Annotated in this window: 51 protein-coding genes, 5 tRNA genes and 2 pseudogenes (1 of these 58 cut by a window edge); 18 read left to right on the top strand and 40 right to left on the bottom strand. The window is 71.8% G+C overall.

Features of this window, described 5'->3' with window-relative positions:
* From ACZ501_RS32210 to nsdA, 4 genes are all read right to left on the bottom strand, one after another.
* On the bottom strand, nt 1–980 hold the start of the coding sequence (locus ACZ501_RS32210; RefSeq protein ID WP_468800156.1) for a [protein-PII] uridylyltransferase. The gene continues 1,453 nt to the left of window position 1, outside the view; 980 of the gene's 2,433 nt are visible here — the first part of the coding sequence; its start codon is at nt 978–980; its stop codon lies beyond the left edge, outside the window.
* Nucleotides 981–997: 17 nt separating this feature from the next.
* Nucleotides 998–1,336 (bottom strand): P-II family nitrogen regulator, encoded by a 339-nt coding sequence (locus tag ACZ501_RS32205; protein ID WP_361610247.1) that lies wholly within the window; start codon nt 1,334–1,336, stop codon nt 998–1,000.
* Nucleotides 1,333–2,679: an ammonium transporter gene (locus tag ACZ501_RS32200; protein ID WP_361610246.1), complete on the bottom strand. Its 1,347-nt coding sequence runs from the start codon at nt 2,677–2,679 to the stop codon at nt 1,333–1,335. Before ACZ501_RS32200 ends, ACZ501_RS32205 begins: the two co-directional genes overlap by 4 nt.
* A 262-nt stretch (nt 2,680–2,941) precedes the next feature.
* Nucleotides 2,942–4,435, bottom strand: coding sequence for a transcriptional repressor NsdA (nsdA, locus tag ACZ501_RS32195; RefSeq protein ID WP_468800154.1), 1,494 nt, complete (start codon nt 4,433–4,435; stop codon nt 2,942–2,944).
* 406 nt (nt 4,436–4,841) lie between these two features.
* Between nsdA and ACZ501_RS32190 the strand changes: the two genes are divergently transcribed.
* Nucleotides 4,842–5,510 carry a bifunctional DNA primase/polymerase gene (locus ACZ501_RS32190; RefSeq protein ID WP_361610244.1) on the top strand — a complete coding sequence of 223 codons (669 nt, stop codon included), beginning with the start codon at nt 4,842–4,844 and terminating at the stop codon, nt 5,508–5,510.
* Between the two features lie 85 nt (nt 5,511–5,595).
* Here ACZ501_RS32190 and ftsY read toward each other — a convergent pair whose 3' ends face one another.
* Nucleotides 5,596–6,807 (bottom strand): signal recognition particle-docking protein FtsY, encoded by a 1,212-nt coding sequence (gene ftsY, locus ACZ501_RS32185; protein ID WP_362455042.1) that lies wholly within the window; start codon nt 6,805–6,807, stop codon nt 5,596–5,598.
* 144 nt (nt 6,808–6,951) lie between these two features.
* On the opposite strand from ftsY, the gene ACZ501_RS32180 reads away from it, so the two are divergent.
* Together ACZ501_RS32180 and ACZ501_RS32175 are read left to right on the top strand one after the other, a co-directional pair.
* Nucleotides 6,952–8,388, top strand: a complete 1,437-nt coding sequence (locus tag ACZ501_RS32180; protein WP_468800152.1) for a cytosine permease — start codon at nt 6,952–6,954, stop codon at nt 8,386–8,388.
* A gap of 82 nt (nt 8,389–8,470) precedes the next feature.
* Nucleotides 8,471–9,457: an LLM class flavin-dependent oxidoreductase gene (locus ACZ501_RS32175; protein ID WP_361610035.1), complete on the top strand. Its 987-nt coding sequence runs from the start codon at nt 8,471–8,473 to the stop codon at nt 9,455–9,457.
* A gap of 44 nt (nt 9,458–9,501) precedes the next feature.
* Here the strand turns inward: ACZ501_RS32175 and ACZ501_RS32170 are convergent, their stop codons facing one another.
* The 4 genes from ACZ501_RS32170 to ACZ501_RS32155 all read right to left on the bottom strand — a co-directional run bounded on the left by ACZ501_RS32170 (nt 9,502) and on the right by ACZ501_RS32155 (nt 15,899).
* Nucleotides 9,502–10,935, bottom strand: a complete 1,434-nt coding sequence (locus ACZ501_RS32170; RefSeq protein WP_468800150.1) for a sugar porter family MFS transporter — start codon at nt 10,933–10,935, stop codon at nt 9,502–9,504.
* Between the two features lie 184 nt (nt 10,936–11,119).
* Nucleotides 11,120–14,800: an AAA family ATPase gene (locus tag ACZ501_RS32165; RefSeq protein ID WP_468800148.1), complete on the bottom strand. Its 3,681-nt coding sequence runs from the start codon at nt 14,798–14,800 to the stop codon at nt 11,120–11,122.
* Nucleotides 14,801–15,030: 230 nt separating this feature from the next.
* Nucleotides 15,031–15,243: a hypothetical protein gene (locus ACZ501_RS32160; protein WP_361605137.1), complete on the bottom strand. Its 213-nt coding sequence runs from the start codon at nt 15,241–15,243 to the stop codon at nt 15,031–15,033.
* Between the two features lie 374 nt (nt 15,244–15,617).
* Nucleotides 15,618–15,899: an acylphosphatase gene (locus tag ACZ501_RS32155; protein ID WP_361605140.1), complete on the bottom strand. Its 282-nt coding sequence runs from the start codon at nt 15,897–15,899 to the stop codon at nt 15,618–15,620.
* A 132-nt stretch (nt 15,900–16,031) separates the two neighbouring features.
* On the opposite strand from ACZ501_RS32155, the gene ACZ501_RS32150 reads away from it, so the two are divergent.
* Nucleotides 16,032–16,916, top strand: a complete 885-nt coding sequence (locus tag ACZ501_RS32150; RefSeq protein ID WP_361605143.1) for a CAP domain-containing protein — start codon at nt 16,032–16,034, stop codon at nt 16,914–16,916.
* Between the two features lie 90 nt (nt 16,917–17,006).
* Here the strand turns inward: ACZ501_RS32150 and ACZ501_RS32145 are convergent, their stop codons facing one another.
* Complete coding sequence (locus ACZ501_RS32145; protein WP_361605146.1) at nt 17,007–17,618, bottom strand: flavodoxin family protein; 612 nt, start codon at nt 17,616–17,618, stop codon at nt 17,007–17,009.
* 130 nt (nt 17,619–17,748) lie between these two features.
* Between ACZ501_RS32145 and ACZ501_RS32140 the strand changes: the two genes are divergently transcribed.
* The gene (locus ACZ501_RS32140; RefSeq protein WP_361605149.1) at nt 17,749–18,153 is read left to right on the top strand and encodes a winged helix-turn-helix transcriptional regulator; all 405 of its coding nucleotides are present in this window, start codon (nt 17,749–17,751) and stop codon (nt 18,151–18,153) included.
* On the opposite strand, the gene mutM is transcribed toward ACZ501_RS32140, so the two are convergent.
* The 9 genes and pseudogenes from mutM to ACZ501_RS32095 all read right to left on the bottom strand — a co-directional run bounded on the left by mutM (nt 18,126) and on the right by ACZ501_RS32095 (nt 27,050).
* Nucleotides 18,126–18,995, bottom strand: a complete 870-nt coding sequence (mutM, locus tag ACZ501_RS32135) for a bifunctional DNA-formamidopyrimidine glycosylase/DNA-(apurinic or apyrimidinic site) lyase (protein ID WP_361605152.1) — start codon at nt 18,993–18,995, stop codon at nt 18,126–18,128. The genes ACZ501_RS32140 and mutM overlap by 28 nt on opposite strands.
* 89 nt (nt 18,996–19,084) lie before the next feature.
* Complete coding sequence (rnc, locus tag ACZ501_RS32130) at nt 19,085–19,906, bottom strand: ribonuclease III (RefSeq protein ID WP_361605155.1); 822 nt, start codon at nt 19,904–19,906, stop codon at nt 19,085–19,087.
* 19 nt (nt 19,907–19,925) lie between these two features.
* Entirely contained in the window at nt 19,926–20,099 is a 174-nt protein-coding gene (gene rpmF, locus ACZ501_RS32125; RefSeq protein ID WP_003965982.1) for a 50S ribosomal protein L32, read from the bottom strand.
* 2 nt (nt 20,100–20,101) lie between these two features.
* Nucleotides 20,102–20,752 carry a YceD family protein gene (locus ACZ501_RS32120; protein WP_361605187.1) on the bottom strand — a complete coding sequence of 217 codons (651 nt, stop codon included), beginning with the start codon at nt 20,750–20,752 and terminating at the stop codon, nt 20,102–20,104.
* Nucleotides 20,753–20,892: 140 nt separating this feature from the next.
* Entirely contained in the window at nt 20,893–21,948 is a 1,056-nt protein-coding gene (locus tag ACZ501_RS32115) for an ATP synthase F0 subunit B (RefSeq protein ID WP_468800146.1), read from the bottom strand.
* Nucleotides 21,949–22,051: 103 nt separating this feature from the next.
* Nucleotides 22,052–22,531 (bottom strand): pantetheine-phosphate adenylyltransferase, encoded by a 480-nt coding sequence (coaD, locus tag ACZ501_RS32110; RefSeq protein ID WP_361605190.1) that lies wholly within the window; start codon nt 22,529–22,531, stop codon nt 22,052–22,054.
* 14 nt (nt 22,532–22,545) lie between these two features.
* Nucleotides 22,546–23,130: pseudogene (gene rsmD, locus ACZ501_RS32105) on the bottom strand (16S rRNA (guanine(966)-N(2))-methyltransferase RsmD); the annotation flags it as partial.
* 39 nt (nt 23,131–23,169) lie between these two features.
* Nucleotides 23,170–25,374, bottom strand: coding sequence for an ATP-dependent DNA helicase RecG (gene recG, locus ACZ501_RS32100; RefSeq protein ID WP_361605162.1), 2,205 nt, complete (start codon nt 25,372–25,374; stop codon nt 23,170–23,172).
* A gap of 26 nt (nt 25,375–25,400) precedes the next feature.
* Nucleotides 25,401–27,050 (bottom strand): DAK2 domain-containing protein, encoded by a 1,650-nt coding sequence (locus ACZ501_RS32095; RefSeq protein WP_468800144.1) that lies wholly within the window; start codon nt 27,048–27,050, stop codon nt 25,401–25,403.
* A 241-nt stretch (nt 27,051–27,291) separates the two neighbouring features.
* Between ACZ501_RS32095 and rpmB the strand changes: the two genes are divergently transcribed.
* On the top strand, nt 27,292–27,477 hold the full coding sequence (rpmB, locus tag ACZ501_RS32090; RefSeq protein ID WP_007266795.1) for a 50S ribosomal protein L28: 186 nt from the start codon (nt 27,292–27,294) through the stop codon (nt 27,475–27,477).
* A gap of 136 nt (nt 27,478–27,613) precedes the next feature.
* On the opposite strand, the gene thiD is transcribed toward rpmB, so the two are convergent.
* Both thiD and ACZ501_RS32080 read right to left on the bottom strand, forming a co-directional pair.
* Complete coding sequence (thiD, locus tag ACZ501_RS32085; protein ID WP_361605169.1) at nt 27,614–28,432, bottom strand: bifunctional hydroxymethylpyrimidine kinase/phosphomethylpyrimidine kinase; 819 nt, start codon at nt 28,430–28,432, stop codon at nt 27,614–27,616.
* Entirely contained in the window at nt 28,429–29,409 is a 981-nt protein-coding gene (locus tag ACZ501_RS32080; protein WP_361605172.1) for a thiamine-phosphate kinase, read from the bottom strand. Before ACZ501_RS32080 ends, thiD begins: the two co-directional genes overlap by 4 nt.
* Before the next feature lie 245 nt (nt 29,410–29,654).
* Between ACZ501_RS32080 and ACZ501_RS32075 the strand changes: the two genes are divergently transcribed.
* Together ACZ501_RS32075 and ACZ501_RS32070 are read left to right on the top strand one after the other, a co-directional pair.
* The gene (locus ACZ501_RS32075; protein ID WP_007266792.1) at nt 29,655–29,888 is read left to right on the top strand and encodes an Lrp/AsnC ligand binding domain-containing protein; all 234 of its coding nucleotides are present in this window, start codon (nt 29,655–29,657) and stop codon (nt 29,886–29,888) included.
* 23 nt (nt 29,889–29,911) lie between these two features.
* Nucleotides 29,912–30,403, top strand: a complete 492-nt coding sequence (locus tag ACZ501_RS32070; RefSeq protein ID WP_468800142.1) for a DUF3515 family protein — start codon at nt 29,912–29,914, stop codon at nt 30,401–30,403.
* A 104-nt stretch (nt 30,404–30,507) separates the two neighbouring features.
* Here ACZ501_RS32070 and ACZ501_RS32065 read toward each other — a convergent pair whose 3' ends face one another.
* Genes ACZ501_RS32065 through ACZ501_RS32055 form a run of 3 tightly spaced genes read right to left on the bottom strand, consistent with a single transcriptional unit; the run spans nt 30,508 to nt 33,464 of the window.
* Nucleotides 30,508–31,665, bottom strand: a complete 1,158-nt coding sequence (locus ACZ501_RS32065; RefSeq protein ID WP_468800140.1) for a D-alanine--D-alanine ligase family protein — start codon at nt 31,663–31,665, stop codon at nt 30,508–30,510.
* A 39-nt stretch (nt 31,666–31,704) separates the two neighbouring features.
* Complete coding sequence (locus ACZ501_RS32060; protein WP_361605181.1) at nt 31,705–32,715, bottom strand: NAD(P)H-dependent glycerol-3-phosphate dehydrogenase; 1,011 nt, start codon at nt 32,713–32,715, stop codon at nt 31,705–31,707.
* Nucleotides 32,712–33,464 carry a lysophospholipid acyltransferase family protein gene (locus ACZ501_RS32055; RefSeq protein WP_361605184.1) on the bottom strand — a complete coding sequence of 251 codons (753 nt, stop codon included), beginning with the start codon at nt 33,462–33,464 and terminating at the stop codon, nt 32,712–32,714. The genes ACZ501_RS32060 and ACZ501_RS32055 overlap by 4 nt, the downstream gene beginning before the upstream one ends.
* Before the next feature lie 165 nt (nt 33,465–33,629).
* Here ACZ501_RS32055 and cofC point away from each other — a divergent pair.
* Nucleotides 33,630–34,302 (top strand): annotated as a pseudogene (gene cofC / locus ACZ501_RS32050) (2-phospho-L-lactate guanylyltransferase); the annotation flags it as partial.
* A 325-nt stretch (nt 34,303–34,627) separates the two neighbouring features.
* On the opposite strand, the gene ACZ501_RS32045 reads toward cofC, so the two are convergent.
* From ACZ501_RS32045 to leuC, 4 genes are all read right to left on the bottom strand, one after another.
* On the bottom strand, nt 34,628–35,311 hold the full coding sequence (locus ACZ501_RS32045; RefSeq protein ID WP_362455057.1) for an HU family DNA-binding protein: 684 nt from the start codon (nt 35,309–35,311) through the stop codon (nt 34,628–34,630).
* Between the two features lie 144 nt (nt 35,312–35,455).
* Nucleotides 35,456–35,683 (bottom strand): SCO5555 family protein, encoded by a 228-nt coding sequence (locus ACZ501_RS32040; protein WP_079429951.1) that lies wholly within the window; start codon nt 35,681–35,683, stop codon nt 35,456–35,458.
* 137 nt (nt 35,684–35,820) lie between these two features.
* On the bottom strand, nt 35,821–36,414 hold the full coding sequence (leuD, locus tag ACZ501_RS32035) for a 3-isopropylmalate dehydratase small subunit (RefSeq protein WP_361610965.1): 594 nt from the start codon (nt 36,412–36,414) through the stop codon (nt 35,821–35,823).
* A 3-nt stretch (nt 36,415–36,417) separates the two neighbouring features.
* Nucleotides 36,418–37,842, bottom strand: coding sequence for a 3-isopropylmalate dehydratase large subunit (gene leuC / locus ACZ501_RS32030; RefSeq protein WP_361610967.1), 1,425 nt, complete (start codon nt 37,840–37,842; stop codon nt 36,418–36,420).
* Between the two features lie 186 nt (nt 37,843–38,028).
* On the opposite strand from leuC, the gene ndgR reads away from it, so the two are divergent.
* Entirely contained in the window at nt 38,029–38,745 is a 717-nt protein-coding gene (ndgR, locus tag ACZ501_RS32025) for an IclR family transcriptional regulator NdgR (RefSeq protein WP_007266782.1), read from the top strand.
* Between the two features lie 178 nt (nt 38,746–38,923).
* Here the strand turns inward: ndgR and ACZ501_RS32020 are convergent.
* From ACZ501_RS32020 to ACZ501_RS31975, 10 genes are all read right to left on the bottom strand, one after another.
* Nucleotides 38,924–38,996, bottom strand: a tRNA-Glu gene (locus ACZ501_RS32020).
* Between the two features lie 21 nt (nt 38,997–39,017).
* Nucleotides 39,018–39,089: transfer RNA gene (locus ACZ501_RS32015), tRNA-Gln, on the bottom strand.
* 22 nt (nt 39,090–39,111) lie between these two features.
* Nucleotides 39,112–39,187: transfer RNA gene (locus ACZ501_RS32010), tRNA-Glu, on the bottom strand.
* A 61-nt stretch (nt 39,188–39,248) separates the two neighbouring features.
* Nucleotides 39,249–39,321, bottom strand: a tRNA-Glu gene (locus ACZ501_RS32005).
* 27 nt (nt 39,322–39,348) lie between these two features.
* A tRNA-Gln gene (locus ACZ501_RS32000) sits at nt 39,349–39,420 on the bottom strand.
* An 87-nt stretch (nt 39,421–39,507) separates the two neighbouring features.
* Entirely contained in the window at nt 39,508–40,236 is a 729-nt protein-coding gene (locus ACZ501_RS31995) for an HAD family hydrolase (RefSeq protein WP_468800138.1), read from the bottom strand.
* A 10-nt stretch (nt 40,237–40,246) separates the two neighbouring features.
* Nucleotides 40,247–40,918 carry a DUF4241 domain-containing protein gene (locus tag ACZ501_RS31990; RefSeq protein WP_468800233.1) on the bottom strand — a complete coding sequence of 224 codons (672 nt, stop codon included), beginning with the start codon at nt 40,916–40,918 and terminating at the stop codon, nt 40,247–40,249.
* Nucleotides 40,919–41,034: 116 nt separating this feature from the next.
* The gene (gene gltX, locus ACZ501_RS31985) at nt 41,035–42,510 is read right to left on the bottom strand and encodes a glutamate--tRNA ligase (RefSeq protein ID WP_468800136.1); all 1,476 of its coding nucleotides are present in this window, start codon (nt 42,508–42,510) and stop codon (nt 41,035–41,037) included.
* On the bottom strand, nt 42,503–43,321 hold the full coding sequence (locus tag ACZ501_RS31980; RefSeq protein ID WP_361610102.1) for a fumarylacetoacetate hydrolase family protein: 819 nt from the start codon (nt 43,319–43,321) through the stop codon (nt 42,503–42,505). The genes gltX and ACZ501_RS31980 overlap by 8 nt, the downstream gene beginning before the upstream one ends.
* Before the next feature lie 109 nt (nt 43,322–43,430).
* Nucleotides 43,431–43,616 carry a hypothetical protein gene (locus ACZ501_RS31975; protein ID WP_361610101.1) on the bottom strand — a complete coding sequence of 62 codons (186 nt, stop codon included), beginning with the start codon at nt 43,614–43,616 and terminating at the stop codon, nt 43,431–43,433.
* Between the two features lie 581 nt (nt 43,617–44,197).
* Between ACZ501_RS31975 and ACZ501_RS31970 the strand changes: the two genes are divergently transcribed.
* The 8 genes from ACZ501_RS31970 (at nt 44,198) to ACZ501_RS31935 (ending at nt 54,594) form a co-directional block, all read left to right on the top strand.
* Nucleotides 44,198–47,929 carry a sensor histidine kinase gene (locus ACZ501_RS31970; RefSeq protein WP_468800134.1) on the top strand — a complete coding sequence of 1,244 codons (3,732 nt, stop codon included), beginning with the start codon at nt 44,198–44,200 and terminating at the stop codon, nt 47,927–47,929.
* A 9-nt stretch (nt 47,930–47,938) separates the two neighbouring features.
* Nucleotides 47,939–48,352, top strand: a complete 414-nt coding sequence (locus ACZ501_RS31965; RefSeq protein ID WP_007266776.1) for a roadblock/LC7 domain-containing protein — start codon at nt 47,939–47,941, stop codon at nt 48,350–48,352.
* A gap of 148 nt (nt 48,353–48,500) precedes the next feature.
* Entirely contained in the window at nt 48,501–48,893 is a 393-nt protein-coding gene (locus ACZ501_RS31960) for a DUF742 domain-containing protein (protein ID WP_361610160.1), read from the top strand.
* Nucleotides 48,874–49,458, top strand: a complete 585-nt coding sequence (locus tag ACZ501_RS31955) for a GTP-binding protein (protein WP_266573764.1) — start codon at nt 48,874–48,876, stop codon at nt 49,456–49,458. The genes ACZ501_RS31960 and ACZ501_RS31955 overlap by 20 nt, the downstream gene beginning before the upstream one ends.
* Before the next feature lie 292 nt (nt 49,459–49,750).
* A complete protein-coding gene (locus ACZ501_RS31950; RefSeq protein ID WP_468800132.1) occupies nt 49,751–52,954 on the top strand; it encodes a sensor histidine kinase in 3,204 nt (1,067 codons plus the stop codon).
* Between the two features lie 10 nt (nt 52,955–52,964).
* Nucleotides 52,965–53,378, top strand: coding sequence for a roadblock/LC7 domain-containing protein (locus ACZ501_RS31945; protein WP_030037347.1), 414 nt, complete (start codon nt 52,965–52,967; stop codon nt 53,376–53,378).
* Between the two features lie 93 nt (nt 53,379–53,471).
* Nucleotides 53,472–54,029 (top strand): DUF742 domain-containing protein, encoded by a 558-nt coding sequence (locus ACZ501_RS31940; RefSeq protein WP_361610163.1) that lies wholly within the window; start codon nt 53,472–53,474, stop codon nt 54,027–54,029.
* A complete protein-coding gene (locus ACZ501_RS31935; protein WP_007266770.1) occupies nt 54,010–54,594 on the top strand; it encodes a GTP-binding protein in 585 nt (194 codons plus the stop codon). Before ACZ501_RS31940 ends, ACZ501_RS31935 begins: the two co-directional genes overlap by 20 nt.
* 194 nt (nt 54,595–54,788) lie before the next feature.
* Here ACZ501_RS31935 and ACZ501_RS31930 read toward each other — a convergent pair whose 3' ends face one another.
* Both ACZ501_RS31930 and ACZ501_RS31925 read right to left on the bottom strand, forming a co-directional pair.
* Nucleotides 54,789–54,986, bottom strand: coding sequence for an acyl-CoA carboxylase subunit epsilon (locus tag ACZ501_RS31930; RefSeq protein ID WP_361611865.1), 198 nt, complete (start codon nt 54,984–54,986; stop codon nt 54,789–54,791).
* A 23-nt stretch (nt 54,987–55,009) separates the two neighbouring features.
* On the bottom strand, nt 55,010–55,927 hold a 918-nt coding region (locus ACZ501_RS31925), incomplete at its 5' end, for an acyl-CoA carboxylase subunit beta (RefSeq protein ID WP_361611867.1).

Below are 55,927 nucleotides of genomic sequence, written 5' to 3'. Positions count from 1 at the left end.
TCGGCCAGCGGTGCCCGTTCGGCTGCGGCCGCCGCGCCCCGGGTCCCCAGCAGTCCGCGCAGCCGCGGCCGGGCGGCCCGGGCGCGCAGCACCCGCCCGACCTCCCGCCAGGTGACGTCGCCGGCGTACGCGACGACCCGCGCGGCCTCGTACACCTCGCGCAGCAGTGCGTCCGCGTCGAGCAGTCCCAGCCGGGCGGCGACCTGGGGCTGTTCCTGGAGCGCGAGCCGGTCGGTGGCCCGGCCCGTCACCAGGTGCAGCGCGTCGCGCGCGTCGAGCAGCCGCCGCCGGGCCTCGGCGAGTCCCTCGCGGGGGGCGTCGGCCAGCCAGGACGCGGCGACGGCGCGCAGGGCGGTGGCGTCGCGGAGCCCGCCGCGCGCCTCCTTGAGGTCGGGTTCCAGCAGGAAGCGCAGTTCCCCGGCCCGCTCGGCCCGCTCCCGGCACAGGGCGTGCAGCTGCGGGAGGCGTCTGGCGGCCTGGTTGCGCCAGTCGGCGAGCACCGAGGTGCGCAGGCCCGCGAGCAGTCCGGCGTCACCGGAGACGAGCCGGGCGTCGAGCAGCCCGAGGTGCGCCTTGAGGTCCTCGGCGGCGGTTTTGCGGGCCTCGCCGGGGGTGCGTACGGAGTGGTCCAGGGCCAGGCCGAGGTCCCACACGGGGTACCAGAGGCGGTCGGCCAGCGCGCTCAGCTCGGCGGGCCGTGCCTTGCCGTCGTGCAGCAGCAGCAGGTCGAGGTCGCTGCGCGGGGAGAGGTCCGCGCGTCCGTAGCCACCGACGGCGACGAGGGCGGCGCCCCGGACGCCGGTCTCCCGCGCGGCCCGCGTGAACTGCGCGTTCAGCCATCGGTCGGTCAGCCCGGACAGGGCGGAACGCCGGGAGGGCCCGGACCGCGACTCCTCCTGGAGGAGTCGCAGCCGGGCCTCGGCGTAGCCGCCGGGTCCGGAGCCGGCCGGGTCCTGCGTGGTCTCTTCGACGCCCGTCACCCGGGAGCTCCCGTCCTCTAGAGCGCGTCGGCGCCGCGCTCGCCGGTGCGGACCCGGACGACCGAGTCCACGGGGACGCTCCACACCTTGCCGTCACCGATCTTCTCGGTCCGGGCGGCGCTCACGATGACGGAGATCAGCTCTTCGGCCTCCTCGTCCTCGACGAGCACCTCGATGCGGATCTTCGGTACGAGGTCCACGGTGTACTCGGCGCCGCGGTAGACCTCGGTGTGGCCGCGCTGGCGGCCGTAGCCGCTGGCCTCGGAGACGGTCAGGCCCTGGACCCCGAAGGCGTGGAGGGCTTCCTTGATCTCGTCCAGCTTGTAGGGCTTGACGATGGCGGTGATCAGCTTCATGCGTCGACCTTCTTGTGCGCGGCGGCTGCGGGGGCGGGTGCGGCGGTGCTCCGTGCGGAGATCCCGCCGCCGGCGCCGCTGAAGTCGTAGGCGGTCTCGGCGTGCTCGACCTGGTCGATGCCGGAGACCTCGACGTCCTCCGCGACCCGCATGCCGATGGTCTTGTCGAGGAGGAAGGCCATGATCGCGGATACGACGAGGGAGTAGGCAAGGACGGAGAAGACCCCGACGGCCTGCTTGCCGAGCTGCTCCAGGCCGCCGCCGTAGAAGAGGCCCTTGGCGTCGGACTGGACGCCGCCGGTGGCGAAGAGGCCGACGAGCAGGGAGCCGGCGATGCCGCCGACCAGGTGGACGCCGACCACGTCGAGGGAGTCGTCGTAGCCGAACTTGTACTTCAGGCCGACGGCCATGGCGCACAGCACACCGGCGATGGCGCCGACGGCGATCGCGCCGAGCGGGCTGACGGAGCCGCCCGCGGGGGTGATGGCGACGAGGCCGGCGACGGCGCCGGAGGCGGCCCCGAGGGTGGTGAAGGAGCCGTGGCGCAGCTTCTCGTAGGCGAGCCAGGCGAGCATCGCGGCGGCGGTGGCGACCTGGGTGTTGACGAACATCACGGCGCCGACGCCGTCGTCGTTGCCGAGCCAGGATCCGGCGTTGAAGCCGAACCAGCCGAACCACAGCAGGCCGGCGCCGAGCATCACCAGGGGGAGGCTGTGGGGGCGCATCGGGTCCTTCTTGAAGCCGACGCGCTTGCCGATGACCAGGATGACGCCGAGGGCGGCGGCGCCCGCGTTGATGTGGACGGCGGTGCCGCCGGCGAAGTCGATGACGCCGAGCTCGAAGAGCCAGCCACCGGCGCCCCACACCCAGTGGGCGACGGGGAAGTAGACGACGGTGACCCACAGGGCGGTGAAGAGCACCCAGGCGCTGAACTTGACGCGGTCGGCGAGGGCGCCGCTGATCAGGGCGGGGGTGATGACGGCGAACATCAGCTGGAAGACGGCGAAGACGTAGACCGGGATGGTGTAGCCGTCCCACAGCTCGGTGAGGCCGATGCCGCTGAGGCCGACGTAGTCGGAGTTCCAGCCGATCAGCGAGCCGGAGTCGGTGCCGAAGGCGAGGCTGAAGCCGAAGAGCACCCACAGGATCGTGACGATCCCGAGGCTGACGAAGCTCATCATCAGCATGTTGAGGCTGCTCTTGACGCGGACCATGCCTCCGTAGAAGAAGGCGAGTCCCGGGGTCATCAGCATGACCAGGGCGGAGCAGATGAGCATGAACCCGGTGTTCGCGGCAGACAGGGTGGGGGCGTCTGCTGCGAGGGTCGTGATGGCTGATGCCATCGGCGTCTCCTCGTCGTCGGTACGGTCGCGTGCGGGCGATCGTGGGAAACCTGAGCGGCGGCGTAAGGTCTGGCCGGTTATTGGCCATGAGATTCGCGCAGGACGGTTTCCGGCGGCGCCGCTGGGTGTTTCGCGCCGATGACGAAGAGGGCGGGCGTGTTACGCCTCCATGAACCGGTGAGGTACGGGTCCGGTCCGGGTCACGTACGGGTCAGGGGCGGATCGGGCGCGGGTCAGGCGGGTGACCGCGCCGGGAGCGGGCTCAGACGGCCTCGGCGGCCTCGGGCAGCCGGGAGGCGAGGAGGTCGGTCAGCCGGACCACCTCGGCGACGTCGCCGTATTCACGGGCGGCGGTGTCGACGGTTTTGCGGAGCCGGTTGTTCACCCGTTCGGAGCGTACCTTTCCCGCCACGTCGAGGGCCTGGCCCACGAGGACGGTGGCCTGTTCGGGCTGGCGCTGGAGCAGGTGGACGGTGGCCATGCCGATGAGGTTCAGGGCGTAGGAGCGCTGGTGCTCCTCGTCCTTGGCGAACAGCTCCACGGCCCGTTCCATGACGGGTTCGGCGAGGGAGGCGTACGTGGGGCTGCGTCCGGCGACGTAGGCGAGGTCGCGGTAGGAGTGGGAGTTCTCGCCGTTGAGCTCGGCCTCGGAGAAGAAGCGGATCCAGTCGGGTTCGGGCTCGCCGTCGAAGCCGACGTCGGAGAAGGTGTCCTCGGCCATGCGCACGGCCCGCTTGCAGCGGCTGGGCTGGCCCATGTTGGCGTAGGCCCGGGCCTCCATCGCGTACAGCATGGCCTGGGTGCGGGGGCCCGCGCAGTCGCGGCTGCCGTACTGGGCGAGGTGGATGAGCTCCAGGGCGTCCTCGGGGCGGCCCAGGTGGATCATCTGGCGGCTCATCCCGGACAGGATGTAGGAGCCCAGCGGCTTGTCGCCGGCCTCCTTCGCGGCGTGCAGCGCGAGGACGAAGTACTTCTGGGCGGTGGGGTGCAGGCCGATGTCGTAGCTCATCCAGCCGGCGAGCTCGGCGAGTTCAGCGGCGACCTTGAAGAGCCGCTTCATGACCGGCCCGGGGTGGTTCTCCTGGAGCAGGTCGGTGACCTCGTGGAGCTGTCCGACGACGGCCTTGCGGCGCAGCCCGCCGCCGCACTGGGCGTCCCACTGGCGGAACATCACGGTGGTGGCTTCGAGGAGGTCGAGCTCCGGCTCGGACAGCCGGGGCGGCCGGTGTCCGCCGAGCGCGCCCGAGGGCCCGGTGTCGGTGCGGGGTCCGAGGTCGGCGGCCGGGGCCGGGACGAGCCAGCGCTGCATCGGCTCGATCAGGGCGGGGCCGGCGGAGAGGGCGAGCGAGGTCCCGAGGAAGCCGCGGCGGGCCAGCATCAGGTCGCTGCGGGAGAACTCGCTGAGCAGTTCCACCGTCTGCGGGCCCGCCCAGGGCAGGTCGACGCCGGAGACGGAGGGGGTCTGGTGGGCGGTGCGCAGGCCCAGCTGTTCGATGGCGACGACGGATCCGAAGCGTTCGGAGAAGAGCTCCGAGAGGATGCGCGGCACGGGCTCGCGGGGCTGTTCGCCGTCGAGCCAGCGGCGTACGCGGGAGGTGTCGGTGCTGATGTGGTGGGCGCCCATCTGGCGGGCCCGGCGGTTGACCTGGCGCGCGAGTTCGCCCTTGGACCAGCCGCTGCGGACGAACCACGAGCTCAGCTGTTCGTTCCGCACAGCGGATTCGCCGCTCGTTCCGCTTGCGCCGTTGCCGCTCACTGGAACGCCCCCATCCGCATCGCCTCTTCACACGAAACCCTGGCCGGGGCGGCCGACGCCGCCGGGGACCTTCACAAGTCCTCCACCGATTGCCTCCGGCATACCCACGGATGGGCCCGCCGTCCGGTTCGTGCACCGAAAGTAATCCTACGATCACCCCGTCGGCGAGGTCGATTCCGGAAACGCCACCATTCGCCACCCCTTTGAATGAACTCGCCGACGGCCAGGCGCGATTCACTTGACACCAAGGCGAAACCACAGTGGTTGGACGGGAGTGCGCTCGGGGCGCGCGCGGCGGGGAGTGCGCCGGGCAGCCCCGGTGGAGGACGCGCCCCGTCCGGCCTCCGACAGGTCTCGCCGAGGTCGTAACCACCGGCGCGTCCGACCCGTTGGAGGGGGCATGGGCATGGGCTTCACGATCGGCGGCAGCCGCAGCACCAAGGAGTTCCGTTCCGGCGTCCGGCGCCGGGGCCGGACCGCGGAGTGCACGACGGTGGCGGAGTACACCGGCATCTGGGGCTGGGACGCGGTCCCCGGAGCCCGCGCCGCCGGCCCGCGGCGCGACTGCTCCTGCGGTCATACGAACTGCGGCGCGCCGGGGGCGCATCCGCTGGACTTCGCTCCGACCGTCCCGGGAGGCGCCACCCTGGACGAGGTCTCCGCGATCTGGGGCGAGTATCCGGGCGCGGCGATCCTGCTCCCGGTCGGCCGCGCCTTCGACGTCATCGAGGTCTCCGCCGAGGCCGGGCGCCGCGCGCTGGTCCGGCTGGAGCGGATGGGCCTGCCGCTGGGGCCCGTGACGGCCACCCCGGACGGCCGGGCGCAGTTCTTCGTCGCCCCGGGCGCCGCCGCCGAGCTGCCGGAGCTGCTGTACCGGATGGGCTGGGACGACGCCGATCTGGACCTGCGCGCCCTGGGCCGCGGCGCCTTCCTGACCGCCCCGCCCTCCGACCACGCGGGCCTCGGCCCGGCCGGCTGGCTGCGCGGGCCCGCACTGGACAGTGCGGGCAGCCCCCCGCAGGCCCGCCTGCTGCTCGGCACCCTGGCCTACACCTGTCACCGCTTCCGGCGCTGACGGCCCCCGCGCACGGCGGTGCCCCCGGTCCTGACGGATCCGGGGGCACCGTTCTGCGTACGTCCTTCGGGACCGCGCCGGCGGCTCAGTCGCCGATGAGGGCGTCGACGAACGCCTCCGGCTCGAAGGGGGCCAGGTCGTCCGGGCCCTCGCCCAGGCCGACGAGCTTGACCGGGACGCCCAGCTCGCGCTGGACGGCGACGACGATGCCGCCCTTGGCCGTGCCGTCGAGCTTGGTCAGCACGATGCCGGTGATGTCGACGACCTCGGCGAAGACGCGCGCCTGGGTCAGGCCGTTCTGCCCGGTGGTGGCGTCGAGGACCAGCAGGACCTCGTCCAGCGGGCCGTGCTTCTCCACGACGCGCTTGACCTTGCCGAGCTCGTCCATGAGGCCGGTCTTGGTGTGCAGCCGGCCGGCGGTGTCGATGAGCACCACGTCGGCGCCCTCGGCGATGCCCTCCTTGACCGCGTCGTAGGCGATGGAGGCGGGGTCGCCGCCCTCGGGCCCGCGCACGGTGCGCGCCCCGACCCGCTCGCCCCAGGTCTGGAGCTGGTCGGCGGCGGCGGCGCGGAAGGTGTCGGCGGCACCGAGCACCACGCTGCGGCCGTCGGCGACGAGCACGCGGGCGAGCTTGCCGGTGGTGGTGGTCTTGCCGGTGCCGTTGACGCCGACGACCATCACGACGCCGGGGGTGTCCATGCCGCTCTCGGTCTTCACGGCACGGTCGAAGTCGGTGCCGACCAGGGCCAGCAGTTCCTCCTTCAGCAGGGTGCGCAGCTCGGCGGGCGTGCGGGTGCCGAGCACCTTGACCCGCTCGCGGAGCCGCTCCACCAGCTCCTGCGTCGGGGCGACACCGACGTCGGCGATGAGGAGGGTCTCCTCGATCTCCTCCCAGGTGTCCTCGTCGAGGTGCTCGCGCGAGAGCAGCGTGAGCAGCCCCTTGCCGAGCGAGTTCTGCGAACGGGCGAGCCGCGCCCGCAGCCGGACCAGGCGGCCGGCGGTGGGCTCGGGCACCTCGATCTCGGGCGCGGCCGGGACGGCCTCTTCGACGGGGGCCTCGGGGGCCGCTGCCTCCGCCTCGGGGAGCACGACCTCCTCGATGGTCCGGCGCGGCTCTTCGGCCGTCGGCGCGGAGTCCTCCCCCACCTGCGGTTCGGCGGGCGGGGCAGTGATGGTCGGCGTGCTCGGCGGCGCCGTGGGGGGCAGCTGCTTCTTCTTGCGGCTGCTGACCACGAGCCCGCTGATCGCGCCGACCGCGACCAGGGCGATGACTACAGCAAGGATGAGGATTTCCATAACGCTCCCCAGTATCGGCCACGGCGGCCCCGGAGCCCGGACCTCGGCGCCCGTACCGGGCACTAAGCCCCCATTTAGTGTTTTGCCCGCACATCCACGATGATGGACGACTTCCTCCCTCATCACGCCCCACGGAGCAACCGCATGTCCGCTGAGTCAGCTGCCGAAACCCGCGGGCTGGAGCCCGTACCCGACGGCGAGCGCACCGGCCGGGTGCGCGAGCTGGTCCCCACGTGGGTCGCCGCGAACATCAGCGTGCTGCTGCTCACCATGGGCGCGGGGCTGGTGATCTTCAACAAGCTCAACATCTGGCAGGTGCTCGTCGTCGCGGTCGCCGCGCCGGTCGTCTCGTACGGGATCGTCGGCCTGGTCTCCATCGCCGGCAAGCGCGGCGGCGCGCCCGGCATGGCGCTGTCGCGGGCCGTGTTCGGCCAGCGCGGCAACCTCTTCCCCGGCGCCCTGATCTGGGTGGCGCGCTGGGGCTGGGAGACGATCAACGCCGTCAGCGGCGCCTACGCCGTGCTGACCGTCCTCGACCTGCTCTTCGGGGTGCGGAGCAGCACCGCGCTCATCGTCGTCACCCTGCTCTTCTTCGTGGGCTGCACCTTCGTGGTCTCGGGGCTCGGCATCAAGGCGCTGCGCGTCTGCTCGACGTGGTCGACGTACCTCTTCGGCGGCTTCAGCGTGCTCGTCCTCGGCTACCTGCTCTTCACCACCGACTGGTCCGCCGTCTTCGGCAAGCCGGCCGGCTCCACCGCGATGATGGTCGCGGGCATCGGCACCATCGCGGCCGGCGGCATCAGCTGGGTCCCCTCGGGCCCCGACTTCACCCGGTACCTGCCGCGCACCGCCTCCGCCAAGGGCATGGTCGGCGCGACGATCGGCGGCGCGGGCGTGGTCGTCCTGCCGATGGTGCTGATGGGTGCGGTGATGGCGGTCGGCACGCCGGACCTGGCGAGCGCGCAGGACCCGGTCTCCTTCATCGGCGAGCTGCTGCCGACCTGGATCGCGGTCCCCTACCTGCTCATCGCCCTGATCGGGATGCTGCTGATCAACTCGATGTCGATGTACTCCGCCGGCTTCACCGCGCAGACCCTGGGCATCAGGGTGCCGCGCGCCTGGGCGGTCAGCGTCAACGCCGTCATCAGCCTGGTCTTCGGCTTCCTGCTGATGGTGGTGGCGACGAGCTTCTTCGGCTCGTTCATCTCCTTCCTGACCCTGCTGGCCGTGGCGTTCTCCGCGTGGATCGGCGTCTTCGGCGTGGACATGCTGCGCCGCACCTCCTACGACGGCCCCGCGCTGCTGGACACGACCGCGGGCAGCGCCTACTGGTACCGGGGCGGCTTCGCCTGGCAGGCGATGACCGCCTGGGGCGTCGCCCTGGTGGCGGGGCTGCTGTTCACCCGGGTGGACTGGTTCAGCGGGCCGCTCGCCGCCACCTGGATCGGGGAGAACGGCCTCGGCTGGGTGACCGGCATCGCCGTCTCCGCCGCGCTGTACGCCGTACTGCCGCGCACCGCCGCCCCTGCCGTGCCGGGGCCGGGCGCGGAGCGCGAGCCCGCCGGAGCCCTGGCCGACTGACGCAGCGTCAGCTAACGTCCCCCCTCGCCCGCCCCGCCCGCATCCGGCGGAAGGGGCGCACCAGGCGAAGGGGGACCCTTCCATGCCCATCACCGTGGCCCGGTTCAACCTCGTCGACCCGAACGCCACCCCGGAAAGCCTCTCCGCCCGCTACCGGGCGGCGCTGGAGATGGCGCAGTACGCGGACGAGCACGGGATCGACACCGTCCAGACCGAGGAGCACCACGGCACCTCCAACAACTGGCTGCCCTCCCCCTTCGCCTTCGCCGGCGCGGTCCTCGGCGCCACCCGCCGGATCGCGGTCACCGTCTCCGCGATCATCGGCCCGCTCCACGACCCGCTGAGGGCCGCCGAGGACATCGCGGTGCTCGACCTGCTGAGCGGCGGCCGGCTGGTGACGGTGGCGGGCATCGGCTACCGGCCCGAGGAGTACGAGCAGCAGGGCGTGGAGTGGGGCCGGCGCGGGCGGCTCCAGGACGAGCTGCTGGAGACCCTGCTGAAGGCGTGGACCGGCGAGCCGTTCACCTTCCGCGGCCGCACCGTACGCGTCACCCCGCGCCCCTTCACCCAGCCGCACCCGCTGCTCCTGGTCGGCGGCAGTTCCAGGGCGGCGGCCCGCCGCGCGGCCCGGCTGGGGCTGCCCTTCTTCCCCAGTGCGCACCTGCCGGAGCTGGAGGCGTACTACCAGGAGCAGCTCGCGGAGCACGGCACCGAGGGGTTCTGCATGATGCCGGCCGCCGAGACCCCGCTGCTGCACGTCGCGGAGGATCCGGACCGGGTGTGGGCGCGGTACGGCGAGCACTTCCTGCACGAGGCGGGGACGTACGCCTCCTGGCAGTCCGAGGAGATCCGCAGCGCCGTACGGTCGGACGCGCGCTCGGTGGCCGGACTGCGGGCGGAGGGCGTCTACCGGGTGCTGACCCCGGAAGAGGCGGTGGCGTACGCCCGGGGCGCCGGCGAGGCGGGGAACCTGGTGCTCCACCCGCTGTGCGGGGGCATGCCCGTGGAGGAGGGCTGGCGCAGCCTGCGGCTGCTGTGCGAAAAGGTGCTGCCCCGGCTCAGGGACTGAGCCGGGGCAGCACCGCGGAGGAGAGGGGTGGTGGCGGGGAGTGGTTACCCCATCTCCTCCAACGCCTTGCCCTTGGTCTCCGGCACCCACTTGAGGATGAACGGGATCGAGAGCACGGCGAAGACGGTGTAGATGACGTAGGCGCCGGACAGGTTCCAGTCCGACAGGGTCGGGAAGGTGACGGTGATGACCCAGTTGGCGACCCACTGGGCGGCGGCGGCGACGCCGAGGGCGGCCGCCCGGATCCGGTTGGGGAACATCTCGCCGAGCAGCACCCAGACCACCACACCCCAGGACAGGGCGAAGAAGAGCACGAAGCAATGCGCGGCGATCAGCGCGACCGTGCCCTGGGTGTCGGGCATGGAGATGTTGTCGCCGGTGCCGGTCTTGTAGGAGAACGCCCAGGCGCAGAGGCCGAGCGAGACCGCCATGCCGGCCGAGCCGATCAGCGCGAGCGGCTTGCGGCCGATCCGGTCGACGAAGATCATCGCGATCACCGTGCCGATGATGTTGATGATCGACGTGGTGAAGGAGTAGAGGAACGAGCTGGTCGGGTCGATGCCGACGGACTGCCACAGCGAGGAGCTGTAGTAGAAGATCACGTTGATGCCGACGAGCTGCTGGAAGACCGAGAGGCCGATGCCGATCCAGACGATCGGCAGCAGGCCGAAGCGGCCGCCGAGCAGGTCCTTGAAGGTGGACTTGTGCTCGGAGCGCATGGCCGCCTCGATCTCGGCGACGCGCCCGTCCAGGTCGACCTTGGCGCCCTCGACCTCGGACAGCACCTTCTTGGCCTCGGTGGTGCGGCCGACGGAGATCAGGAAGCGCGGGGACTCGGGGATGACGAAGGACATCAGCCCGTAGAGCACGGCGGGGACCACCATCACGCCGAGCATCCACTGCCAGGCCTCCAGCCCGCCGACCTTCCCGCGCTGCTCCCCGTCGGCGAGGTTGAGGATGCCCCAGTTGACCAGCTGCGAGACGGCGATGCCGATGACGATGGCGGCCTGCTGGAAGGAGGCGAGCCGGCCCCGGTACGCGGCCGGGGACACCTCGGCGATGTAGGCGGGTCCGATGACGGACGCCATGCCGATGCCGAAGCCGCCGATGACGCGCCACGCGGCGAGGTCCCAGAGCGCGAACGGGAGGGCCGAGCCGATGGCGCTCGCGGTGAAGAGGACGGCGGCGATCTGCATGCAGCGGATACGGCCGATCCGGTCGGCGATGCGTCCCGCGGTGGCGGCGCCGAGGGCGCAGCCGATCAGTGCGGCGGCGATCACCTGGGCGAGTGCGCCCGATCCGACGTCGAAGCGGTCGCGGATGGCGACGACGGCGCCGTTGATGACGGAGCTGTCGTAGCCGAAGAGGAATCCGCCCATCGCCGCGGCCGCGGTGATGAAGATGACGTGCCCGAGGTGGTCGGGCTGGGACGCGCGTCCGCCGCCGGGCGCCGGTACCTGCGCTGTGCTGCTGGTCAAGGTGTGCTCCGTGGGGGGTCGTGTCCGTTCTCCTAGTGGCGCACAGGTCAATATCGGGCACCACTGGAAGGCGGGAGGCAGCACAGAGCCTATGTGTTCATTTCCTGAAGTCAAGAGGTCATGTGAAGGCCGGAATAACTTCAGGCCAGGGCCGTTGATTTCAGGTTTTGAAGGGTAGGAGCCTTCAGCGGAGTCGCTGGCTGATGACCTTCGAGACGCCGTCGCCCTGCATCGACACGCCGTAGAGGGCGTCCGCGACCTCCATCGTCCGCTTCTGGTGCGTGATGACGATCAGCTGCGAGCTCTCCTGGAGCTCCCGCATGATGCGGATCAGCCGCTGGAGGTTGGTGTCGTCCAGGGCGGCCTCGACCTCGTCCATCACGTAGAACGGACTGGGCCGCGCCTTGAAGATGGAGACCAGCAGCGCCACGGCCGTCAGCGAGCGCTCGCCGCCGGACAGCAGGGACAGCCGCTTGACCTTCTTGCCGGGCGGGCGGGCCTCGACGTCCACCCCGGTGGCCAACATGTCGTCCGGGTCCGTGAGCACGAGACGGCCCTCGCCGCCGGGGAACAGCCGCGAGAACACCCCCTCGAACTCGCGGGCGGTGTCCTGGAAGGCCTCGGTGAAGACCTGCTCGACGCGCTGGTCGACCTCCTTCACCACTTGAAGGAGGTCGGCCCGGGTCTTACGCAGGTCCGCCAGCTGCTCGCTGAGGAACCGGTGGCGCTCCTCGAGTGCGGCGAACTCCTCCAGCGCGAGCGGATTGACCTTGCCGAGCTGCTGGTAGGCGCGCTCGGCCGCCTTGAGCCGCTTCTCCTGACGGGCGCGGTCGAAGGGGCCGGGCCGGTTGCGCGGGTGCTCCGGGTCCGCCGGAAGCTCCTCGCCCTCGGCCGGCGGGGACGGAGGGACCGGCTGGTCGGGCCCGTACTCCGCCACCAGAGCGGCCGGCTCCACGCCCAGCTCCTCCAGCGCCCGCGTCTCCAGCTGCTCGATCCGCAGCCGCTTCTCGGCGCCGAGCACCTCGCCGCGGTGCACGGAGTCGGTGAGCTTGTCCAGTTCGCCCTTGAGGTCACGGCCCCGGCCGCGGGCCTCGCCCAGCTCCCGCTCACGCAGCCCCTTGGCGTGCTCGGCGGCCGTCCGCTCCTGCTCCGCCCGGCCGATCGACACCTCCAGGTGCGCGAGCAGCTGCCGCGCCCCGTCGGCCACGGCCCGGGCCACCCCGGCCTCGTGCCGCAGCCGCTGCCGGCGCCGCTCCGCACGGGCCCGGGCCTCGCGTTCGGCGCGGGCGCCGCGGTCGAGCGCGTCCGCCCGCCCGGCCAGGCCCTTGACCCGCTCCTCGTGGGTACGCAGCTGGAGGCGGGCCTCCATCTCGGTCTGCCGCGCGTTCGCCCCGTCGGCGGCGAGCCGGTCCCGGACCGCGGTGTCGGGCTCGTCCGCCAGCGGCAGCTCCTGCGCCGCCGCGAGCCGCTCCGCGCACTCCTCCACGTCGGCCCGCGCACGCTCGTACGCCTCCTCGGCGGTGGCCGCCGCCCGGGCGCTGCGCTCGGCTTCGCCCAGGGCACCCTTCGCCTGCCCGGCGAGCCTGCCGAGCTGCTGGGCGGCCCCGGCCCGGGCCCGCTCCCCGGCCCGGCGCCGCTCGGCCAGCTCCTCGGCGCGGGCGGCTGCCTCGGCGTGGTGCCGCCGGGCGTCCTCCTCGGTCCCGGCCAGCGCGCGGCACTCGCCGTCCAGCCGCTCCAGTTCCGCCGCCGCCTCGTCCACGGCGGCCTGCACCTCGATCAGGCTGGGCGCTCCCGCGGAGCCGCCGTGCGCGACGTGGGCGCCGAGCACGTCCCCGTCGGTGGTCACGGCGATGAGGCCGGGGCGCTCGGCGACGACGGCCTCGGCCTCCTCCAGACTCCCGACCACGACGTGCTCGCGCAGCACCCAGCCCACGGCCCGCCGCACCTCGGCGTCCCCGCCGACGAACGAAGCGGCCGCCGGGTACCCGCACCCCGCCGCCACGTCCACGACCGCCGCCGCGGCCTCCGGCCCCGCCGGGGCGGAGCCCCGGAGTCGGGCGGGGGCGGGGTGGGAGGCGCCTGCGTGGGCCTGTCCTGGCAGCCCGGCGGCGCCCGCTGCCACGGGGCCCTGCCCCGGGATCAGCGCGGGGCCCGGGGGAGCGATGAGGAACGTCGCCCGCCCCGCATCGGCATCCCGCAGGTGCCGGATCGCCCCCGCCGCCGCCCCCGCGGAGGCCACGGCCACGGCATCGGCGGCAGCCCCCAGCGCGGCGGCCACGGCGACCTCGTACCCCGGGGCCACCGCCACCCGCTCCGCCGCCGGCCCGAGCAGCCCCGCCAGCCGCTCGCGCGCCGCGAGCAGCGCCCCCGTCCCGTCCTTGCGCCGCAGCCCCAGCGCGAGCGCCTCCCGCCGCGCCGACACCGCCGCCCGGGACCGTTCCGCCGAGGTCAGCTCCTCCCGGGCCGCCGCCAGCGCGGCCTGCGCCCCGGTCAGTGCGGCCTTCGCCGCCTCGTACTCCCCCTCCACCGAAGGGTCCTCGAGCCCGCCGACCTCCTCGGCCAGTTCCTCGTACTCCTCCCGCGCTGCCCCCGCCCGGGCCAGCGCCTCGTCCCGGGCCGCCACGAGCCGCTCGACCTCCGCCTGCGCCGCGCCCGCCCGCGACCGGGCCGCCCCGAGCCGCCCCGTCAGCCGGGCCAGCTCCTCACGCCGGTCGGCGATGGCCCGGGCGGCGTCCCGCAGCCGGCGCTCCTCCTCGGCGAGCGCCCGCTCCAGCCCCGCCCGGTGCTCGGCGGTGTCCTCCAGCGCCCGCTCGGCCGCCTCCAGCGCGGCCGTCAGCTCCGCCTCCTGCTCCCGGATCCGCGCGGCCTCCCGCTCCATCTCCTCGGGGTCGCGGCCGCGCCGCTCCTCCTCGGCGGGGGCCGAGGCGCTCCTGACCCGGGCCTCGGCCAGGGACGCCGTCCCGCGCACCCGCTCGGCCAGCTGCGACAGCTCGTACCAGGTGTGCTGGGCCCGCTGGAGCCGGGGCGCGAGGCGGCGTACCTCCTCCTCCAGTCCGGCCTCGCGCCGCAGCGCGTCGGCGAGGTCCCGCTCGGCGGACTCCTTGCGCTCCTTGAGGGCGGCCTCGTCGGCGATCTCCGCGTCGAGTGCGCTCCTGAGGGCGACGAGGTCGTCGGCGAGCAGCCGCAGCTTCGCGTCGCGCAGGTCGGCCTGGATCACGGCGGCCCGGCGGGCCACCGCCGCCTGCCGCCCCAGCGGCTTGAGCCGGCGGCGCAGTTCGTCGGTCAGGTCCTGCACCCGCGCGAGGTTGGCCTGCATCGCGTCGAGTTTGCGCAGCGCCTTCTCCTTGCGCCTGCGGTGCTTCAGGACGCCCGCCGCCTCCTCGATGAAGGCGCGGCGGCCCATGGGGTCGGCGTGCAGGACGGAGTCGAGCTGGCCCTGGCCGACGATGACGTGCATCTCGCGGCCGATGCCGGAGTCGGAGAGCAGCTCCTGGATGTCGAGGAGCCGGCAGGTGTCCCCGTTGATCTGGTACTCGCTGCTGCCGCCGCGGAACATGATCCGCGTGATCGTGACCTCGGCGTACTCGATGGGCAGGGCCCCGTCGGAGTTGTCGATGGTCAGGGAGACCTCGGCCCGTCCGAGCGGCGGCCGCCCCGTGGTGCCCGCGAAGATGACGTCTTCCATCTTCCCGCCGCGCAGGGACTTGGCCCCCTGTTCCCCCATGACCCAGGACAGCGCGTCCACCACGTTGGACTTGCCCGATCCGTTCGGGCCGACGACGCAGGTGATGCCGGGTTCGAAGCGCAGGGTGGTGGCGGACGCGAACGATTTGAAGCCGCGCAGGGTCAGGGACTTGAGGTGCACGCCGCCGGACTCTACCTTTCACGTTCGGTTTCACCCCTGAAGGTGCAGGGCACATCAGACGTTAAAGGAAGCACCACGCGCCCCCGGCGCGGCGGGGCGGCAGCCGTGCGGGAAAGAAGGAGCCGGAGCGGGTCAGGACTCCGGGGAAAGCCCGGGGAAAGAAAGAAGGGACGCCGAGGCGTCCCTTGCAGATCATTCGGGGCTGGAGTCGAACGACGGGTGAGCGCGGACTAGGTGAGCGCAGGCTCCGCCTTGGATACGTCCACGATGCTGTCGAGCACCGAGTCTCCGTGCTGAGCGGCGGCCGCGGTCAGTGCGTCGTTCTCGGACTGGATCCGTCCGAGCTCGGACTCGAGGTCCTGGACGCGCTGCTGAAGCCGTCGCATCTCGGCGAGGAGTCGCGGGTCGGAACCGCCGACGTAACCGAGAAGCGCCTTTGCCATGATGGATGGTCCTCCACACTGAGTGACCGACCGAAGCGGTGTGGGTCGTGAGGGAATCGCACCCGCGGATGTCCGACAGCGACAACCAGTAGCCAGTCACTGCGCGCCTTGTCTTGCTCAAACTGCCTACTGCCAGCACTGCCAAACAGCTCAGGTGCGCGGGGCTTCCAGCGTCTCACCAAAAAGTTTGACGGTCAACACGATCACGCCCCGTATCGGCGGGCGGCCCGGTCCGCGCGAGGGGCGGAGAGATCCGCTTCGCCTCCGAGCCTTCCACGGATGTCCGGCCGCGGCAACGCCTCGGCGGCGAATGCGCAGATCCGACCGGGTGCGGACCTTCCGGAGGCCTGATCCGTCCCTGACCGGTCGCTCGCTCACCGGATCTCGAAGCCGTCGTAGCCGCCGCGCGGTGTGCCCCAGATCTCTGTCACTCCGTCCACCCGGCCGGGCGTGTCGGAGGAGCGGAGCCAGTCCAGCAGCCGGTGGCAATTCTCACGTTGACCTTCCGCCACCACCTGCACTCGGCCGTCGTCGAGGTTGAGCGCGAAGCCGGCCACTCCGCCGATCTCCAGAGCATTGGCCCTGGTGAACCAGCGGAAGCCCACTCCCTGTACACGGCCGCGCACCCAGGCGGTCATGCGGACATCTTCATTCATGCAAGAACGCTAACCGGGCAAAGGGTTTCGCAGCACGTCACCCCCCTGGGCCCATGGGCTACAGTCCCCCACCAATGACTCACCCGTTCGGGTGAGCAAACGTTGATCTTGCAAAGGGAAGGCACGGCACCCATGGGACGCCACCGACTGCACGCCGCACCTCGGCGCGGCGCCAAGCGCACCGCCGTGCGTACCGGGCTGCTCGGCGGCGCGGTGGCGGTGGCCCTCGGTACGGCGGCCGTGACGACCGGGTTCGTCCCGGTCGGCGGCTCCTTCCCGTACGTCGGAACGGGCTCCGGCGAGAAGACCGAGGCCCGGGCCGAGCCCTCCCCCACCCCCGCCGGCGGCGGGGCCGAGCAGCCGAACGGCCTGGCCAACCTGTCGGGCCGGGCCTCCGCCGCCCCCGAGGCGAGCGCGTCCCGGACGGCCCCCTCGGCCTCCCCCAGCCCGTCCGCCCCGCCCTCCCCGTCGGCGTCACCGTCGGCGTCCCCCTCGCCCTCGGCCTCTCCCAAGGCCCCGGCGAAGAGTGCGGCTCCGGCCGCCCCGAAGCCCGTGGCCCCCAAGCCCGTGGCTCCCGAGCCGGTCGCCCCGAAGCCCCCGGCGGCGCCGAAGCCGCCGGCCCCGCCGGCGACCGACGGGCACTCCGCCGAGGAGGCAGAGGTGCTCGCACTGGTGAACCAGGAGCGCGCCCAGGCCGGGTGCGTCCCGGTGCGGGCGAACCCGCCGCTGGCGGCGCTGGCCGGTGCCTTCAGCAAGGACATGGCTGTACGGGGCTTCTTCGACCACACCGACCCGGACGGGAACACTCCGTGGCAGCGGGCCCAGAACGCGGGCATCTCCGGCATGGGCGGCGAGAACATCGCGCGCGGCCAGGGGGACGCGAAGTCGGTGATGCAGGCCTGGATGAACAGCCCGGGCCATAAGGCGAACATCCTCAACTGCGAATTCCGCACCCTGGGCGTGGGCGTCCACTTCGCCTCGGGCGGCCCCTGGTGGACGCAGGACTTCGGCTTCTGACGGCCCGGCCGCCCGGGGGCTTCCCGGGCCGACACGGGGATGTCCGGGCCGCCGGGGAGCTCCCGGCCGGCCGCCGGAGCGGCGCGGCGCTCAGACCGCGGCCACCGCCAGGGCCGCCCGGCCCGCCAGGACCACGCGGGTGTGCTCGGCGACGCGCCGGCCGAGGTGCTCGGCGGTGGCGATGTCGGCCTTGTGGACGCCCTCCGGACCCTCGTCGGAGTTGGTCTGGGCGGCCGCGCCGGAGGAGAAGCCGAGGCGGTTGAGGTCGAACTCGGTGCCGGCGGTGGAGTTCCAGCCCGGCTTCAGACCCAGGTTGACCCAGCTCATGCCGTGCTGCGAGGCCAGCATCTGGAAGTACTGCAGGGTGTTCAGCTTGTCGCCGGCCTTGGAGGCGGAGTTGGTGAAGCCCGCGGCGACCTTGTCCTGCCACGCGTCGCCGAACCAGCGCTTCGAGGTGGCCTCGGCGAAGACGTGGAAGGCGCCGGACGCGGTGCCCATGTAGGTCGGCGAACCGAAGATGATCGCGTCGGACCCGTCGAGCAGGTCCCACTCGGCCTCGCCGATCTCGTCGACCTTGATCAGGTGGACCGTGGCCCCCGTGGCGGCGGCGCCGGCCCGGACGGCCTCGGCGACGACGGCGGTGTGGCCGTATCCGGAGTGGTAGGCGATGGAGACGACGGGGGTGGCGGTGTGCGCGGACATGGCTGTTCTCCTCAAGAGCGTGGGGGGCGGCGCGGTGCGACCGGCGCAAAGCGACGCTGAGGAAAGGTAAGCACTAACTTTTAGAAAGCGCAAGCAGAAAGTTAGCGCTCCCTCGGAGTACGCTTGTCGTATGCAGAAGCCCGCCTGTACCGGAGCCCTCCCGGCCGACCTGGCCTTCGACGTCTTCGCGCGCACCTGCCCCTCGCGGGAAACCCTGGAGCACGTCACGGGCCGCTGGGGAAGCCTCACCGTGGGCGCGCTGCGCGAGGGCCCGTGCCGCTTCAACGAGCTGCGCCGCCGGGTCGAGGGCGTGAGCGAGAAGATGCTCTCCCAGACCCTCCACGCCCTGGAGCGCGACGGCATCGTCCACCGCGAGGCGCAGCCGACCAACCCGCCCCGCGTGGACTACGAGCTGACCCCCCTGGGCTGCGAGGTCGCCGACCGGCTGCTCGCCCTGATCCACTTCGTGGAGGGCAGCATGGCCGAGGTCATCGCCTCCCGGGAGTCCTACGACGCCGCGCGCGGCGGCCGCTGACAGCGCGGGCAGAAGAAGCTGGACCGGTTCATCCACGCCCGCCGCCGCATCGGCGTACCGCAGCGGCGGCATGGCTCGCCCTCGCGCCCGTACGCGTCGAGGGACCGGTCGAAGTAGCCGGACTCGCCGTTCACGTTGACGTACAGGCTGTCGAAGCTGGTGCCGCCGACGGCGAGGGCGGCGTTCATGACCTCCCGGACATGGGTCAGGAGTTCCGCGCTCCGGGGGCGGGTGAGGGTGGCGGTGGGGCGCTCGTAGTGCAGTCTCGCGCGCCACAGTGCCTCGTCGGCGTAGATGTTGCCGACCCCGCTGATCAGCGACTGGTCCAGCAGCGCCCGCTTGACGGTGGTGCGCTTCGCGCGGAGCGCCAGGTGGTAGGCACCCTCCTCGAAGAGCGGGTCCAGCGGGTCGCGGGCGATGTGCGCGATCACGTCCGGCAGCCCCTCGGCGCTGCCGGGGACGGTCTCGTGCAGCGAGAGCCCGCCGAAGGTGCGCTGGTCGACGAAGCGCAGCTCGGTGCCGGCGTCGTCGGCGAAGCGCACCCGGATCCGCAGGTGCTTCTCGTCGGGGGCGCCGGCCGGCTGCACCAGCAGCTGCCCGCTCATCCCGAGGTGGCCGAGGACGGAGAGCTCCCGCCCCTCCAGGGGCAGCCACAGGTACTTCCCGCGCCGGCGGGGCACCCCGATGGTCTGGCCGGCCAGGCGCGCCGCGAAGTCGGGGCCTCCCGCCAGGTGCCGGCGTACGGCCCGGGGGTGGAGCACCTCGACCGCCTCGACGGTCCGCCCGGCCACCCAGCGCTCCAGGCCGCGCCGCACCACTTCGACCTCGGGCAGCTCGGGCATGGGTTCCTCCTGGACGGGGGCGAGGACGACGGGGAAACAGCGAACCCCGCCGCACCGGGATGCGACGGGGTCACTGTAGAAGAAAGCGGTCAGACGCCCGGCGCCGGGTCGGCGGGAGCCGGCGCCCCGTCGACCTGTGCCGGTGCGGCGGCGGCAGCGGCCTCCGCCGCCTTCCGCTCGTCCGCGGCGGCGCGGATGCCGCGCCAGGCGGACTCCGCGGCCTGCTGCTCCGCTTCCTTCTTGCTGCGGCCGGTGCCGGTGCCGTACGAGACACCACCGACGCGGGCGGCAGCAGTGAAGGTCTTCTCGTGGTCCGGGCCCGTCTCGGTGACCAGGTACTCCGGTACGCCGAGCCCCTCGGCGGCGGTGAGCTCCTGGAGACTGGTCTTCCAGTCGAGGCCGGCACCGAGGTTGGAGGACTTCTCGATGAGCGGGTCGAAGAGCCGGTGGACCAGCTCCGAGGCCGCGTCGAGGCCCTGGTCGAGGTAGACCGCGCCGATCACCGCTTCAAGGGTGTCGGCGAGGATGGAGGCCTTGTCCCGGCCGCCCGTGCCCTCTTCACCCCGGCCGAGCCGGATGAAGGAACCGAGGTCGAGGCCACGCCCGACCTCCGCCAGCGCACGAGAGTTGACCACCGCGGCCCGCAGTTTGGCCAGCTGGCCTTCGGGCAGGTCGGGGTGGGTGGTGTACAGCGTGTCCGTGACCACCAGGCCCAGCACGGAGTCCCCGAGGAACTCCAGGCGTTCGTTGGTGGGCAGACCGCCGTTCTCGTACGCGTAGGAACGGTGGGTCAGCGCACGCACCAGAAGGGCGGACTCGAGTCGGTACCCGAGCCGCCCTTCCAGAAGCGTGTGGGACGAGGCCGCGTTGTTACTGTCTGCCTGCTTCTCAGCGTTGGACAGCTCAGACATTGCGCCTCTCACCAGCCGCTCAGACCTCGAGGACCTGGCGCTTGTTGTAGGTGCCGCAGCTCGGGCACGCGATGTGCTGGAGCTTCGGCTCCTGGCAACGCTCACACGAAACCAGGGTGGGGACCGCAGCCTTCCACTGCGACCGGCGGTGGCGCGTGTTGCTGCGCGACATCTTCCGCTTCGGAACAGCCACGGCTACTTCTCCTGCTTCTCGGCGGCGCTCTGAACGTCGTCAGATGCAGTGCCGCTCATGTTGTCCTTCTCGTCGTCCTGATCGGTCACGACGAGTTCCTGCAAAGCCGCCCAACGGATGTCGACGGCGTCGTGGTGGTGCTCCGGGTCGTCGTTCAGGCTGAGCCCGCAATCGGGGCACAGTCCGAGACAGTCCTCCCGGCACACCGGCTGCATCGGCAGTGCGAGCACCACCGCGTCACGCAGCACGGGTTCGAGGTCGAACAAGCCGTCCTCGAGGAAGAGCGTGTCCTCGTCGTCCTCGGCGTCGTCGGCCGGCTCCGCCTTTGCGCGGCCCCGGTCGTCGGCGTCAGGGTACGAGAACATCTCCTGGAAGTCCGCCTTGAGCTCGCGCTCGACGGTCTCCAGACACCTTACGCACTCCCCCACGGCCGACGCACGGACGGTGCCTGTGACAAGCACCCCTTCCATGACCGACTCCAGGCGGAGGTTGAGCTTCATCGGGGCGCCCTCCGGCACTCCGATGACGTCGACGAGACCGAAGTCCGCCGGCGTCTCGACCTCGCAGGACAACCGCTGCATGGCACCAGGACGCCGACCCAGCTCGTGCGTGTCGAACACGAGGGGGTTGCGGTGGTCGAGGCGGGTGTTCAGGGTCGTTCCTGCTTTCACAGATCGCTGAAGATCAAAGAATGGTGCGCGTATCCCGCACGTACGGGCAGCACGGATCGCGGTGCATACGCGCGACCGAACAGCCAGGATACCCGGCCCTTCGCTCTGAGCCCAATCCGGGCCTAGCGCCCCTGTTCGTACTGGCGCAGCTGGTCGAGGTTGATCATGCTCGTGTCGAAGAAGCTCGTCTCGTCGAGCGCCGGCTGCCGGGGGTGCTGCGGCTGCTGCGGCTGCTGGTACGCGGCGTACGGGTCGGGCTGCTGGAGGTAGCCGCCGTACGGGTCCGGCTGCTGCGGGTAGCCGGTGTAGGCGTCCTGGTAGGCGTACGCGTCCTGCTCGGGGTGCTGGGCCGGCTGCTGGGGATACGGGGCGGCGTAGGAGGCGGTGTACGTGTCGTACACCGGCTCCGGCTGGGCGGGGACCGGCAGCGGCTCCGGCCCTGGGTCCGCCAGTCCGGCGAGGAAGTCCGCGTCGCTCGAGGGGCGGGCCCCCTGCGCTCCGGCGGCGTCCTGCGCGGCCATGTGCGCGCCGAGGTCGTCGGTGGGGACCCGGCCCAGCAGCTTCTGGCGGCCCCGGCCGACGGCCTCCAGGGTCTTGGCGAGCACCGCCTCGAAGGTGGCCAGCTTCCGGTCCACGTACGCGTCCGCCTGCTCGCGCTGCGTCCGCGGGTCGGAGCTGCGCTCGGGGGCGTCCGTGTCCTCGAAGGCGTCGTGGCCCTGGCCGTCCGGGCCGGGACCGCGGCCCAGCAGCTTCTCCCGGCCGCGGTCGACCGAGCCGATCGTCTTGCTGAGCACGACCTCGAAGTTGGCCAGCTTGCTGTCCACGTAGTCGTCGGCCTCGGCCCTGATCTCCGCGGCCTCGCGGCGGGCCTCCGCCAGGATCCGGTCCGCCTCGCCCTGCGAGCGGCGGGCGATCTCGGTGTCGGAGATCAGCGAGCTGCGCTGGGCGTGCGCGGTCTCGATGATGCGCTCCGCCTCCCGGCGGGCCTCCTCGACCAGCTGCTCCCGCCCGCCGATCAGCTCCCGGGCCTGGGCGAGCGAGCCGGGCAGGGCCTTGCGTACCTCTTCGAGCTGCGCGAGGAGCTCCGCACGGTTGATCACGCAGGAGGCCGACATCGGCAGGGAGCGGGCGCCGCCGACGGCCGCGACGATCTCGTCCAGCTTCTTCTGTACGTCCATGGGGGGCTCGCGCTCTCTTCGCCTCGGACTGACGGGACGACTGTAGGGCCACCGGGCGGACGCGGGGGACGGGCCGGGAAAGCTCAGCCCGTCCGTCGTGGGGTCACTTGGCGCGCAGCCGTTCGGTCAGCGCCGCGTGCACGGGCGCGGGCAGCAGGTGGGCGACGTCGCCGCCCCAGGTCGCGACCTCCTTGACCAGGGAGGACGACAGGAAGCTGTAGGTGGGGATGGTCGGTACGAACAGGGTCTCGACGCCGGACAGGCCCCTGTTCATCTGGGCCATCTGGAGTTCGTAGTCGAAGTCGCTGACCGCGCGCAGGCCCTTGACGATGGCCGGGATGTCCCGCTGCTTGCAGAAGTCGACGAGCAGGCCGTGGAAGGCCTCGACCTCGACGTTGCCGTAGTCGGCGGTCGCCTCGCGGATCAGCTCGATCCGCTCCTCGACGGTGAACAGCCCCTGCTTCGACTTGTTGATCATCACGGCGACGTGCACGACGTCGTACAGCCTCGCGGCGCGTCCGATGACGTCGAGGTGTCCGTTGTGGATGGGGTCGAAGGACCCCGGACAGACCGCGCGGCGCAACTGAACTCCCTCGTTCATGAGTCTTCGCTGGTGGAGGCGGCGCGACCGTACCAAAGCGTGCCCTCGCCGTACTTCCGCGAACGGAGCGGCTCGAAGCCGTCGGGCCACGGGAAGGCGCCGCTCCTGGTGCTGCGTTCCACGGTGACCAGTGCATCGCCGGTGAGCCAGCCATTGGAGCGGAGTGTGATCAGGATCTCCCGCAGTTCCCCGTGGTCCACGGCGTACGGCGGGTCGAGGAAGACGATGTCGTACGGCTCCCCGTGCGCCGGGACCGCGACGATCTGCTCGGCCTTGCCGGCCCGGAACTCGGCGCCGGGCAGGCCGACCGCCTTGATGTTGTCCCGGATGGCCTTGGCGGCCTTCGCGTCGGGCTCGACCAGCAGCGACCGCTCGGCGCCGCGGGAGAGGGCCTCCAGGCCGACCGCGCCGGAGCCCGCGTACAGGTCGAGCACCCGGGCGCCCTGCACGCCGTGCAGGGACTCCCAGGTGGAGAAGAGCCCTTCGCGCATCCGGTCGGAGGTCGGGCGGGTGCCGGTGCCGGGCGGCACGGCCAGCCGTCGCCCGCCGGCGGTGCCGGCGATCACGCGGGTCATCTGGGGTCCTTCGGTGTTCGGGGGCTACCACGGGCACCCCCATTGTCATCCCTTCTCCAGGTACTGCTCCCGCTCGGTGTCCAGCAGCGCGCCGAGGGCGGTGCGCAGGCCGGGGAGGTGCTCCAGCTCTGGGTCGGCGGCGACCACGCGGGCGGCTTCCTCCCGGGCCTGGGCGATGACCTCCTCGTCCTCGATGACGGCGAGCATCCGCAGCGAGGAGCGCACGCCCGACTGGGCCTGGCCGAGGACGTCGCCCTCGCGGCGCTGTTCGAGGTCGATCCGGGAGAGTTCGAAGCCGTCGAGGGTGGCGGCGACGGCGGCGAGCCGGGCGCGGGCGGGGCTGGCCTCGTGCATCTCGCTGACCAGCAGGCACAGGCCCGGTGCGGAGCCCCGGCCGACGCGGCCGCGCAGCTGGTGGAGCTGGGAGACGCCGAAGCGGTCCGCGTCCATGATCACCATGACGGTGGAGTTGGGGACGTTCACCCCGACCTCGATGACGGTGGTGGCGACCAGCACCTTGACCTCGCCGGCGGCGAAGCGGCGCATGACGTCGTCCTTGTCGGCGGGGTCCATCCGCCCGTGCAGGACTTCGACGGCGAGCCCGGCGAGGGGTCCGCGGCTGAGCTGCTCGGCGATCTCCAGCACGGCCAGCGGCGGCCGCTTCTCCGCCTCGTCCTCCGCGGAGGCCTTCTTCTTGCCGGCCTCGTCCTCGCCGTCGCCGATCCGCGGGCACACCACGTACGCCTGGTGGCCGTTCTCCACCTCCTCGCGGACCCGCTCCCAAGCGCGGGTGAGGAAGTGCGGCTTGTCCTTGGCGGGCACCACGTGGGTGGCGATCGGGGAGCGGCCGGCGGGCAGCTGGTCGAGGACGGAGGTCTCGAGGTCGCCGAAGACGGTCATCGCCACGGTGCGCGGGATCGGGGTGGCGGTCATCACCAGCAGGTGCGGTGGCTGCTTGCCCTTGGAGCGCAGGGCGTCGCGCTGTTCGACGCCGAAGCGGTGCTGTTCGTCCACGACGACCAGGCCGAGGTCGTGGAACTGCACCTTGTCCTCGATGAGCGCGTGCGTGCCGATGACGACGCCGGCCTCTCCGGTGACCAGGTCGAGCAGGGCCTGGCGGCGGGCGGCCGTGCCCATGGAGCCGGTGAGCAGGACCACCTTGGTGCCCTGGTCGGAGCCGCCCAGCATCCCGCCTTCGGCGAGTTCGCCCATCATCTCGGTGATCGAGCGGTGGTGCTGCTGGGCGAGGACCTCGGTGGGGGCGAGCATCGCGGCCTGTCCGCCGCAGTCGACGACGGCGAGCATGGCCCGCAGGGCCACCATCGTCTTCCCGGAGCCCACTTCGCCCTGGAGGAGGCGGTGCATGGGGTGGCTGGTGGCGAGGTCATCGAAGATTTCGCGGGAGACGGTCTGCTGGCCTTCGGTGAGGGTGAAGGGGAGTTTGGCGTCGAAGGCGTCCAGGAGCCCGCCGGGGGCGGGGCGGCGGGCGACGGCCGGGAGCTGGGAGTCGGCGTGCCGGCGGCGGGCCAGGGCGACCTGGAGGACGAAGGCCTCGTCCCACTTCAGGCGTTGGCGGGCGTCCTCGACGTCGGCCTTGGTGGCGGGGCGGTGGATCTTGAGCAGCGCCTCGGTGAGCGGGACCAGGCCGCGGCCCTCGCGCAGGGCGGGCGGCAGCGGGTCGACGGCCTCCTGGGCGCTGGGCAGTACCGCGTCCACGCACTTGGCGATCTTCCAGGACTCCAGCTTGGCGCAGGCGGGGTAGATCGGGATCAGCTGGTTGGCGAAGGCGGTGGCGGCGTCCCGGTCGGAGGCGTCGGCGCCGAGGGGCTCGTAGGCCGGGTGCGCGAGCTGGAGCTTGTGGTTGAAGCGCGACACCTTGCCGGCGAACATCGCGCGGCTTCCGGGGAGCAGCTCCTTGTGCGGCTTGTGGACGCCGGCGCCGAAGAAGACCAGCTGGAGGCGGCCGCTGCCGTCGGTGATGGTGACTTCCAGGCGCTTTCCCCCGCCGCGGCTGCCCTGGTAGGTCATCAGGCGGGCGTCGGCGACCTGGGCGACGACCGTGACGTGCTCGTCGAGCTGGTCGGCGAGGTCCGCCAGCGACGTCAGCTCACCGCGCTCCGCGTACCGCCGGGGGTAGTGGTGGAGCAGGTCCAGGGCCGTGTGCAGGCCGAGCTGCTCGGCCAGCACCTTGGCGGTGGCGGGGCCGAGGGTCTTCTTGAGGTCTTCGTCGAGCGCGGGCACGTGTTCCATTGCACACCATGCCTGTGACAAGGCTGCTATTCGACTCCGATGAGCAGGGGCGCGCAGTAGCGCCCGCCGCGGTAGGTGACCGTGTCGACGGCCAGGTGCGCGTGCTGGACGTACGCCTCCAGGTGCGCGGCGAGGGTGTCGGGGACTTCGGGTCCCAGGACGAGGGTGACCAGTTCGCCGCCGGAGCCGAGCATGCGGTCCAGGACCGCCTCGGCGGTCTCGGGCAAGCCCGCGCCGATGACGGCGACGTCGCCGTCGATGAGCCCGAGGACGTCCCCGGCCTGGCAGATCCCGGCGGAGGTGAAGGACTGCCGTTCGGCGACGGCCAGTTCCCCGTAGCGGGTGGCCCCGGCGGCCGCGGTCATGGCGACGACGTCCTCGTCGAAGCTGCCCTCCGGGTCGTGCACGGCGAGGGCGGCCAGGCCCTGGACCGCCGAGCGGGTGGGGATGACGGCCACCCGTACCCCTTCCGCGCGCGCCTGTTCGGCGGCGGCCGCGGCGGCGGCGCGCAGCTCCGGGCAGCCGGGCAGCAGGACGACCTCGCGGGCGTGTGCCCGGCGGACGGCGTCGAGCAGCTCTGCGGCGGCGGGCTGCTCCCCGGGGCGGGCCAGCACGGTGGTGGCGCCGGCCTCGCCGCACAGGGTGGCCAGCCCCTCGCCCGGGACGACCGCGACCACGCCCCGCTGGGCGCGGGGGGCGGTGGCGCGGCGGCGCTGGTCGCCGAAGTGGGTGATGCGGATCCGGTGGGGCCGCCCGGCGACGACCCCGGCCTCGACGGCGGCGCCGGGGTCGTCGACGTGCACGTGGACGTTCCACAGCCCGTCGCCGCCGACGACCACCAGGGAGTCGCCGAGCGCGTCGAGGGCGGTGCGCAGCGCGTCGACGGCCTCGTCGGAGGCCTCCAGCAGGTAGACCACCTCGTACGCGGGGCCGTCCTGCCCGTGCTCGCACGGCTCGGGGTCCAGCGGTACGGGCAGGGGCACGGCGGGGCCGCGTACGGGCTCGGCGGCGGGTTCCCGGCCGGACAGCGCCTGCCACAGGGCGCCGAGTACGGCGACCAGTCCGCAGCCCCCGGCGTCGACCACCCCGGCCTTCCCGAGGGCGGGCAGCTGCCCCGGGGTCTCGGCGAGGGCCGCGCGGGCCCCGTCGTAGGCGGCGCGGGCGACCTCGGCGGCGGTGGCGGCGGTCCCGGCGGCGGCCGCGGCGCGGGCGGCGGCCGCGGCGACGGTGAGCATGGTGCCCTCGACCGGGTGCGCGACGGCCCGGTAGGCCTCCTCGGCGGCGCGGGTCAGGGCCCGGGCGAGCAGCGGGCCCGAGGCGCGGCCGGCGGGGCCGGCGCCCAGGACGTCGGCGACTCCGCGCAGCAGCTGGGCGAGAATGGTCCCGGAGTTGCCCCGGGCGCCTATGAGGGCGCCGTGCGCGTAGGCCCGTACGGCCGCGGCGAGGGTGGCGGGGGCCGCTGTGCCTTCCGTCACCCCGGCGAGGGACTCGTCCAGGGCCCGGGCGGCGGCTTCGGCGGTGAGGTAGAGGTTGGTTCCGGTGTCGGCGTCCGCGACCGGGTAGACGTTGATCGCGTCGATGTCCTCGCGGGCCCGGCCCAGTGCGGCCAGGGCCAGCGAGCTCCAGGTGCGCACCGCGTCGGCGTCGAGGGTGTGCGGGCCAGGCTCGTGGGCCACCGGGCGTTCCTCCTTGTGCGGGCCGGGGTTCACCGCAGGGTAACGAAGGGGGGCCTCCGCTTCGGGCGCCCGGGGCGGAGGTGTGCCCCGTCATGGTAGTTTTCTCGGACCCAAGCAGTCGTTGTATGCTGCTCAGGTTGCCCGTCGAGAGTCGGGTCATTCGTCCGGCAAGCCACTTCAGATCTCTGATTCCGGTGCGCCGGATTCCACCGTAATTGCATCTGAAGTCTTGGAGTGACCTGTGGCTGCCAACTGCGACGTTTGCGCCAAGGGGCCGAGCTTCGGCAACAACATCTCCCACTCGCACCGCCGCACCTCGCGTCGCTGGAACCCGAACATCCAGCGCGTCCGTGCCGTGGTCAATGGGACGCCGAAGCGCCTCAACGCCTGCACCTCGTGCATCAAGGCCGGCAAGGTCTCGCGCTGACGCCTCCCGTCGTCGTAGCGCAGCTCTTTCCGGTTGCCAAGAAGGCCGGTTCACCTCTGGTGAACCGGCCTTTTGCCTTGTCCGGCGGGCACGCCTGACGGGCGGCCGCGCCTGACCGTCGGGGTACGCCTGCGGCTCAGCGCCACCGCCAGGCGTGGTCCACCGGGCCGATGCCGCCGCCGAGCGCGAAGCCGGCGGCGATGGCGCCGGTGACGTACTCCTTGGCCGCCGTGACGGCCGCGGGGACGGCGAGTCCCCGGGCCAGGCCGGCCGCGATCGCGCTCGCGAGCGTGCAGCCGGTGCCGTGGGTGTGCCGGTTGTCGTGCCGGGGCGCCCGCAGCCACAGCTCCTCGGAGCCGTCGCTGAGCAGGTCCACGGCCTGGCCGCCGTGCGCCGCGAGGTGGCCGCCTTTGATCAGCGCCCACCGGGGCCCGTAGCCGAGGACGGCGTCGGCGGCCCGCCGCATGTCGTCCTCGCTCTCGACGGCGAGCCCCGTGAGCTGCGCCACCTCGTCCAGGTTCGGCGTCGCCACCGTGGCCCGGGGCAGCAGTTCCCCGCGTACGGCGTCCAGTGCCGAGGCGGCGAGCAGCGGGTCCCCGTGCTTGGAGACCCCCACGGGGTCCACGACCACCGGGGCGCGAGTGCCGGCCAGCAGCCCCGCCACCGTCTCCACCAGCACGGCGGAGGACAGCATCCCGGTCTTGACGGCCTGGACGCCGATGTCGTCCGCCACGGCCCTGTACTGGGCCGTGACGGCCTCGGCGGGCAGCTCCCAGACCCCGCGCACCCCGAGCGAGTTCTGGGCGGTCACGGCGGTGACCACGCTCATGCCGTGCACGCCGAGCGCCAGCATGGTCTTGAGGTCGGCCTGGATGCCGGCGCCGCCGCCGGAGTCGGATCCGGCGACGGTCAGGCAGCGCGGCGGCGCGGCCCCGGAGGACCCGGCGGTGCTCACGGGGTCTCCTCGGCGGCCGGGTCGGCGCCGAAGTGGTCCCAGCCGCCGGTGCTGGTCCAGGGGGCGCCGTCGACGGTCACCTGGGGCAGCGCGGAGCGGTGCTGGACGGAGCCGATGACCTTCCAGCGGGCCGGGAGCTTCACGTCGGGCGGGAAGGTGGCCACGATGGCGTGGTCCTCTCCGCCGGTGAGCACCCACTGGAGCGGGTCCACGCCGACGGCCTGGCCGATGTCGTGCATCTGGGTCGGGATGTCCACGGCCCCCGAGCGCAGGTCGATGCGGACCTTGCTGGCCTCGGCGATGTGCCCCAGGTCGGCGATCAGGCCGTCGCTGACGTCGGTCATGGCGGTGGCGCCGAGCCCGGCGGCCGCGGGGCCCGCATGGTAGGGCGGTTCGGGGCGGCGGTGCGCCTCGACGAACGCCCGCGGGGAGCGGAAGCCGCGGGAGAGCACCGCAAAGCCCGCCGCGGACCAGCCGAGCCAGCCGGTGACGGCGACGACGTCGCCGGGCTGGGCGCCGGAGCGCAGGACGGGCTCGTGGTTGCGCAGGTCGCCCAGGGCGGTGATGGAGACGGTGATGGTGTCGCCGCGCACGACGTCCCCGCCGACCACGGCGGCGCCCGCGACCTGGCATTCGTCGCGGATGCCGTCCATCAGCTCGGTCGGCCAGGTGACCGGCAGCTCGGCCGGGACGACGAGGCCGAGCAGCAGCGCGGTGGGCACCGCGCCCATGGCGGCGATGTCGGCCAGGTTCTGCGCGGCCGCCTTGCGGCCGACGTCGTAGGCGGTGGACCAGTCGCGCCGGAAGTGCCTGCCCTCCAGCAGGATGTCCGTGCTCGCCACGACCCTCCGGTCGGGGGCCGACACCACCGCGGCGTCGTCGCCGGGTCCGAGCCGGACCGCCGGGGTGGTGGTGAGCCGTGAGGTGAGCTCCCGAATGAGCCCGAACTCCCCCAGCTCGCCCACAGTGCCCTTCATCGCTGTGCCCCTTCTTGGCAAGTCCGCTTGCGGTCGCGAGCCGTCACAGCTCTGGGTACCGTCAACAGATAGGTCAACTTCTGCTCTGCGTACGCCCCGCCGTGCGCGGCGCCGGGCCCCCGGGTCTCCCCGTGGCACGCGGCGACGCGGTACCGTGGCGTCCCTTCTTCCCCGGGCCCGCCCGATGTCCCCGGGCCCATCCGAAGGTTAGGGGAAATGATCCTCGTGGCCGCCCTGGAGGTTCCGTGGTACAGGCGTACATCCTCATCCAGACCGAGGTGGGCAAGGCGTCGGTCGTCGCCGAGTCCATCTCCAAGATCGCGGGGGTGATCCAGGCCGAGGACGTGACGGGGCCGTACGACGTGATCGTGCGCGCCCAGGCCGACACCGTCGACGATCTCGGCCGCATGGTGGTCGCCAAGGTGCAGCAGGTGGAGGGGATCACCCGCACCCTGACCTGCCCGGTGGTCCATCTGTAGCCCCCGTCTACTCTTGGCCGGTGATGTCATTGCCGCACCGCCGGCCCCTCCGTGTACTGGCCCTGCCCGCCGTGGCCGCCCTGGCCCTCGCGGGCTGTGCCCCGGGGGATTCCGGAGCCCGGGTGGATCCGCCGCCCGCTCCGCCCGCCGCGGTCGCGAAGCTCTGTGCGGCTCTGCACGAGGAGCTCCCGGAGACGGTGGACGGACTGGCGCGGACCGCGACCTCACCGGAGTCCGGTCTGACCGCCGCGTGGGGCGGCTCGGCGATCGTACTGCGGTGCGGTATCCCCAAACCCCCCAAGATGGCGGATCCCCAGCAGGACGGCGTCGAGGTCGACGGCGTCGCCTGGCTGGTGGAGAAGCCCGAGGGGGGCGGTCTGCGGTTCACCACCGGGGCGCGGCTGGCGTACACGGAGGTCCGGGTCTCCAAGGAGCATGTCACGGACGCGGGCATGCTGGTCGGCCTGTCCGGCGCCGTGGCCAGGACCGTCCCGGTGGGGATCTCCTCGTACTGACCGCCGGGCTCCCCGTGCCCTCCGCGCTCACACCGCCGCCCGCCGGCGTGCCCCTCGAAAGAGGGGCTCCCGGCGGGCGGTCGGCTGTACGGGGCCGGGCGGCGCTAGCGCAGCCCGGTGGAGCGGCGCAGCGCCGCCTGGATCAGGAGGTCCACCAGCTCCCGGTACTCGATGCCGGACTCCTGCCACATCCGCGGGTACATCGAGATCGGCGTGAAACCGGGCATGGTGTTGATCTCGTTGATGACGAAGGCGCCGTCCTCGGTGAGGAAGAAGTCCGCGCGCACCAGGCCCTCGCAGGACGCGGCCTCGAAGGCCTCGATCGCGAGCCGCTGCACCTCGGCGGTCTGCTCCGGGGTGAGCGGGGCGGGCACGATCCCGGAGGCGGAGTCGATGTACTTCGCCTCGAAGTCGTAGAAGTCGTGGCTGGAGACCGGCGGGATCTCGGCGGGGGCGCTGGCGCGCGGCCCGTCCTCGAACTCCAGGACGCCGCACTCGATCTCGCGGCCGCGCAGCAGCGCCTCCACGATGATCTTCGGGTCGTGGCGGCGGGCCTCGCGGATCGCCGCGTCCAGCCCGGAGGGGTCGTCGACCTTGGTGATGCCGATGGAGGAGCCGGCCCGGGCGGGCTTGATGAACAGCGGCCAGCCGTGCTCGCCGGCGAAGTCCAGGATCTTCGCCTCGGCGGCGGCCTGGTCGGCCTCCCACTCGCGGGGGCGGATGGTCACGTACGGGCCGACGCTCAGCCCGAAGGAGGTGAACACCCGCTTCATGTAGTCCTTGTCCTGGCCGACGGCCGAGGCGAGGACGCCCGAGCCGACGTACGGGACACCGGAGAGCTCCAGGAGGCCCTGGAGGGTGCCGTCCTCGCCGTAGGGGCCGTGGAGCACGGGGAAGACGACGTCGACCTCGCCCAGCGCCTTGGGGACGGCGCCGGGCTCGGTGTAGACGACCTCACGGCTCGCGGGGTCCACGGAGAGCACGACGGCGCCGTCCGGGGACTCCGCGAGGGCGTCCACGCTGGGGAGCTCGCGGTCCGCGATGGCCATGCGCTCGGGCTCGTCGGCGGTCAGGGCCCACCGGCCGTCCGTGGTGATGCCGATGGGCAGCACCTCGTACTTGGCACGGTCGATGGAGCGCAGCACCGCGCCCGCCGTGACGACCGAAATGGCGTGTTCCGAGCTGCGGCCGCCGAACACGACGGCCACGCGGGGCTTGCGACCCTGCTGCTCAGGGGTCTGGGGGAGGTTCTCGCTGCTCATATCGCCACGAGGGTACCCGCTCAGACGTCCGGAAAGGTGTCAGTGGCGTTCCGGTTTGGCGCTGCGCCCCATCAGTTCCTTCAGCGCGACCAGCGGCGGCTTGCCGTGGTGCACGATGTCGACGACCGTGTCGGTGATCGGCATGTCCACTCCGTACCGGCGTGCCAGATCCGCCACGGACTGGCACGACTTGACCCCTTCCGCGGTCTGGCTGGTGACCGCGATGGTCTCCTCCAGGGTCATCCCGCGGCCCAGGTTGGTGCCGAAGGTGTGGTTGCGGGAGAGCGGCGAGGAGCAGGTGGCGACGAGGTCGCCGAGGCCCGCGAGGCCGGAGAAGGTGAGCGGGTCGGCGCCCATCGCCAGGCCCAGCCGGGTGGCTTCGGCGAGCCCGCGGGTGATGAGGGAGCCCTTGGTGTTGTCGCCCAGGCCCATGCCGTCCGCGATGCCGACGGCGAGGCCGATGACGTTCTTGACGGCGCCGCCGAGCTCGCAGCCGATGACGTCGGTGCTGGTGTACGGGCGGAAGTACGGGGTGTGGCAGGCGGCCTGGAGGCGCTGGGCCACGGCCTCGTCCGCGCAGGCGACGACGGAGGCGGCGGGCTGCCGGGCGACGATCTCGCGGGCCAGGTTGGGCCCGGTGACGACGGCGACGCGCTCGGCGGGGACCTTGGCCACCTCCTCGATGACCTCGCTCATCCGCTTGGCGGTGCCGAGTTCGATGCCCTTCATCAGGGACACGAGCACGGTGCCGGGGGCCAGCAGGGGAGCCCATTCGGCCAGGTTGGCGCGCAGCGTCTGGGACGGGATGGACAGGACGGTGAAGTCGGCGCCGCGCGCCGCCTCGGCCGGGTCGGTGGTGGCGCGCAGGTTCGCCGGGAGCTCCACACCGGGGAAGTAGTCCGGGTTGGTGCGGCCGTTGTTGACGGCGTCGACGACCTCCGGGCGGCGGGCCCACAGGGTGACCTCGCATCCGGCGTCGGCGAGCACCATGCCGAAGGCGGTGCCCCAGGAGCCGGTTCCGAAGACGGCGGCCTTCACGGGACGTGTCACTTGGTGCCCTCCCCCGCGGCCTTGCGCCGCTGCTGCGCCCTGGCCTTGCGGTGGTCGTAGGGCTGCGCGGGCGCGCTCTGGCCCCGCAGCTCCTCCAGGAGCTTGGTGATGTCGGCCATGATGGCCTCGGTGGCGCCCTTGAGGACCTCGGGCGTGGGCTCGCGGTCGTAGAAGGCCGAGAGGTCCACGGGCGGTCCGGCGAGCACCTGGAGGGTCTTGCGCGGGAACAGCCGGACCTTGTTCTCCTTGGCGTAGGGCGGCATCGCGAGGTTCGCGCCCCACTGGGCCACGGGAATGACGGGGGCCTTGGTGATCAGCGCCACGCGGGCGACGCCGGTCTTGCCGGCCATCGGCCACATCTCCGGGTCCCGGGTGAGGGTGCCCTCCGGATAAAACGCCACGCATTCGCCGCGCTCGACGGCGGCCACGGCGGCCCGGAATGCGTCCAGGGCGTTGGTGGTCTCGCGGTAGACGGGGATCTGCCCGGATCCGCGCAGGATCGCGCCGACGAAAGGCACCTTGAAGAGGCCGGCCTTGGCGAGCAAACGCGGCACGCGGCCGGTGTTGTACTGGAAGTGCGCGTAGGAGAGCGGGTCCAGATACGAGTTGTGATTGACGGCGGTGATAAATCCGCCGTCGGCCGGAATGTGCTCCATTCCCCGCCAGTCCCGCTTGAAGAGCACTACCAGCGGCGGTTTTGCGATGACCGCCGCCAGGCGGTACCAGAAGCCGATTCTGCGGCGGGACACTCGGACACCTTCCTCTAGGACCGGGGCGCGGCGCGGCCGCCTTGGGAGCCGGACAAGTGTCGCCCCCGGTCCGGTCTCTGTCGAGGACACCGTACGCCCCGCCCACACCGCCCGGTCCCCCTGCGCCCGCCCGGGGGCGACAATGGGCCGACTGATGACCGGGCCATGACCTGCCGACGGGTCGGGCGGGTGCCGCAGCGCACCGGAGGGAAGGGGGCCGCCACGAACGCCGTGTGGAGCCTGGTGGTCCCGCTGAAGCCCCTGGCGCTGGCCAAGAGCCGTCTGGCGGCCGCCGTGGGCGCGTCCCGGCCCGGGCTCGCGCTGGCTTTCGCGCAGGACACCGTGGCGGGGGCGCTGGCCTGCGCCTCGGTCACGGATGTGGTGGTCGTCACGGACGACGCCGCGGCGGGGGCGGAACTGGCCAGGCTGGGGGCCCGGATCCTGCCGGACGCCCCCGGCGCGGGGCTCAACGCCGCGCTGGCCCACGGGGCGCGGGCGGTGCGGGCGGGGCGGCCCGGTGCTCAGGTGGCCGCGATCAACGCCGACCTGCCGGCCCTGCGCCCGCCGGAATTGCTACGTGTGCTCGATACCGCGGCGGCATTTCCGCGGGCATTTCTGGCGGATGCGGCGGGAATCGGCACCACCTTGCTTTCCGCCGGTCCGGACGCGGAATTGGCACCTTCGTTCGGCGGCCGGTCCCGGGCCCGCCATTCGGCCTCGGGAGCGGTGGAAATAGCCCTCGCGGACGTGGAGAGCGTACGCCGGGACGTGGACACGGGGGCGGACCTCCGCACGGCCCTGGCCCTCGGAGTGGGGCCGCACACCGCCCGATACAGTGCCCGTATGCAGGCGACCGCGTACACGTACGACTCCCAGACCCGCAGCGGCAGCGTGCTGCTGGACGACGGCACCCCGGTGCCCTTCGAGGCCGCGGCCTTCGACGCGGGCGGTCTGCGGCTGCTGCGGCCCGGGCAGCGGGTCCGCATCGAGACGGACGGCGAGGGCGCGTCCCTGCGCATCACGCTGGTGACCCTGCAGACCTTCTGAGCCCCGCGCCGCTGCTGCGGGCGGATCCCTGACCGGGGCCGTGACCTGCGCGGAACGCACCGCGGGCCGGCTTCCCCCGGTGGGGAAGCCGGCCCGGCGTGCGGGGACCGGCGCCCTTACTTCTTGCGGGCGGTGGTCTTCTTCGCGGTGGCCTTGCGCGTCGCCGTCTTCTTGGCGGGCGCCTTCGTCGCGGTGGCCTTCTTGGCCGCCGGGGCGGTCTTCTTCGCCGTGGCGGTGGTCTTCTTGGCCGTCGCCGTGGTCTTCTTCGCCGGGGCCGCCTTCTTGGTGGTGGCCGTGGCCTTCTTGGCGACCGCGGACTTCGCGGCCGTCTTCTTGACGGTCGGGGTGGCCTTCTTGGCCGTCGTCTTCTTCGCCGCGGTCTTCGTGGCCGTGGTCTTGGCGGCGGCCTTCTTCGCCGTGGTGGCCTTCTTCGCGGCGGCCTTCTTGACCGTGGCGGAGGCGCCGCCGGTCAGGCTGCCCTTGGGGGCCTTCTTCACGGCGACCTCGTCGCCCTTGGGGAGCTTCTTGGTGCCGCTGACCAGGTCCTTGAAGCCCTGACCCGCGCGGAAGCGGGGGACGGAGGTCTTCTTGACCCGGACGCGCTCACCCGTCTGCGGGTTGCGGGCGTAGCGGGCGGGACGGTCGACCTTCTCGAACGAGCCGAAGCCCGTGACCGAGACCCGGTCTCCCGCGACGACCGCGCGGACCATGGCGTCCAGTACCGCGTCGACGGCGTCCGCGGCCTGCTGGCGGCCGCCCAGCTTGTCGGCAATCGCTTCTACGAGCTGCGCCTTGTTCACGTCTTCCCCTTCGGAGACATCGCCAGAACGAATGTGTTCAAGCTTATTTCGCACGTTAGGCGGATATATACCGCAAATCAAACACGAAACGGGCTAATCACCCTAGTGCCGCAACGAGGTAGGCCGTTACGGAGTTCCTTCGCATCAGTCGCCTTCAGGGAATCGACCCTCGTCGAGGTCCTTCATCAACCTGTCCAGGCGCCTTGCCGCGTCGGCGAGATCGTGCTTCGCCGCGGCAGTGACGACCAACAGCTTCCGGGACAGCGCCATCCTTACGCCCTCCGGGACTTGCAGTGCGCGCACCCTTGTGTGTGCTTCTTTCAACCGGTCCGCGACGAGTTCGTAGAGCTCGAGTTGACTGTCGCGTTCCATGCACAGATTGTGCCATCTGGGGCGAGTTGTCGCCTCACGGGGCCTCAACAAACGGCTGTGCCCCCCACCGGAAGGCGGGGGGCACAGTGTTGCCGATGTGATCACCCAAAGGCGAATAAGCGCTGATCAGGCTGGAATCAGTGCTGAATCGTGCGCGGCTTGAAGGCCGGGCGGCCGCTTTCGTACGTGTCGATGTCGGCTTCGTTCTGAAGGGTGAGCGAGATGTCGTCCAGGCCCTCCAGCAGACGCCAGCGGGCGTTGTCGTCGAGCTCGAACTCCGCCTCGACGCCTTCGGCTCGGACCTGGCGGTCGACCAGGTCGACGGTGATCTCGGCGGTGGGGTCGGCCTCGGTCAGCTCCCACAGACGGTCGACCGTCTCCTGGGGCAGCACGACGGTCAGCAGACCGTTCTTCAGCGAGTTGCCGCGGAAGATGTCGGCGAAGCGGGAGGAGATGACCGTCTTGAAGCCGAAGTTCTGCAGGGCCCATACGGCGTGTTCGCGCGAGGAGCCGGTGCCGAAGTCGGGACCGGCGACCAGGACGGTCGCGCCGGCCCGCTCGGGGCGGTTGGTGACGAACTCCGGGTCCTTGCGCCAGGCCTCGAAGAGCCCGTCCTCGAACCCGTCGCGGGTGATCTTCTTCAGCCAGTGGGCCGGGATGATCTGGTCGGTGTCGACGTTGCTGCGGCGCAGCGGAACGGCCCGGCCGGTGTGGGTGGTGAAGGCTTCCATGGTTCAGACTCCGGCGGTCGCGGTGGCGTCGGACAGATCGGCGGGCGAGGCCAGATGGCCCAGCACCGCGGTGGCGGCGGCCACCTGCGGGGAGACCAGGTGCGTACGCCCGCCCTTGCCCTGCCGGCCCTCGAAGTTGCGGTTGGAGGTGGACGCGGAACGCTCACCGGGCGCCAGTTGGTCGGGGTTCATGCCCAGGCACATCGAGCAGCCCGCGTGCCGCCATTCGGCCCCGGCCTCCTTGAAGACCTTGTCCAAGCCCTCTTCCACGGCCTGGAGCGCGACCCGGACCGAGCCCGGGACGACCAGCATCCGTACGCCGTCGGCGACTTTGCGGCCCTCGACGATCCCGGCGACGGCGCGCAGGTCCTCGATGCGGCCGTTGGTGCAGGAACCTACGAAGACGGTGTCGACCTTGATCTCGCGCAGCGGCTGCCCGGCCGTCAACCCCATGTACTCCAGGGCCTTTTCGGCGGCCAGGCGCTCCGAAGCGTCCTCGTACGAAGCCGGGTCGGGGACGTTGGCCGACAGCGGCGCGCCCTGGCCCGGGTTGGTGCCCCAGGTGACGAAGGGGGCCAGCGTCGTGCCGTCGATGACGACCTCGGCGTCGAAGACCGCGTCGTCGTCGGTGCGCAGCGTCTTCCAGTAGGCGACGGCCGCGTCCCAGTCCTCGCCCTTCGGGGCGTGGTCGCGTCCCTCCAGGTAGTCGAAGGTGGTCTGGTCAGGGGCGATCATGCCCGCGCGGGCGCCGGCCTCGATCGACATGTTGCAGATGGTCATGCGGGCTTCCATCGACAGCTTCTCGATGGCCTCGCCGCGGTACTCCAGGATGTAGCCCTGGCCGCCGCCGGTGCCGATCTTGGCGATGATCGCCAGGATCAGGTCCTTGGCGGTGACGCCCTCGGCCAGCGCGCCGGTGACGGTGATCGCCATCGTCTTGGGGCGGGCCAGCGGCAGCGTCTGGGTGGCCAGCACGTGCTCGACCTGGCTGGTGCCGATGCCGAAGGCCAGCGCGCCGAAGGCGCCGTGCGTGGACGTGTGCGAGTCGCCGCAGACCACGGTCGTGCCCGGCTGGGTCAGGCCCAGCTGCGGCCCGACGACGTGGACGACACCCTGCTCGACGTCACCGAGCGAGTGCAGACGGACACCGAACTCGGCGCAGTTCTTGCGCAGGGTCTCCAGCTGGGCCCGGGAGACCGGGTCGGCGATCGGCTTGTCGATGTCGATGGTGGGGGTGTTGTGGTCCTCGGTCGCGATGGTGAGGTCGAGGCGTCGGACCTTGCGGCCGGCCTGGCGCAGCCCGTCGAAGGCCTGCGGGCTGGTCACCTCGTGCAGCAGGTGGAGATCAATGAAGAGGAGATCGGGCTCGCCCTCGGCGCGCCGGACGACGTGGTCGTCCCAGACCTTCTCCGCGAGTGTCCTACCCATCGCTTTCCCTCCGGCCGGCCGGTCGGGCCGGCGCTTATGTAGAGATCTGGTGCGCCTGATCGCCCGCTACCCCACCTGCGGAACGACGGCTCGGACCCAGTGGTTCGTGGACCCGCACATACAGACTCGCTCGTTCTTGGAAAATTTGAACTTGCGTTTCACAGTGTGAGACGTGAATATCGTTTCATGGACAACTCTAGCGGCGTCGGCGTTCTCGACAAGGCAGCTCTGGTACTGAGCGCACTGGAGTCCGGTCCGGCCACCCTCGCCGGGCTGGTCGCGGCGACAGGGCTCGCACGACCCACGGCACATCGCCTGGCCGTGGCACTGGAACACCACCGGATGGTGGCGAGGGACATGCAGGGCCGGTTCATCCTCGGTCCGCGGCTGGCAGAGCTTGCCGCCGCGGCCGGCGAGGACCGCCTGCTGGCAACGGCCGGACCGGTGCTCACGCACCTCCGTGACGTGACGGGCGAGAGCGCGCAGCTCTACCGTCGTCAGGGCGACATGCGCATCTGCGTGGCGGCCGCCGAGCGGCTGTCGGGCCTGCGGGACACCGTCCCGGTGGGCTCCACCCTCCCCATGAAGGCGGGGTCGGCCGCGCAGATCCTGATGGCCTGGGAGGAGCCCGAGCGGCTCCACCGGGGCCTGCAGGGCGCGCGCTTCACGGCCACGGCCCTGTCCGGCGTACGGCGCCGCGGCTGGGCGCAGTCGATCGGCGAGCGGGAGCCCGGCGTGGCCTCCGTCTCGGCGCCCGTCCGCGGCCCGTCGAACCGCGTGGTGGCCTCCGTATCGGTCTCCGGGCCGATCGAGCGCCTGACCCGCCACCCGGGGCGCATGCACGCCCAGGCCGTCATCGACGCGGCCGCCCGGCTCACGGAGGCCCTGCGCCGCTCCGGCTGACCCCTCCCGGTCGCAGACCTCTCCCACCAACCCCCGGGCCCGGGGGCGCGTACGACGCCGCACACGTCCGAACTCGCGCCGCCGGGCCCGTACTTGTGCCCGGAACCGTCGGACGGCGAGGGGCGCCGGAACGCGGAAGAGGCCCTCCGCGATGATCGCGGAGGGCCTCTCCCTCATGTACCCCCGACCGGATTCGAACCGGCGCTACCGCCTTGAGAGGGCGGCGTGCTAGGCCGCTACACAACGGGGGCTAGCTCTACTGCGGTACTGCGCTGGGCTACCAGGACTCGAACCTAGAATAAGGGAACCAGAAACCCTCGTGTTGCCAATTACACTATAGCCCAATGGTCTAGACCAGCCAGACCTTGGTACCCCCGACCGGATTCGAACCGGCGCTACCGCCTTGAGAGGGCGGCGTGCTAGGCCGCTACACAACGGGGGCCCTAGCGATCCTGCATCAAGACCTCCGGGAGCGACCCTGGAGATCCCGCGGGAAGGATCTGTACCCCCGACCGGATTCGAACCGGCGCTACCGCCTTGAGAGGGCGGCGTGCTAGGCCGCTACACAACGGGGGCAAAGCACTGCGTTACTACTGCACTGCGCTGGGCTACCAGGACTCGAACCTAGAATAAGGGAACCAGAAACCCTCGTGTTGCCAATTACACTATAGCCCACCGAACTTCAAGCCCCTGGGGGCCTTCCGTTTGGTCAGCGCCTCCGTTACCGGCCTTTCGGCCCGCTCGGGCGGCGCAGAAAGAACATTACCGGATGCCTGACCGTGCTCCAAAACGGGTATCAGCGGCCAGCAGCTCCGGCAGTCCGTCCAGTGCCTCGATCCGGTGAACGCCGACGGGGCCGGGTCCCCGGCCGCCCTCCCGGTCGAGCCAGACGGCCGTCAGCCCGGCGTCGCGCGCCCCGCGCGCGTCGATCTCCGGCTGGTCCCCGACGTACGCGACCTCCTCCGGAGGCAGCGCGAGCGCCCGGCAGGCGGCCAGGAAGGCGGCGGCGTCGGGCTTGCTCACGCCCAGCTCGGCGGCGCAGACCAGCACCTCGAAGCGGTCGCGCAGCCCGAGGTGGCGCAGCTTGGGGTCCTGGTTGGCGGCGGAGGAGTTGGAGAGCACCCCGTGCCGGTGGGTGCGGGCGAGGGCGTCCAGTACGGGCAGCACGTCCGGGAAGAGGACCCAGGCGGCCTTGTAGTGCTCGACGTACCGCTCGAACCAGGCGTCGGCCTGTACCGCCGTCATGGCGGGCCTGCCGAGGAAGTCCCGCACCCGGTCCTGGCGCTGGCCCTGGAAGGTGACCTCGCCGGCGGCGAACCGCGCCCAGTGCAGCTCCGTGAGCCTGCGCCACAGGGCCAGGGCGTCGAGCGGGGATCCGTGGCGCCCGGCCATCCCCTCTTCCCGCAGGTGCGCGGCCAGCCCGGCCGCATCGGCCCCCGTGTAGTCGAAGAGGGTGTCGTCGATGTCCCACAGCACGGCGCGGATCGGCATACGGGCGAGCCTACGCCGCGTCGTCCGCGGGCGAGGGCACGACGAAGAAGTCCGTCACGAAACAGGTGACCCGGCCGTCGGCGTCCCGTCCCACCCACGTCGGGTAGTGGCCGTCGCCCCAGCCGGAGCCGAAGGCCACGAGGTTGTGACCGTGCTCACCCGTGAGCAGGTGCGGGCCGGGGCCGTGGCCGGCTTCCTCGAAGGCGTCCCAGAGCGGACCCTCGTCGCCCTCGCAGTCCGCGAAGGAGTCGTCGGCCGCCGGGTCGTAGAAGCAGCCGGTGCCCGCGTCCACCCCGTAGCCGAAGTACCCGTCGTCCGCGAGCGCGGCGGCGTCCTGGCCCTCGGTGACGGCCATCTCCCAGGCCGCCGTCGCCGTGTCCCGGATCACCAGGCGGGCGGCGGCCGTGCGCAGGTGCGGGCGGTCGCCGGGCTCCTCGCCGGGAGTGGTAAGGGTGGCGAGCGCCGTCTCGGCGCGGTAGCGGCCGGGGGCCACCTCGGCGGTGAAGGGCCTCGCCCATCCCCCGCCCAGGTCGACGAAGGGGTCGCAGGCGGTCACCCGGCCGCTGGGCAGCCACAGCTCGCCGGCTACGGCCACCGCGATCGTGCCGCGGTCGCCGTTCTCGTAGACGAAGGAGTGGCCCGGCGTGAAGTACCGGTCGAAGTCGGGGACGGTGAGGGGCATGGTGCGGCCTTCCACGGAGCGCGTGATCAACTCGGGGCACCCTAGGCCCCGGCGCCGACAACGCCGCAGGGGCGGCGGCCGGGTCGGCCGCCGCCCCTGCGGGGGTGGGGTGCGGGTCAGGCGGCGAGCTTCGCCAGGGCCGCGTCGATACGGGCGAGCGAGCGCTCCTTGCCCAGGATCTCCAGGGACTCGAAGAGCGGCAGGCCGACCGTGCGGCCGGTGACGGCCACGCGCACCGGGGCCTGGGCCTTGCCGAGCTTGAGGCCGTGGGCCTCGCCGGCGGTGAGGACGGCCTGCTTGAGGGACTCCGGGTCGGACCAGTCGGCGGTGGAGAGGTTCTCCCGTGCCGTGGTGAGCAGGGCAGCGGGCTCGCCCTTCATCGCCTTGTCCCAGGACGCCTGGTCCTCGACGGGATCCTTCAGGAAGAGGAAGTCCACGTTCGCGGTGATGTCCGACAGGACGGTCACCCGGGTCTGGGCGTGGGGAGCGATCCGGTCCCAGGCCTCGGCGTCGAAGTCCTCGGGCGCCCAGTTGGCGTGCGGGGCCCGCAGCCAGGGGGCGCAGGCGTCCGCGAAGGCCTTGGGGTCCATCCGGCGGATGTGATCGGCGTTGATCGCCTCGCACTTCTTGAGGTCGAAGCGCGCCGGGTTGGCGTTCACGCCGTCGATGTCGAACTTCGCCACCATCTCCTCGATCGAGAAGATGTCCTGGTCCTTGGAGAAGGACCAGCCGAGGAGCGAGAGGTAGTTCAGCAGGCCCTCGGGCAGGAAGCCGCGCTCGCGGTAGAGGTTGAGCGAGGACTCGGGGTCGCGCTTGGAGAGCTTCTTGTTGCCCTCGCCCATCACGTACGGCAGGTGGCCGAAGGCGGGGGTGGCCTTGGCGACGCCCAGCTCGGTCAGCGCCTTGTAGAGGGCGATCTGGCGGGGCGTGGAGGACAGCAGGTCCTCGCCGCGCAGGACGTGCGTGATCTCCATCAGCGCGTCGTCCACCGGGTTGACCAGCGTGTACAGCGGGGCGCCGTTCGCGCGGACGATACCGAAGTCCGGCACGTTCTCCGGGGTGAAGGAGAGCTCGCCGCGGACCAGGTCCGTGAAGGTGATGGTCTCGTCGGGCATCCGGAAGCGGACGATCGAGGTGCGCCCCTCGGCCGTGTACGCGGCCACCTGCTCGGCGCTCAGGTCGCGGCAGTGGCCGTCGTAGCCGGAGGGCCTGCCGGCCGCACGGGCGGCGTCGCGGCGGGTGTCGAGCTCCTCGGTGGTGCAGTAGCAGTGGTACGCGTACCCGCCGTCCAGGAGCTTCTTCGCGATGTCCGCGTAGATGTCCATTCGCTGGGACTGGCGGTACGGGGCGTGGGGGCCGCCGACCTCGGGGCCCTCGTCCCAGGTGAAGCCGAGCCAGCGCAGCGAGTCGAGCAGCTGCTCGTACGACTCCTCGGAGTCGCGGGCCGCGTCGGTGTCCTCGATGCGGAAGACGAACGTACCGCCGTGGTGGCGGGCGAACGCCCAGTTGAAGAGGGCGGTCCGGACCAGGCCCACATGGGGGTTGCCGGTCGGGGAGGGACAGAAACGTACGCGGACGGGTCCGTTAGCCACGCTTGATCACCTTGTTGGTGAGAGTGCCGATGCCTTCGATGGTGACGGCGACCTCGTCGCCGACGTTGAGGGGGCCGACTCCGGCCGGGGTCCCCGTGAGGATGACGTCGCCCGGGAGCAGCGTCATGGCCTCGGTGATGTGCACGATCAGGTCCTCGACGGAGCGGACCATGTCGCTGGTGCTGCCGAGCTGGCGCTGTTCCCCGTTGACCGTGCACTGGACGGCCAGGCCCGCGGCGACGGCCGCCGGGTCCAGGCCGGTCTCGATCCAGGGGCCGAGGGGGCAGGCGCTGTCGAAGCCCTTGGCCCGGGCCCACTGCTTCTCGCGCTGCTGGACGTCGCGGGCGGTGACGTCGTTGGCGCAGGTGTAGCCGAGGATCACGTCCTTCACGCGCTCCTTCGGGACCTCGCGGCACATGCGGCCGATGACCACGGCGAGCTCCGCCTCGTGGTGCACGTCCTGGGAGAAGGAGGGGTAGACGATCGGGTCGCCCGGGCCGACCACGGAGGTGGAGGGCTTGAAGAAGGTGAGGGGCGCCTCGGGACGGCCTTGGTCGTCGACGATGGCGTTGCCGAGCTCCGCCGCGTGCTCCGCGTAGTTGCGGCCGATGGCCACGACCTTGTTCGGGAGCACGGGCGGCAGCAGCCGAACCTTGCTCAGCGGGACCTTCGTGCCGGAGAGCTCGAAGTCCGCGAACGGAATGCCCTTGATGATGTCGAGGACGAGCTCACCCTCGGCGCCGGGGGCAGTGCTGCCCTCGACCGCGCCGAACGCGACATTGCCGTCGATCGAGAACCTGGCGATGCGCACGTGTTGCGTCTGCCCCTCTGTATTTCCGCTGGCTGGAGTGTGGACCCCAGGCTAACGCGGTGGGGGGCGGCGCTTCGCGCTCCTTTACGGAGCCGCTACTGCGGAGGGGCTACTGTGCCGCGGCGACGGGCGCGTCCATGAGGACGGTGCGGCGGGGGTTCGCGGTCTGGGCGGGCAGCTCGACGGAGTGCTCCGGGGTGGCCGGCGCCGCCTGCAGGTCCTCGGCGTCCTTCAGGTGCGCCAGGGTGGTGCGGCGGGGGTTGGCTATGTTGCGGAACATCAGCGTCGTCTTCATCGGAGTTTCGGGCCCTCGGGTCGCTTCGTGGGGTGGGGGTTGTCGGATGCGCCGGACGGGGCGCCAACCCTTTAACAGGCAAGGCTAAACATCCGAATCCCCGGCCGAACCGGTAAGTAATGGCCCCAGTCGTGTGAGTTTCCTCACCAGTGACCGGGCAATACGGGCATAACGCTCGGTCAATTTCCCCCGTCGAAACGGACATTGCGCCACTGAATGCGCCATTCCGCTCCTGATCATCTCGACTGGGACACTGGGGCAGACGGGAGCTTTGGTTGACGTACGTCCGTTTTATCCACATAGTGCCTCCACATCCCGTAGCCCCCCTGTCACAAGCCGTGACCGGCTGGCCGGGCCGACACGCGCACCTTGTTGGAGATCCCCCACTGTGCTGGAATTCGCGGGACCGCCGCGGGTATCAGCCGGCGCGCAGGTGGCGCAAGAGAGCGCCGCGCGCGGCGGCAATGGAGAGGGAGACGCGCCGGTCACCGACGACCACCACGGGGCCGTCAGTGCCCCACGACTCGACACCGTTTCGCCGTTCACCCGGCGGGACGCCTGGTCCAGAGGTTGCGACGCTAGTGCAGGGACGATTCAAGAGGGATGGCAGCGCTGCGGCGGAGCAGGAGCCGCGCGGCGGGATCGACCGTGGCTCCTCGCCCCAGCACGCCCAGCACCGCGGGCCGGCTGCCGACGGAGCGGGCCCCGACACGTCCGCGTCGGTGAAGGCGAAGGGCCGCGGCAAGTCCGGCAAGGCCCCGAAGCCCGGCAAGGCGGTCAAGCCGAGCAGGGCCAAGGGCAAGGCCGAGTCGCCGGTGACCGAAGAGGCGATACCGAAGGCCCCCAGCGGGCCCGGCTCCCGTCTCGCCATGCAGAACTGGCGCATCAGCACGCGACTCGTGTCGCTGCTGACCCTGCCCGTCGTCGCCGCCACCACACTCGGTGGTTTCCGTATCAACGACTCGCTCGAGGACATCCAGCAGCTGGAGCACATGCAGCTGCTGACCACGATGACCCGCCAGGCGACCAGCCTCGCCGCCATGCTCCAGGAGGAGCGGGACAAGTCGGCCGGTCCGATGTCGCTCACCAAGGACGGCAAGGCCAACAGCCTCGTCGAGGGTGTCCGCGACCAGACCGACGCCGCCGCCAAGGCCTTCGCCGCCGCGACCGACAAGGTCGACAACGCGGAGGACAAGGACGAGACCCTCAAGTCGATCCGCAACAACATCCTCCAGATCGGCCGCCAGCTCACCGGCATCGAGGACATCCGCAAGAAGGCGTACCAGAACGGCGCCCAGCAGACCGTCACCGAGTACAACGCGCTGATCGTCTCGCTGCTCTCGCTCTCGCAGGACATGGCCCAGGCCACCTCGAACCCCGAGATGATCAAGCGCACCCGTGCCCTGGCGGCGTTCTCCTCCGCCAAGGAGTACGCCTCCATCCAGCGCGCGATCATCGCCGCCTCGCTCCCCGAGAGCGGCGACAAGCAGGGCAAGCTGGAGGAGAACGACCGCCTCTACGCCCTCTCCGCGCTGCGCGGCGAGAGCCAGTCGAAGAAGACCTTCGAACTCGTCTACCAGGGCAAGCCCGAGGAACTCCTCAGCTCGCTCGGTGACGGCAACTCCGAGATCGGCAGCGCCGACCACTACGCCCGCCGCGTGCTGAGCACGCAGGGGCAGTTCGTCAAGGAGAAGAACCGCTCCTGGATGGACTGGTACGACGCCGACGACACCAAGCTCCGCGAGATGCAGAAGATCGAGCTGTCGCTGCTCGAGGACATGGAGCAGAAGGCCCGCGAGCTCAAGAACGAGTCGCAGCAGGACGCCCTCGTCAACGGTGCCCTGATCCTCCTCGTCCTCGGTGTCTCCTTCATCGGCGCCTTCGTCATGGCCCGCTCCATGATCCGCTCGCTGCGCCGCCTCCAGGACACCGCGACCCGCGTCGCCCAGGACCGCCTGCCCGAGCTCGTCAAGCAGCTCTCCGAGTCGGACCCGCAGGACGTCGACACCTCCGTGGAGTCCGTCGGCCTGCACACCCGCGACGAGATCGGCCAGGTGGCCGCGGCCTTCGACGACGTGCACCGCGAGGCCGTCCGCCTCGCCGCCGAGCAGGCCCTCCTGCGGGGCAACGTCAACGCGATGTTCACCAACCTCTCGCGCCGCTCCCAGGGCCTCATCCAGCGCCAGCTCTCGCTCATCTCCGAACTGGAGTCGCGCGAGGCCGACCCGGACCAGCTGTCCTCGCTCTTCAAGCTCGACCACCTCGCGACCCGCATGCGCCGTAACGGCGAAAACCTCCTCGTCCTCGCGGGCGAGGAGCCGGGCCGCCGGTGGACCCGCCCCGTCCCGCTCGTCGACGTGCTCCGCGCCGCCGCGTCCGAGGTGGAGCAGTACGAGCGCATCGAGCTGGCGTCGGTGCCCGGCACCGACGTCGCCGGCCGCGTCGTCAACGACCTCGTGCACCTGCTCGCCGAGCTGCTGGAGAACGCCACCTCGTTCTCCTCCCCGCAGACCAAGGTCAAGGTCACCGGTCACGCGCTGCCCGACGGCCGCGTGCTCGTCGAGATCCACGACACCGGCATCGGCCTCTCCCCCGAGGACCTCGCGGCGATCAACGAGCGGCTGGCCTCGCCGCCGACCGTGGACGTCTCCGTCTCCCGCCGCATGGGCCTCTTCGTGGTCGGCCGCCTGTCCCTGCGACACGGCATCCGCATCCAGCTGCGCCCCTCCGACTCGGGCGGTACGACGGCCCTCGTCATGCTCCCGGTGGACGTCGCCCAGGGCGGCAAGAAGCCCGGCCCGACGCCGGGTGCCGGCGGCGGCCAGGGCGGCCCCGGCGGTGCTCCCGGTGCTCCGGGCGCTCCCGGCGGCCAGCAGTCCTCCGTGTCCGGTGCGGGCGCGCGTCCCCCCGTGGGCGCCGGCCAGCAGCGCGGCCAGGTCTCCGGAGGCGGCCAGCGCGCCGCCCTGCCGGGGCGCGACGGCGCGGCCGGTGGGCAGCAGCAGCGTCCCAAGGGCCCGCAGGGCCAGGGACCCCGTCCGCAGGGCGGTCCCGCCGCCCCGACGGGCCAGTCGCAGGGCCAGGGTGCCTTCGGCGGCGGTGCCCCGCTGCCGGGCCGCGGCCAGGCCGGCGGCCCGCAGGCGCGGCCGGCCGGCGGACCCGGAGGGTTCCCGCAGCAGAACGGCCAGCAGGGCGGCTTCCCGCAGCAGGGCAACGGCTTCGAGCGGCCGCAGCCGCCGCAGGGCCAGACCCAGCAGCACCAGCAGGCCCCGCAGCAGCCGCAGCAGCCCTCGCAGCACCAGCAGCAGGCCCCGCAGGGCCGGCCGCAGCAGCAGTCCGGTCCCTCGGCCCCCGTCCAGCGCAGGCGGCCGCAGCTGCCGGCGCGCGACGGCGCCGGCCGCCCGGAGCTTCCGGGCGCGGGCGGTCCGGCCGCCGCGGCCCCGCAGTCCACCAGCTGGGGCGCCGCGGCCCAGGGCGGGCACGAGGTCCCGCGCGGGCACGACGAGCTGTCGGGCCCCGGCTCCACGGCCGAGTTCGCCCGCCCGGACTTCAACGCCCCGCCGCCGCAGGCCACCGGCGGCAACCCCGCCCCCGGCGCCACCGGCCAGTTCGAGCGCCCGCAGCCGGCGGGCCCGCTGGACCCGGCCTCGACCGGCCAGTTCGCCCGCCCGGGCGGCCCCGGTGTCGGCGGCTACGCCGAGCAGCAGCCCCAGCGGTCCGGCGGTTACGCCCCGGCGCCGCGCGCCGAGGCCCCCGGCCTCCCGCAGGCGTACCAGCCGGAGGCCCTGCCGCCGGCCCCGGCGCAGCACGCCCCCGAGCCGCGCAGCCCGATCTTCGACACGCTGGAGTCGAACTGGACCCGCCAGGACGGGCAGCAGCCCGCCGGGCAGGGTCCGGCCGTGCCCCAGCAGCCGCACCAGCCCCAGCAGCGCGCGCAGCAGCCGCTCGCGCAGCGCGGCCAGGAGTTCGCCGCCGAGCCCGCCGCGGCGGTCACCGGCAGCAGCCCGACGGTCAGCTGGAAGCCCTCCCCCAACGACGAGCTGATGCGGCAGGCCGAGCGCGTGCGCCAGCCCGCCGCCGGCGGGATCACCACCTCGGGGCTGCCCCGGCGGGTGCCGCGCGCGAACCTCGTGGCCGGTACCGCCCAGCAGCAGGCCGAAACCCAGACCGGTCCGCAGGTATCGCGTGCTCCGGACGATGTCCGCGGCCGTCTCACCAATCTCCGTCGCGGTATCCAGCAGGGCCGCCAGGCCGGCAGCACCGGCCCCGCGACCGGCAGTTACCACATCGACCCCACTTACCAGCAGGAGCGATAGTTGAGTTCGATGAGCCAGGCGGCACAGAACCTGAACTGGTTGATCACCAACTTCGTGGACAACACCCCCGGGGTGTCGCACACGGTGGTGGTCTCCGCCGACGGACTCCTTCTGGCGATGTCGGAAGGCTTCCCCCGTGACCGCGCCGATCAGCTGGCGGCCGTGGCCTCCGGTCTGACCTCGCTGACCGCCGGAGCCTCCCGCATCTTCGAGGGCGGAGCCGTCAACCAGACCGTGGTGGAGATGGACCGCGGGTTCCTCTTCCTCATGTCCGTCTCCGACGGATCCTCACTGGCCGTGCTCGCGCACCCCGAGTGCGACATCGGCCTCGTCGGCTACGAGATGGCCCTCCTCGTGGACCGCGCCGGCAACGTCCTGACCCCGGACCTGCGCGCGGAGCTCCAGGGAAGCCTGCTCATCTGACACCCCCACCCCGGCCGGACGGTACTTCCGGCCGGGGCACCGGGTCCGCGCACCCGGAAATCCAGTACCCCCGACAGGCCGTCATGTCCCCCCACCGGCCGCCCTGTCAGACGGCACGCTGACCACTGCTGTCCAGCCCGGAGGATCAATGACCCCGCCCCCCGCCTACCCCGACGCGTACGGAGATCCGTACTCGGAAGGCGACCAGCCGCTCGTCCGCCCGTACGCGATGACCGGCGGCCGGACCCGTCCGCGCTACCAGCTCGCCATCGAGGCGCTGGTCAGCACGACGGCCGACCCGATGCACCTGTCCGGCATGCTGCCGGAACACCAGCGCATCTGCACCCTGTGCCGTGAGGTGAAGTCGGTCGCGGAGGTCTCCGCGCTGCTCTCGATGCCGCTCGGCGTCGCCCGGATCCTCGTCGCCGACCTGGCGGAAGCCGGCATGGTGGCCATTCACCAGCCGGGCAATGGAGAGGCCGGCGGAACGCCGGATGTAACGCTGCTCGAGAGGGTTCTCAGTGGACTTCGCAAGCTCTGACGGTGGGGCGGCTCCGCGCTCCACCACCTCCGCGAAGATCGTGGTGGCGGGCGGCTTCGGCGTGGGCAAGACCACGTTCGTGGGCGCCGTCTCCGAGATCAACCCGCTGAGAACCGAGGCCGTGATGACGTCCGCGAGCGCGGGCATCGACGACCTCACGCACACCGGTGACAAGACGACCACCACGGTCGCCATGGACTTCGGCCGCATCACCCTGGACCAGGACCTGATCCTGTACCTCTTCGGTACGCCGGGCCAGGACCGCTTCTGGTTCATGTGGGACGACCTCGTCCGCGGCGCCATCGGCGCGATCGTGCTGGTCGACACCCGCCGGCTGGCGGACTGCTTCCCGGCGGTGGACTACTTCGAGAACAGCGGCCTGCCCTTCGTCGTGGCGCTCAACGGCTTCGAGGGACACCAGCCCTACACGCCCGAAGAGGTCCGCGAGGCGCTGCAGATCGGCCCGGACGCCCCCATCATCACCACCGACGCCCGCCACCGCGCGGACGCCAAGAGCGCGCTCATCACGCTCGTCGAGCACGCCCTGATGGCCCGGCTCAAGTAACACCTTTTCCAAGGCAATGCGCCGGGGCGGGCTGTGTTCTCCAACACGGCCCGCCCCTCGCGTTCATAACGTTTCGACAGTGAATTGCCGTCGGCCGGACACGGGCCGCGTTCAGCCGGTACCGCTGCGCGCACGACTGACCCCATTTTTGCCGCAGCTCGCTCTTTATGTCCGATTTATGTGGGGCGTTAGGTTCGTGGAATGGCCGGATTCAACTGTTTGGAACACGGCGCTGAACCGTGCTGGAATTCAACGAACTAGCTAGTAGCACCGCCGAGAGGTTGTTGGTCGAGTGAGGCGAAGCAACTCGAGCCCCGCGGATGAACCCGCGCGAGGCAACTTCACCCCGCCGCCGCGCGCGGCCATGTCGCCCGTCGACGTGCCCGTGGAACCACCCCCGAGCAGCGGCAGCACCAGCAAGTTCTCCCCGCGCAACTGGCGGGTGGCCACCAAGCTGAACGCCATCCTCCTGGTACCGGTCCTCGTCGGACTGGTCATGGGCGGCTTCCAGGTGAAGGGCTCGGTCGACAGCTGGAACGAGGCCAAGGACGCCGAGAAGACCGCCCGGATCGTCCAGGCCGCGGCCGAATACGGCCAGGCCCTCCTCAACGAGCGCGACCTCACCGCCGAGCCCCTCCTGAAGGGCGACCGCAACAACGAGGCCGTGACGAAGGCCTACGCGGCCACGGACGCGGCCAAGGCCAAGTTCGCCCGGGCCGCGAAGGACCTGCCGTCCAAGCAGGGCCTGGAGCGCCGCCTCGAGCTCTTCCGCCAGGAGGAGCCGAAGCTGGAGCAGGTCCGCAAGACGGCCTACGCCATCCCTGAGACCCAGAAGAAGAACCTCCCCACCTCGGCCGGCCCCATCCCGACCGAAGAGGGGTACGTGCTGGTCCAGCACTACCTGATGCAGTTCTCCAACGAACTGGGCCTGGGCACCGGAAACGTCACCAGCTACGGCCGCATGGTCTACGCGGTCGAGCTGGCCAAGGCCGCGAACTCGCTCCAGCGCTCGGTCGGCACGCACCTGCTGGTGCGCCCGAACGACAACGAGGAAGTCCGCAAGGCCCAGCTCGTCGCCTTCTCCTCCTACGCCTACCTCGAAGAGATCGCCATCGGCGAGTACGTCGCCGCCGGCACCGACGAGGACACCAACCGGCTCAAGGAGGTCATGGGCAAGAAGTCCCAGGAGGGTGCCGCCAAGCTCGCCCAGGCCAAGCAGGCCGCCGAGCAGGCCGGCACCCCCTTCAAGGCTCCGCCCGTGGTCAACGGCTCCGCGCTCACCGGTATGACCGAGGCGATAGCCAGCGGCGAGAAGAGCGCCAAGCTCGCCCTGAACGGCACCACCGCCCCGGCCTGGCAGGCCGCCGCCACCGCCAAGTTCGACGGTTACGCCGAGATCGAGAAGGACCTCCTCGACAAGGCCGTCAAGGACGCCGTCGCGGTGTCCGACAAGTCCCGCGGCGACGCCATCCTGACCGGTGCCATCGTGGTCGTGGCCCTGCTGGCCGCCTTCATCCTGGCGGCCATGATGGCCCGCCAGATGAGCCGCTCCATGCGCCGCCTGCGCTCCTCCGCCTTCGACATCGCCGAGCAGCGCCTGCCGGCGCTGGTCGACCAGCTCTCGCGCACCGACCCGGGCAAGGTCGACACCCGCGTGCAGCCGATCCCGATCACCTCCCAGGACGAGATCGGCGAGGTCGCCCGCGCCTTCGACCAGGTCCACCAGGAAGCGGTCCGGCTCGCCGCCGAGCAGGCCCTGCTGCGGGGCAACGTCAACGCGATCTTCACCAACCTCTCCATGCGCAACCAGTCGCTGATCGAGGGCCAGCTGACCCTCATCACCGACCTGGAGAACAACGAGGCCGACCCGGACCAGCTGGAGAACCTCTTCCGCCTGGACCACCTCGCCACCCGTATGCGCCGCAACGGCGAGAACCTCCTCATCCTCGCGGGTGAGAACCCGGGCCGCCGCTGGGACCAGCCGGTCCCCCTCGTCGACGTGCTGCGCGCCGCCTCCTCCGAGGTGGAGCAGTACGAGCGCATCGAGCTCTCGGGCGTCTCCGACGCCGAGATCCACGGCCAGGCCGTGACCGACCTCGTGCACCTCCTCGCGGAGCTCCTGGAGAACGCCACCACGTTCTCCTCCCCCCAGACCAAGGTCCGCGTCAACGCGACGCGCCTGCCCGACGGCCGCGTGATGGTCGAGATCCACGACAAGGGCATCGGCCTCACCGCCGAGGACTTCGCGGACATCAACCACAAGCTGGCCAACCCGCCGACCGTGGACGCCGCGATCTCGCAGCGCATGGGCCTGTTCGTGGTCGGCCGGCTGGCGGACCGCCACAGCATCCGCGTCCAGCTGCGCCCCTCGGGCGAGGCGGCCGGCACCACCTCGCTGGTCATGCTCCCCGACGCCATCACCCACGGTGGCGGTGGCGAGGGCATACCGGAGGACGACTTCACCGTCTCCTCGATCATCCCGCAGCAGAAGGCCCAGTCGGCCGCCCCGCTGCGGACGGCCGCCGAGCTCGGCTTCGACGACTCCCGCTACGACGCCCAGGGCGGCCCGGCGGGCGACGCGCAGCCGGCCGACCCGGTCGTGCGGTCCCTGGGCCGCGAGGAGCGCAGGGCGGCGCTGGAGGCGCAGCTCAACTATCCCCAGGCGCAGTCGCAGGAGCAGTACCCGGAGCCGGACTCCCAGGAGTATCCGGAACCCCAGCCCGAACACGGGTACCAGGAGTACCAGGGCTACGAGCAGCAGTCCGCACAGGGGTACGAGGCCCCGTACGAGCCCCAGCAGCAGCCGCAGGCCTACGAGTCGTACACGGACCAGGGCTACGCCTATCCGGAGTCCGGCTACCAGGACGCCCAGCAGCCCGCTCAGGCGTACGAGGGTGGCTACGAGGACCGGTCCCAGCAGGCCGAGTGGCCCGAGCAGAACACCTACTCGGGCTCCTACCAGCAGGATTACGGGACCGATTCGGAATCCCCCTCCGCTCCCGAACCGGCTCGGGACCGCGTAGGCTTCGACCGTCAGGGCGCCGCTGCCGACACCGGTCACGAGTTGACCGGAGCGGGCCTGCCGCGACGCGGCAGCCCACAGCAGTGGCAGCCGGCACAGCAGGAAGCGGAGTCCGCAGGATCCCTCTTCGCGCAGCGGCCGCAGCGTCAGCAGCAGCCCGCCGAAGCGCAGCGGGAGCCGGAGGAGGCAGCAGCCGGCGGGGGCTGGCGTTCGACGAACGACGAGCGCTGGCAGCAGGCCGGCAAACTCCGTGAGCCGAAGGCGGGCGGGGTCACCCCGTCCGGTCTCCCTCGGCGCGTGCCCAAGGCCAACCTGGTCGAGGGCGCTGCGGAGACGACCCCGCAGGGCGGCCCCCAGGTCTCCCGCGCCCCGGAGGACGTCCGTGGCAGGTTGAGCAACCTGCGACGCGGTGTCCAGCAGGGACGCAGTGCGGGTTCCGAGCAGTCAAGTAACAGCTATGACCAGGAGCGTTAGTGTGAGCGCGATGAGCCAGGCGGCGCAGAACCTGAACTGGTTGATCACCAACTTCGTGGACAACACCCCTGGGGTGTCGCACACGGTGGTGGTCTCCGCCGACGGCCTTCTGCTGGCGATGTCCGACGGATTCCCGCGCGACCGCGCCGATCAGCTGGCGGCCGTGGCCTCCGGTCTGACCTCGCTGACCGCCGGAGCCTCCCGCATCTTCGAGGGCGGAGCCGTCAACCAGACCGTGGTGGAGATGGACCGCGGGTTCCTCTTCCTCATGTCCGTCTCCGACGGATCCTCGCTCGCGGTGCTCGCGCACCCCGAGTGCGACATCGGCCTCGTGGGCTACGAGATGGCCCTCCTCGTGGATCGCGCGGGCAGCGTCCTCACCCCGGACCTGCGCGCCGAGCTGCAGGGAAGTCTTCTCAACTAGCAGACGGGCAGTGCGTTTCGCGTCATCGCACCATAGGGTGCGGTGGCGCGGTTCCACAGGGAGTACTGCGTTCTTGGAGTCGGAGGAGGAAACGTGACAACACCCGGAGGACATCCTTATGGCGGCCAGCAGCCGCAGGGTGGGCACGACCAGAACCGCTTCAACTTCCCCTCCTCGCCCAGCCGGCCCGTGCCGGAGCACAACCCCTACGCCCAGCAGCCGTACGGGCAGCCCCAGCAGCCCCAGGCGCCCCACCGGGTTCCGCAGCAGCCCCCCAGGGCCGCGCAGCAGCCGCAGGCCCCCAAGGCGCACAACCCGCTGGTGCGCCCGTACGCGATGACCGGCGGCCGTACCCGGCCGCGCTACCAGCTCGCCATCGAGGCGCTGGTCAGTACCACGGCGGACCCCGCGCGGCTGCAAGGGCAGTTGCCCGAGCACCAGCGCATCTGCCGCCTGTGCCAGGAGATCAAATCCGTCGCGGAGATCTCGGCACTTCTCTCCATTCCTCTTGGTGTCGCCCGCATCCTCGTCGCCGACCTGGCGGAGGCGGGCCTTGTCGCCATTCACCAGCCCGGCGGCGACGAGTCTGCCGGCGGCCAGCCAGATGTGACACTGCTCGAAAGGGTGCTCAGTGGACTTCGCAAGCTCTAACGGCGGAGCGGCTCCGCGCTCCACCACCTCCGCGAAGATCGTGGTGGCGGGCGGCTTCGGCGTGGGCAAGACCACGTTCGTCGGCGCGGTCTCCGAGATCAACCCGCTGCGCACCGAAGCCGTCATGACCAGCGCTTCCGCCGGTATCGACGACCTCACCCACACCGGTGACAAGACGACCACCACGGTCGCCATGGACTTCGGCCGCATCACCCTGGACCAGGACCTGATCCTGTACCTCTTCGGTACGCCGGGCCAGGACCGCTTCTGGTTCATGTGGGACGACCTCGTCCGCGGCGCCATCGGCGCCGTGGTCCTCGTCGACACCCGCCGTCTCGCCGACTGCTTCCCCGCCGTCGACTACTTCGAGAACAGCGGCCTGCCCTTCGTCATCGCCCTCAACGGCTTCGACGGGCACCAGCCCTACACGCCCGAAGAGGTCCGCGAGGCGCTCCAGATCGGCCCGGACGCCCCCATCATCACCACCGACGCCCGCCACCGCGCGGACGCCAAGAGCGCGCTCATCACGCTCGTCGAGCACGCCCTGATGGCCCGCCTGCGGTAGCGAGCCCGCGGCGGCGCCCCCGAGGCCGTAGAAAGGCCCCCGTGTCCCGGCACGGGGGCCTTCGCCGTTCCCGGGCCCGGTTCCGGGGCCCGGTTTACGGGCCCGTACGGCCCCGGCGGCCGCTGCCGCGGGCATGCGGAAGGCCCCGCACCCCTTCTGGGGTGCGGGGCCTTCCGCGTGCGTACGTCCGCTGCTCAGCCGCGCCAGCTGTGGGGGGCCTGGAAGCCCCGGCTGCGCTCCAGACGGCGCCAGCCGGCCGTGGAGCGGGGGGTGGCGGCCTCTTCCGGGGTGGCGGCGGCGCGGGCGAGGAGGATCGCGGTGATCGCGGCCAGCTCCTCGGGCTCGGCGTTGCCCTTCTCGACCTTCAGCAGGGTGTCGGTGGCGGTGCTCATCGTCGGCAGGTCTCCTTCGCTCGTTACTGCGGCGGGTTGCCGTGCTTGCGAGACGGCAGATCGGCGTGCTTGGTGCGGAGCATCGCGAGGGCGCTGACGAGCACCCCGCGGGTCTCGGCGGGGTCGATGACGTCGTCCACGAGACCGCGCTCGGCCGCGTAGTACGGGTGCATCAGCTCGGCCTTGTATTCCTTGACCATCCGGGCCCGCATCGCCTCGGGGTCCTCGGCGTCCGCGATCTGCTTGCGGAAGATCACGTTGGCGGCGCCTTCGGCGCCCATGACGGCGATCTCGTTGGTGGGCCAGGCGTAGGTGAGGTCGGCGCCGATGGACTGGGAGTCCATGACGATGTACGCGCCGCCGTAGGCCTTGCGCAGGATCAGCGAGATCCGCGGCACCGTGGCGTTGCAGTACGCGTACAGCAGCTTGGCGCCGTGGCGGATGATGCCGCCGTGTTCCTGGTCGACGCCCGGCAGGAAGCCGGGGACGTCCAGCAGGGTGATGATCGGGATGTTGAAGGCGTCGCACATCTGGACGAAGCGCGCGGCCTTCTCGGACGCGTGGATGTCCAGGACGCCGGCCAGGTGGCCGGGCTGGTTGGCGACGATGCCGACGACCTGGCCGTCGAGGCGGCCCAGGGCGCAGATGATGTTGCGCGCCCAGCGCTCGTGGATCTCCAGGACGTCGCCGTCGTCGACGAGCTCCTCGATGACCTTGAGCATGTCGTACGGGCGGTTGCCGTCGGCGGGGACCAGGTCCAGCAGGACGTCCGAGCGCCGGTCGACCGGGTCGGTGTTCTCGTGGACCGGCGGGTTCTCGCGGTTGTTGGAGGGCAGCATCGTGATGAGGTACCGGACCTCGGAGATGCAGGTCTCCTCGTCGTCGTACGCGAAGTGCGCGACGCCGGAGGTCTCGGCGTGCACGTCCGCGCCGCCGAGGCC

The organism is Streptomyces sp. NPDC034085 (genome assembly GCF_055575555.1).
The sequence above is the reverse complement of the archived record's forward strand: the minus strand, read 5'-3'. Positions and strand labels throughout refer to the sequence as shown.

What these genes read in the sequence shown, in the direction of transcription:
- ACZ501_RS32205 (WP_361610247.1), bottom strand. Translation starts at nt 1,336, where the DNA reads ATGAAGCTGATCACCGCCATCGTCAAGCCCTACAAGCTGGACGAGATC.
- ACZ501_RS32200 (WP_361610246.1), bottom strand. Translation starts at nt 2,679, where the DNA reads ATGGCATCAGCCATCACGACCCTCGCAGCAGACGCCCCCACCCTGTCT.
- ACZ501_RS32190 (WP_361610244.1), top strand. Translation starts at nt 4,842, where the DNA reads ATGGGCTTCACGATCGGCGGCAGCCGCAGCACCAAGGAGTTCCGTTCC.
- ftsY (WP_362455042.1), bottom strand. Translation starts at nt 6,807, where the DNA reads ATGGAAATCCTCATCCTTGCTGTAGTCATCGCCCTGGTCGCGGTCGGC.
- ACZ501_RS32180 (WP_468800152.1), top strand. Translation starts at nt 6,952, where the DNA reads ATGTCCGCTGAGTCAGCTGCCGAAACCCGCGGGCTGGAGCCCGTACCC.
- ACZ501_RS32175 (WP_361610035.1), top strand. Translation starts at nt 8,471, where the DNA reads ATGCCCATCACCGTGGCCCGGTTCAACCTCGTCGACCCGAACGCCACC.
- ACZ501_RS32160 (WP_361605137.1), bottom strand. Translation starts at nt 15,243, where the DNA reads ATGGCAAAGGCGCTTCTCGGTTACGTCGGCGGTTCCGACCCGCGACTC.
- ACZ501_RS32155 (WP_361605140.1), bottom strand. Translation starts at nt 15,899, where the DNA reads ATGAATGAAGATGTCCGCATGACCGCCTGGGTGCGCGGCCGTGTACAG.
- ACZ501_RS32150 (WP_361605143.1), top strand. Translation starts at nt 16,032, where the DNA reads ATGGGACGCCACCGACTGCACGCCGCACCTCGGCGCGGCGCCAAGCGC.
- ACZ501_RS32145 (WP_361605146.1), bottom strand. Translation starts at nt 17,618, where the DNA reads ATGTCCGCGCACACCGCCACCCCCGTCGTCTCCATCGCCTACCACTCC.
- ACZ501_RS32140 (WP_361605149.1), top strand. Translation starts at nt 17,749, where the DNA reads ATGCAGAAGCCCGCCTGTACCGGAGCCCTCCCGGCCGACCTGGCCTTC.
- mutM (WP_361605152.1), bottom strand. Translation starts at nt 18,995, where the DNA reads ATGCCCGAGCTGCCCGAGGTCGAAGTGGTGCGGCGCGGCCTGGAGCGC.
- rnc (WP_361605155.1), bottom strand. Translation starts at nt 19,906, where the DNA reads ATGTCTGAGCTGTCCAACGCTGAGAAGCAGGCAGACAGTAACAACGCG.
- ACZ501_RS32115 (WP_468800146.1), bottom strand. Translation starts at nt 21,948, where the DNA reads ATGGACGTACAGAAGAAGCTGGACGAGATCGTCGCGGCCGTCGGCGGC.
- recG (WP_361605162.1), bottom strand. Translation starts at nt 25,374, where the DNA reads ATGGAACACGTGCCCGCGCTCGACGAAGACCTCAAGAAGACCCTCGGC.
- ACZ501_RS32080 (WP_361605172.1), bottom strand. Translation starts at nt 29,409, where the DNA reads ATGAAGGGCACTGTGGGCGAGCTGGGGGAGTTCGGGCTCATTCGGGAG.
- ACZ501_RS32070 (WP_468800142.1), top strand. Translation starts at nt 29,912, where the DNA reads ATGTCATTGCCGCACCGCCGGCCCCTCCGTGTACTGGCCCTGCCCGCC.
- ACZ501_RS32065 (WP_468800140.1), bottom strand. Translation starts at nt 31,665, where the DNA reads ATGAGCAGCGAGAACCTCCCCCAGACCCCTGAGCAGCAGGGTCGCAAG.
- ACZ501_RS32040 (WP_079429951.1), bottom strand. Translation starts at nt 35,683, where the DNA reads ATGGAACGCGACAGTCAACTCGAGCTCTACGAACTCGTCGCGGACCGG.
- leuD (WP_361610965.1), bottom strand. Translation starts at nt 36,414, where the DNA reads ATGGAAGCCTTCACCACCCACACCGGCCGGGCCGTTCCGCTGCGCCGC.
- leuC (WP_361610967.1), bottom strand. Translation starts at nt 37,842, where the DNA reads ATGGGTAGGACACTCGCGGAGAAGGTCTGGGACGACCACGTCGTCCGG.
- ndgR (WP_007266782.1), top strand. Translation starts at nt 38,029, where the DNA reads ATGGACAACTCTAGCGGCGTCGGCGTTCTCGACAAGGCAGCTCTGGTA.
- ACZ501_RS31995 (WP_468800138.1), bottom strand. Translation starts at nt 40,236, where the DNA reads ATGCCGATCCGCGCCGTGCTGTGGGACATCGACGACACCCTCTTCGAC.
- ACZ501_RS31990 (WP_468800233.1), bottom strand. Translation starts at nt 40,918, where the DNA reads ATGCCCCTCACCGTCCCCGACTTCGACCGGTACTTCACGCCGGGCCAC.
- ACZ501_RS31975 (WP_361610101.1), bottom strand. Translation starts at nt 43,616, where the DNA reads ATGAAGACGACGCTGATGTTCCGCAACATAGCCAACCCCCGCCGCACC.
- ACZ501_RS31965 (WP_007266776.1), top strand. Translation starts at nt 47,939, where the DNA reads ATGAGCCAGGCGGCACAGAACCTGAACTGGTTGATCACCAACTTCGTG.
- ACZ501_RS31960 (WP_361610160.1), top strand. Translation starts at nt 48,501, where the DNA reads ATGACCCCGCCCCCCGCCTACCCCGACGCGTACGGAGATCCGTACTCG.
- ACZ501_RS31945 (WP_030037347.1), top strand. Translation starts at nt 52,965, where the DNA reads ATGAGCCAGGCGGCGCAGAACCTGAACTGGTTGATCACCAACTTCGTG.
- ACZ501_RS31930 (WP_361611865.1), bottom strand. Translation starts at nt 54,986, where the DNA reads ATGAGCACCGCCACCGACACCCTGCTGAAGGTCGAGAAGGGCAACGCC.